This is a genomic window from Streptomyces filipinensis, assembly GCF_014649495.1.
GTDB classification, from domain to species: Bacteria; Actinomycetota; Actinomycetes; order Streptomycetales; family Streptomycetaceae; genus Streptomyces; species Streptomyces filipinensis.
This window is the reverse complement of sequence record NZ_BMTD01000021.1, coordinates 1-57,671: the sequence shown is the minus strand read 5'-3', so window position 1 is coordinate 57,671 and position 57,671 is coordinate 1. Positions and strand designations below refer to the sequence as shown.

General features: G+C 72.3%; 43 protein-coding genes (1 of these 43 running past the window's edge). 19 read left to right on the top strand and 24 right to left on the bottom strand.

Translation table 11 applies throughout. The annotated features are described in order from the left end of the window. The 10 genes from IE244_RS34225 to IE244_RS34180 form a co-directional block, all read left to right on the top strand. Positions 1-2,467: the 3' portion of a type I polyketide synthase gene (locus IE244_RS34225; RefSeq protein ID WP_191877470.1), read on the top strand. It extends 833 nt beyond the left edge of the window; only the last 2,467 of its 3,300 coding nucleotides appear in the window; its start codon lies beyond the left edge, outside the window; the stop codon is at positions 2,465-2,467. Beyond that, positions 2,464-5,793: a non-ribosomal peptide synthetase gene (locus tag IE244_RS34220; RefSeq protein WP_191877469.1), complete on the top strand. Its 3,330-nt coding sequence runs from the start codon at positions 2,464-2,466 to the stop codon at positions 5,791-5,793. The genes IE244_RS34225 and IE244_RS34220 overlap by 4 nt, the downstream gene beginning before the upstream one ends. Positions 5,794-5,798: 5 nt before the next feature. Further along, the gene (locus IE244_RS34215) at positions 5,799-11,522 is read left to right on the top strand and encodes a type I polyketide synthase (RefSeq protein WP_229854563.1); all 5,724 of its coding nucleotides are present in this window, start codon (positions 5,799-5,801) and stop codon (positions 11,520-11,522) included. Beyond that, on the top strand, positions 11,519-12,262 hold the full coding sequence (gene fabG, locus IE244_RS34210; protein WP_191877468.1) for a 3-oxoacyl-ACP reductase FabG: 744 nt from the start codon (positions 11,519-11,521) through the stop codon (positions 12,260-12,262). Before IE244_RS34215 ends, fabG begins: the two co-directional genes overlap by 4 nt. Positions 12,263-12,297: 35 nt before the next feature. Then, the gene (locus tag IE244_RS34205; protein WP_031170586.1) at positions 12,298-12,495 is read left to right on the top strand and encodes a ferredoxin; all 198 of its coding nucleotides are present in this window, start codon (positions 12,298-12,300) and stop codon (positions 12,493-12,495) included. A 59-nt stretch (positions 12,496-12,554) separates the two neighbouring features. Continuing rightward, positions 12,555-13,334 (top strand): thioesterase II family protein, encoded by a 780-nt coding sequence (locus IE244_RS34200; protein ID WP_191877467.1) that lies wholly within the window; start codon positions 12,555-12,557, stop codon positions 13,332-13,334. Between the two features lie 72 nt (positions 13,335-13,406). Next, positions 13,407-14,375 (top strand): beta-ketoacyl-ACP synthase 3, encoded by a 969-nt coding sequence (locus tag IE244_RS34195; protein WP_191877466.1) that lies wholly within the window; start codon positions 13,407-13,409, stop codon positions 14,373-14,375. Positions 14,376-14,529: 154 nt separating this feature from the next. Then, positions 14,530-15,756, top strand: a complete 1,227-nt coding sequence (locus tag IE244_RS34190; protein ID WP_191877465.1) for a thiolase family protein — start codon at positions 14,530-14,532, stop codon at positions 15,754-15,756. Next, on the top strand, positions 15,753-17,312 hold the full coding sequence (locus IE244_RS34185; protein ID WP_229854561.1) for a class I adenylate-forming enzyme family protein: 1,560 nt from the start codon (positions 15,753-15,755) through the stop codon (positions 17,310-17,312). Before IE244_RS34190 ends, IE244_RS34185 begins: the two co-directional genes overlap by 4 nt. A gap of 49 nt (positions 17,313-17,361) precedes the next feature. Next, positions 17,362-18,198 carry an SDR family NAD(P)-dependent oxidoreductase gene (locus IE244_RS34180; protein WP_191877464.1) on the top strand — a complete coding sequence of 279 codons (837 nt, stop codon included), beginning with the start codon at positions 17,362-17,364 and terminating at the stop codon, positions 18,196-18,198. 205 nt (positions 18,199-18,403) lie between these two features. On the opposite strand, the gene IE244_RS34175 is transcribed toward IE244_RS34180, so the two are convergent. Beyond that, positions 18,404-19,417 carry a ScbA/BarX family gamma-butyrolactone biosynthesis protein gene (locus IE244_RS34175; RefSeq protein ID WP_191877463.1) on the bottom strand — a complete coding sequence of 338 codons (1,014 nt, stop codon included), beginning with the start codon at positions 19,415-19,417 and terminating at the stop codon, positions 18,404-18,406. Positions 19,418-19,690: 273 nt separating this feature from the next. After that, positions 19,691-20,308 carry a ScbR family autoregulator-binding transcription factor gene (locus tag IE244_RS34170; protein WP_191877462.1) on the bottom strand — a complete coding sequence of 206 codons (618 nt, stop codon included), beginning with the start codon at positions 20,306-20,308 and terminating at the stop codon, positions 19,691-19,693. 472 nt (positions 20,309-20,780) lie between these two features. On the opposite strand from IE244_RS34170, the gene IE244_RS34165 reads away from it, so the two are divergent. Then, a complete protein-coding gene (locus IE244_RS34165) occupies positions 20,781-21,608 on the top strand; it encodes an AfsR/SARP family transcriptional regulator (protein ID WP_191877461.1) in 828 nt (275 codons plus the stop codon). On the opposite strand, the gene IE244_RS34160 is transcribed toward IE244_RS34165, so the two are convergent. The 8 genes from IE244_RS34160 to IE244_RS34125 form a co-directional block, all read right to left on the bottom strand. Beyond that, the gene (locus IE244_RS34160) at positions 21,558-23,039 is read right to left on the bottom strand and encodes an FAD-dependent monooxygenase (RefSeq protein ID WP_191877460.1); all 1,482 of its coding nucleotides are present in this window, start codon (positions 23,037-23,039) and stop codon (positions 21,558-21,560) included. The genes IE244_RS34165 and IE244_RS34160 overlap by 51 nt on opposite strands. Before the next feature lie 66 nt (positions 23,040-23,105). Continuing rightward, positions 23,106-23,951, bottom strand: a complete 846-nt coding sequence (locus IE244_RS34155; protein ID WP_191877459.1) for an NAD(P)H-binding protein — start codon at positions 23,949-23,951, stop codon at positions 23,106-23,108. Beyond that, positions 23,948-25,195: a cytochrome P450 family protein gene (locus IE244_RS34150; RefSeq protein ID WP_191877458.1), complete on the bottom strand. Its 1,248-nt coding sequence runs from the start codon at positions 25,193-25,195 to the stop codon at positions 23,948-23,950. Before IE244_RS34150 ends, IE244_RS34155 begins: the two co-directional genes overlap by 4 nt. A gap of 70 nt (positions 25,196-25,265) precedes the next feature. Further along, positions 25,266-25,967, bottom strand: coding sequence for a ScbR family autoregulator-binding transcription factor (locus IE244_RS34145; protein WP_191877457.1), 702 nt, complete (start codon positions 25,965-25,967; stop codon positions 25,266-25,268). A gap of 365 nt (positions 25,968-26,332) precedes the next feature. Next, positions 26,333-27,418 (bottom strand): ParB/RepB/Spo0J family partition protein, encoded by a 1,086-nt coding sequence (locus IE244_RS34140; protein WP_229854559.1) that lies wholly within the window; start codon positions 27,416-27,418, stop codon positions 26,333-26,335. Positions 27,419-27,471: 53 nt separating this feature from the next. Beyond that, entirely contained in the window at positions 27,472-29,421 is a 1,950-nt protein-coding gene (locus tag IE244_RS34135; RefSeq protein WP_191877456.1) for an AfsR/SARP family transcriptional regulator, read from the bottom strand. 955 nt (positions 29,422-30,376) lie between these two features. After that, the gene (locus IE244_RS34130) at positions 30,377-30,967 is read right to left on the bottom strand and encodes a response regulator transcription factor (RefSeq protein WP_191877455.1); all 591 of its coding nucleotides are present in this window, start codon (positions 30,965-30,967) and stop codon (positions 30,377-30,379) included. A gap of 290 nt (positions 30,968-31,257) precedes the next feature. Then, the gene (locus tag IE244_RS34125) at positions 31,258-32,706 is read right to left on the bottom strand and encodes an MFS transporter (protein WP_229854557.1); all 1,449 of its coding nucleotides are present in this window, start codon (positions 32,704-32,706) and stop codon (positions 31,258-31,260) included. 132 nt (positions 32,707-32,838) lie between these two features. On the opposite strand from IE244_RS34125, the gene IE244_RS34120 reads away from it, so the two are divergent. From IE244_RS34120 to IE244_RS34085, 8 genes are all read left to right on the top strand, one after another. Next, positions 32,839-33,543, top strand: coding sequence for a TetR/AcrR family transcriptional regulator (locus IE244_RS34120; RefSeq protein ID WP_191877454.1), 705 nt, complete (start codon positions 32,839-32,841; stop codon positions 33,541-33,543). A 297-nt stretch (positions 33,544-33,840) separates the two neighbouring features. After that, positions 33,841-35,421, top strand: a complete 1,581-nt coding sequence (locus IE244_RS34115; protein WP_191877453.1) for an acyl-CoA carboxylase subunit beta — start codon at positions 33,841-33,843, stop codon at positions 35,419-35,421. Positions 35,422-35,676: 255 nt separating this feature from the next. Next, complete coding sequence (locus IE244_RS34110; RefSeq protein WP_191877452.1) at positions 35,677-36,744, top strand: ketoacyl-ACP synthase III family protein; 1,068 nt, start codon at positions 35,677-35,679, stop codon at positions 36,742-36,744. Positions 36,745-36,752: 8 nt separating this feature from the next. Next, the gene (locus IE244_RS34105) at positions 36,753-37,748 is read left to right on the top strand and encodes a 3-oxoacyl-ACP synthase III family protein (protein WP_191877451.1); all 996 of its coding nucleotides are present in this window, start codon (positions 36,753-36,755) and stop codon (positions 37,746-37,748) included. 29 nt (positions 37,749-37,777) lie between these two features. Further along, positions 37,778-38,812, top strand: a complete 1,035-nt coding sequence (locus IE244_RS34100) for an aldo/keto reductase (RefSeq protein ID WP_191877450.1) — start codon at positions 37,778-37,780, stop codon at positions 38,810-38,812. A 22-nt stretch (positions 38,813-38,834) separates the two neighbouring features. Continuing rightward, positions 38,835-39,794, top strand: coding sequence for an alpha/beta hydrolase (locus IE244_RS34095; protein WP_191877449.1), 960 nt, complete (start codon positions 38,835-38,837; stop codon positions 39,792-39,794). A gap of 41 nt (positions 39,795-39,835) precedes the next feature. Then, positions 39,836-41,617, top strand: a complete 1,782-nt coding sequence (locus IE244_RS34090; RefSeq protein WP_229854550.1) for a fatty acyl-AMP ligase — start codon at positions 39,836-39,838, stop codon at positions 41,615-41,617. After that, positions 41,617-42,615 carry a beta-ketoacyl-ACP synthase III gene (locus tag IE244_RS34085; RefSeq protein ID WP_191877447.1) on the top strand — a complete coding sequence of 333 codons (999 nt, stop codon included), beginning with the start codon at positions 41,617-41,619 and terminating at the stop codon, positions 42,613-42,615. Before IE244_RS34090 ends, IE244_RS34085 begins: the two co-directional genes overlap by 1 nt. 122 nt (positions 42,616-42,737) lie before the next feature. Here the strand turns inward: IE244_RS34085 and IE244_RS34080 are convergent, their stop codons facing one another. The 14 genes from IE244_RS34080 to IE244_RS34015 all read right to left on the bottom strand — a co-directional run bounded on the left by IE244_RS34080 (position 42,738) and on the right by IE244_RS34015 (position 57,382). Next, positions 42,738-43,700, bottom strand: coding sequence for a chlorinating enzyme (locus IE244_RS34080; RefSeq protein WP_191877446.1), 963 nt, complete (start codon positions 43,698-43,700; stop codon positions 42,738-42,740). Between the two features lie 231 nt (positions 43,701-43,931). Then, the gene (locus IE244_RS34075) at positions 43,932-44,108 is read right to left on the bottom strand and encodes a hypothetical protein (RefSeq protein WP_191877445.1); all 177 of its coding nucleotides are present in this window, start codon (positions 44,106-44,108) and stop codon (positions 43,932-43,934) included. A 2-nt stretch (positions 44,109-44,110) separates the two neighbouring features. Beyond that, positions 44,111-45,892, bottom strand: coding sequence for an APC family permease (locus IE244_RS34070; protein ID WP_191877444.1), 1,782 nt, complete (start codon positions 45,890-45,892; stop codon positions 44,111-44,113). Between the two features lie 18 nt (positions 45,893-45,910). Continuing rightward, positions 45,911-47,629: a fatty acyl-AMP ligase gene (locus IE244_RS34065; RefSeq protein ID WP_191877443.1), complete on the bottom strand. Its 1,719-nt coding sequence runs from the start codon at positions 47,627-47,629 to the stop codon at positions 45,911-45,913. Further along, positions 47,626-50,427, bottom strand: coding sequence for an aminotransferase class III-fold pyridoxal phosphate-dependent enzyme (locus tag IE244_RS34060; protein ID WP_191877442.1), 2,802 nt, complete (start codon positions 50,425-50,427; stop codon positions 47,626-47,628). The genes IE244_RS34065 and IE244_RS34060 overlap by 4 nt, the downstream gene beginning before the upstream one ends. Beyond that, positions 50,424-50,651, bottom strand: a complete 228-nt coding sequence (locus IE244_RS34055) for an acyl carrier protein (protein WP_191877441.1) — start codon at positions 50,649-50,651, stop codon at positions 50,424-50,426. Before IE244_RS34055 ends, IE244_RS34060 begins: the two co-directional genes overlap by 4 nt. A gap of 79 nt (positions 50,652-50,730) precedes the next feature. Further along, positions 50,731-51,297 carry a 4'-phosphopantetheinyl transferase superfamily protein gene (locus IE244_RS34050; protein ID WP_191877440.1) on the bottom strand — a complete coding sequence of 189 codons (567 nt, stop codon included), beginning with the start codon at positions 51,295-51,297 and terminating at the stop codon, positions 50,731-50,733. 14 nt (positions 51,298-51,311) lie between these two features. Further along, on the bottom strand, positions 51,312-51,566 hold the full coding sequence (locus tag IE244_RS34045) for a phosphopantetheine-binding protein (RefSeq protein ID WP_191877439.1): 255 nt from the start codon (positions 51,564-51,566) through the stop codon (positions 51,312-51,314). Further along, entirely contained in the window at positions 51,559-52,431 is an 873-nt protein-coding gene (locus IE244_RS34040) for an alpha/beta fold hydrolase (protein WP_191877438.1), read from the bottom strand. Before IE244_RS34040 ends, IE244_RS34045 begins: the two co-directional genes overlap by 8 nt. Then, a complete protein-coding gene (locus IE244_RS34035; protein WP_191877437.1) occupies positions 52,418-53,866 on the bottom strand; it encodes a nitronate monooxygenase in 1,449 nt (482 codons plus the stop codon). The genes IE244_RS34040 and IE244_RS34035 overlap by 14 nt, the downstream gene beginning before the upstream one ends. Then, positions 53,866-54,777 (bottom strand): aminoacyl--tRNA ligase-related protein, encoded by a 912-nt coding sequence (locus tag IE244_RS42895; protein WP_191877436.1) that lies wholly within the window; start codon positions 54,775-54,777, stop codon positions 53,866-53,868. The genes IE244_RS34035 and IE244_RS42895 overlap by 1 nt, the downstream gene beginning before the upstream one ends. Beyond that, entirely contained in the window at positions 54,771-55,019 is a 249-nt protein-coding gene (locus tag IE244_RS34025) for an acyl carrier protein (RefSeq protein ID WP_229854548.1), read from the bottom strand. Before IE244_RS34025 ends, IE244_RS42895 begins: the two co-directional genes overlap by 7 nt. After that, positions 55,016-55,912, bottom strand: coding sequence for a diiron oxygenase (locus IE244_RS34020; protein WP_229854546.1), 897 nt, complete (start codon positions 55,910-55,912; stop codon positions 55,016-55,018). Before IE244_RS34020 ends, IE244_RS34025 begins: the two co-directional genes overlap by 4 nt. A gap of 648 nt (positions 55,913-56,560) precedes the next feature. After that, positions 56,561-57,382: a hypothetical protein gene (locus tag IE244_RS34015; protein ID WP_191877435.1), complete on the bottom strand. Its 822-nt coding sequence runs from the start codon at positions 57,380-57,382 to the stop codon at positions 56,561-56,563. Positions 57,383-57,671 lie beyond the last annotated feature (289 nt).

Below are 57,671 nucleotides of genomic sequence, written 5' to 3'. Positions count from 1 at the left end.
CCTCAAGCGGCTCTCCGACGCCCTGCGCGACCAGGACCGCGTCCTGGCCGTCGTACGCGGCGGCGCGGTCAACCAGGACGGCCGCAGCGCCGGCATCACCGCGCCCAACGGCGCGGCCCAGCGCGATGTGTTCCGCCGCGCCCTGGCCGCCGCCGGGGTGGAGGCCGACCAGGTCGGCTACATCGAGACGCACGGCACCGGCACCCGCCTGGGCGACCCCATCGAGGCCGAGGCCCTGGCCGACGTCTACGGCCGCGACCACGGCTCGCCGGTCTACCTCGGCGCCGTCAAGACCAACATCGGTCACCTGGAGGCGGCCGCCGGCATCGCCGGTCTGATCAAGGCCGCGCTGTGCCTGGAGCGCGCCCAGATCCCGCCGAACCTGCACTTCTCCCGGCTGAACTCCAACATCTCCTTCGACGGCACCACCTTCCAGGTGCCCACCCGCCTCACCCCGTGGCCGCAGGGCGCCGGCCGCCGCACGGCGGCGGTGAGCAGCTTCGGGCTGAGCGGCACCAACGTCCACCTGATCGTGGAGCAGGCCCCCGCCCTGCCCGCGCCGCCCGCCCCGGACGAGCGCAGGCCCGCCTCCGTCCTGGCGCTGTCCGCCCGCAGCGAGAGCGCCCTGGCCGCCCTCGCCGGCCGCTACGCCGAGCGGCTGGCCGGCGACGACGACGCCTCGCTGGCGGACCTGTGCCACGCTGCGGGCACCGGGCGTTCCCACTTCCGCCACCGGCTGGCCGCCATCGGCGCCACCCGCCAGGAGGTCGCCGCCCAGCTCGCCTCCTTCGCCCGCGGCGAGGACGGTCCCGGCCCGGTCCAGGGTGAGGCCGACAGCGCCGAGGTCGTCTTCCTGTTCACCGGCCAGGGCGCCCAGCGCCCCGGCATGGCCCGCGGCCTGTACGACACGCAGCCCACCTTCCGGCGCGCCGTCGACGCGTGCGCCGAGATCCTGCGCCCGCTGCTCAAGCGGCCGCTGCTGTCCGTGCTGTTCCCCGACGACCCCGACGACGCACAGGTCAACGACACCGCCTACGCCCAGCCCGCCACCTTCGTCGTCGAGTACGCCATGGCCCAGCTGTGGCAGTCGTGGGGCATCACGCCCGCGGCCGTCCTCGGCCACAGCTTCGGCGAGTGCGTCGCGGCCTGTGTGGCGGGCGCGATGTCGCTGGAGGACGGCCTGGCCTTCGCGGTGGAACGCGCCCGCATCATCCAGGAGTTCTCGCTGCCCGGGAGCATGGCCGCGGTCTTCGCCTCCGAGGAGGAGGTCGCCGCCGAGATCGCCGCGCACCCCGGCCGGATCGCCGTCGCCGCGGTCAACGGCCCGGCGAACATCGCGATCTCCGGTGAGCGTGACGCGGTCGAGGCCGTGTGCGCCGCGTTCAGCGCCCGCGGTGTGAAGGCCAAGCAGCTGCACATCGCCTCCGCCGGACACTCCCCCCTGATGGACCCCGTCCTGGAGCCGCTGCGCCGCGCCGCGCACAAGCTGACCTTCCGTGCCCCGCGCATCCCCCTGGTCTCCAACGTCACCGGTGAGCTGTGGCCGTGGGACCAGGCGCCGGACGCGGACTACTGGTGCCGGCACGTGCGTGGCACCGTGCGGTTCGCCGACGGCGTGCAGACCCTGCGCTCCATGGGCTACCGCACCTTCGTCGAGGTCGGCCCCGCCCCCACCCTGCTGGGGGTGATCAGCGACAGCCTGCCCCCCGGCCACGACGACCTGCTGCTGCCCAGCCTGCGGCCCAAGCAGGACGACTGGGAGGTGCTGCTGCCCACGGTCGCCGAGCTGTACGCGGCCGGCGCGCCGGTCGACTGGGCCGGCTTCGACCGTGACTACACCCGTGTCGGCGCGCAGGTGCCCACCTACCCCTTCGACCCGGTGCGCTGCTGGCAGCCCCCGCGTCCCTGGGACGGCACCGCCCCGGCCGTCACCGACGACGCAGACGCCGGTGCCGGCGCAGCGGCGGGCTCGCGCACCCGGCCGGCCCGCTCCGCCCGCCGCACCTCCCGCACCCGGCGCCGTGCCAGCCGCATCCCCACCGCCGCCGAGCTGCTGGAGCTGGGCGAGTCCGAGCGCCTGGACACCCTGTGCACCCGGTTCGTGCTCAGCGTGCAGGACGTCCTCGGCTCCGCCTCCACCCGCATCGGCGTGGACGAGCCGCTGACCGGCTTCGGGCTGGACTCCCTCATGGCCGTGGAGTTGCGCAACGAGATCCAGAGCCGGCTCGGCCTGACCCTGCAGATCACCGACTTCCTGGGCGGCGCGACCATCGCCAGCGTCGCCAGGAGCATCGTCAAGAAGCTGGCCGCGACCGGCGGACCCTCCTTGACGGGCACCGTGCACGACGGCTCCGGGGCTCCCGCTGCGATCCAGCGGATGCCCCGGGCCGCCGATGCCGCCAAGGCCCTGCTGGACGAACTGACCCGTTCCGCCGCATCCGTGCCCACAGCGGAGGAAGGCTCGTGACCGACGACCTCGCCCAGCGGCTGGCCGCGCTCACGCCCGAAGAGCGCGCCCGTTTCGAGGCCCTGCTCGCCGAGCGCCCGGCCGAGGACACCTTCCCGCTGGCCGTCCTGCAGCGCGGCACCTGGTTCCTCGAACAGCTGCGGCCCCGCAACCCCGGCTACATCGTGCCCGGCGCGGTCCGCGTCGAAGGGCCCCTCGACGCCGGTCTGCTGCGTGCCGCCGTCGCCGAGATCGTCCGCCGCCACGAGGCGCTGCGCACCACGTTCCGGTCGCGTGCGGGCGCCCCCGTCCAGGTCGTCCACCACCAGGTGGCCGTCGACGTCCCCGAGACCGATCTCAGCGGCCCGCGCCACACCGACGCCGAGCGGCAGAAGTGGATCGACGAGGCCCTGGCCGAACCCTTCGACATCGACACCGGCCCGCTGCTGCGGGTCCGGCTGCTGCGCACCGGCCGCGACCGGTCCGTGCTCGTGGTCGCGATGCACCACCTCGTCTCCGACCGCTGGTCCCTCGCGGTCTTCCTGAACGAACTGTCCGAGCTGTACGAGGCCTTCGCCGCCGGCCGGCCCTCACCGCTGCCCGAACTGGCCGTCCAGTACGGTGACTTCGCCGCCTGGCAGCACCGGCAGCTCGATGACGGCGGCTGGCGGCAGGGCCTGGCGTACTGGCGCGAGCACCTCGCCGGCGCCCCCGCCGTCCTGGACCTGCCCACCGACCGGCCCCGTCCGCCCGTGCAGGGCTTCAACGGCGGCTCCGTCCCCGTCGACCTGCCGCCCGCCCTGGTCGGGGAGCTGGCGGCGCTGGCCGGCCGGCACGGCGCCACCGCGTACATGGCGCTGCTCGCCGTCTTCCAGATCCTGCTGCACCGCTACAGCGGGCAGGACGACATCGTCGTCGGCGTGCCCACCGCGCTGCGCGGGCACGCCGAGGTCGAGCCGCTCATCGGTTACTTCGTCAACACCCTGCCCATCAGGGCCGACCTGTCCGGCGATCCGGGGTTCGAGGCGGTCCTGGCCCGTGTCCGCGACGCCTGCCTGGGCGCGTACGCCCATCAGGACGTTCCCTTCGAGCTGATCGTCGCCGACCTCAACACCGCCCGTGACCTCAGCCGTCCTCCGGTGTACCAGGTCAGTTTCAGCTACGGCAGGGAACCGGTGCCCACCCTGGCCATGGCCGGTGCCCGGCTGACCCGGCTCCCGGTCCGCAGTGTCGGCGCCCGCTTCGATCTGGAACTGCAGGCGTTCGACACCGACGGCGGGGTGACCGGCTGGTTCGAGTACGACCGTGACCTGTTCGACGAGGCCACCATCGTCCGCCTGGCCGGTCACTTCCGCCGCCTGGTCGAGCAGGTCGTGGCGCGCCCCCAGGCGCCCGTGGGCGACCTGGACCTCCTGGACGCGGCGGAGCGCCACCGCATCGTCGAGGAGTGGAACGCCACCGAACGGCAGTGGTCCGGCGGCCTGGTGCACGAGATCATCGAGGAGCAGGTGCGCCGTACCCCGGGCGGGGAGGCCGTCCGCTACGACGGCGCGTGCCTGACGTACGCCGAGCTGAACGAGCGGGCCAACCGCCTGGCCCATCTGCTGCGTGCCCGCGGGGTGGGCCGGGACGGCCTGGTCGGTGTCGCCATGGAGCGCTCGCTCGATCTCGTCGTCGCCCTCGTGGCCGTCCTCAAGGCCGGCGGGGCGTACGTCCCCTTCGACACCGCTCTGCCGCCCGCCCGGCTGGCCGCCATGGCCGAGGACGCCCGGCCGGCCGTGGTGCTCACCCATGGTGCGCAGGCCGGCGCGCTGCCCGAACTGGCCTGCCCCGTCCTGCGGCTGGAGGACCTGGCCGCGGAGCTGGCCGGGCAGTGTGCGACGGATCCGGGTGTCGCCGTGGACGGCGAGGATCTGGCGTACGTCATCTTCACCTCCGGCTCGACGGGCCGGCCCAAGGGCGTGATGAACGTCCACGCGGCCCTGCGCAACCGGTTGTTGTGGATGCAGGACGCCTACCCTCTGGATGCCACCGACCGGGTGCTGCAGAAGACCCCGTTCTCCTTCGACGTGTCGGTGTGGGAGTTCTTCTGGCCGCTGATGTGCGGCGCCACGCTGGTCATGGCGCGGCCCGGCGGGCACCGCGACAGCGCCTACCTGGCCGCTGCGATCGCCGCCGAGCAGATCACCACGGTCCACTTCGTGCCGTCGATGCTGCAGCTGTTCCTGGCCGAGCCGGCCGAGCAGTCGGCCGGTCTGCGCCGCGTCTTCTGCAGCGGCGAGGAACTGCCCCGCGACCTGCACGACCGTTTCCTGGACCTGCACCGGGCCGAGCTGCACAACCTGTACGGGCCCACCGAGGCCGCCATCGACGTCACCTTCTGGCACTGCCGCCCGCAGGGCGACGATCCGCGGCCGGTGCCCATCGGCCGGCCCATCGCCAACACCCGTATGTACGTCCTGGACCGCAACGGCCGTCCCGTCCCGGCGGGTGTCCCCGGTGAACTGTGCATCGGCGGGCGGGGTCTGGCCCGCGGCTACCTGAACCGCCCGGAGCTGACCGCCGAACGCTTCACGGACGACCCGTTCGTCGCCGGGGCCCGTATCTACCGCACCGGTGACCTCGCCCGGTACCGCGCCGACGGGGCGCTGGAGTTCCTCGGCCGCCTGGACCACCAGGTCAAGCTCCGCGGCCAGCGCCTCGAACTCGGGGAGATCGAGGCCGTGCTGAGCCGGCACCCGGCGGTGCGGGAAGCGGTCGTCGTCGCCCGCGAGCACTCCCTTGGTGACGTCCGCCTGGCCGCCTACGTCACCGCCGGCGACGGTGGCGCGCCCACGGCCGGGCAGCTGGCCGCGCGGCTGCGCGAGCACCTGCCCGAGTACATGGTCCCGGCCTCCTTCACGGTGCTCGACGCCCTGCCGCTGACCCCCAGCGGCAAGACCGACCGCAAGGCGCTGCCCGAGCCGCGGTACGACCGCCCGGACCTGACGGCCCGGTTCGTCGCCCCCCAGGACGGCCTGGAGCAGGAGCTCGCCCTCATGTGGCGCGGCCTGCTGGGCGTCGAGCGCGTCGGGCTGCGTGACAACTTCTTCGACCTGGGCGGCCATTCGCTGCTGATGGCCGAGTTCCGGACCCGGCTGGCCGCCGCGCTCGGCCACGACCTGAGCATGGTCGAGCTTTTCCAGCACCCCACGATCGAGTCCCTCGCCGCCTTCCTCGGCGGCTCGGACAGCGGGCCCGGGGCCGCCGCGCACGGCGCCCGGCAGCGCGCACAGAACCGACGTCAGTCCCGTAACCGGCGGCAACAGGCGGCCGAACGCCGGGCTTCCTCTCGCGGAGACAGGTGATCCACGTGTCACAGCCACACCACGACCAGGTCCGGGCCCAGGTGCCGGAACAGGACCAGGACCTCGATCGCGTCGCCATCATCGGTATGGCGGGCCGCTTCCCCGGCGCGGGCGATGTGGACAGCTTCTGGACCAACCTCGCGCAGGGACGCGAGTCCGTCACCGTCTCGTCCGACGAGGAGCTCGCCGCCTGCGGCGTCGACCCCGCGCTGATCGCCCGGGACGACTACGTCGGGGCCAAGGGCGTGCTGGAGGGCGCGGACCTGTTCGACGAGGGCTTCTTCGGCTACAGCCCGCGCGAGGCCGAGCTGCTGGACCCCCAGCACCGGGTCTTCCTCGAATGCGCCTGGCACGCCCTGGAGTCCGCCGGGATCGACCCGACGCGCTTCAGCGGCCGCATCGGTGTCTTCGCGGGCGCGGGCCTGAACACGTATCTGCTGTTCAACCTCATGAACAACCAGCAGGTCCTGGACTCCTCGGGCATGTACCAGGTGATGCTCGCCTCCGACAAGGACTTCCTGGCCACGCGCGCCGCGTACAAGCTGGACCTGACGGGTCCGGCGGTCACCGTCCAGACGGCCTGCTCCACGTCGCTGAGCGCGGTGCACCTGGCCTGCCAGAGCCTGATCAACGGCGAGTGCGACATCGCGCTGGCCGGCGGTGTGTCGGTGAGCTCGCCGCTGCGCGGCGGCTACCAGTACGAGCCGGGCGGCATCCTGTCCCCGCAGGGCACCTGCCGTGCCTTCGACGCCGACGCGCAGGGCACCGTGCCCGGCAACGGCGTCGGCCTCGTGGTCCTGCGCCGCCTCGCCGACGCGCGGGCCGACGGCGACAGCGTCGACGCGGTCGTCCTGGCCAGTGCGGTCAACAACGACGGTTCCCTGAAGGCCGGTTACACCGCGCCGAGTGTCGACGGGCAGGCCGACGTCGTCGCCGAGGCGCTGGCCCTGGCCGACGTCGACCCGGCCAGTGTCGGCTTCGTGGAGACCCACGGCACCGGCACCCCGCTGGGGGATCCCATCGAGATCGCCGCGCTCACCCGCGCCTACCGTGCGGGCACCGACGCCCGGGGCACGTGCGCGATCGGCTCGGTCAAGAGCAACGTCGGTCACCTCGACGCCGCCGCCGGTGTCACCGGCCTGATCAAGGCGGCCCTCGCCCTCAAGCACGAGGCGATCCCGCCCACCCTGCACTGGGAGCGGCCCAACCCCGGCCTGCAGTTGGAGACCAGCCCGTTCTACGTGAACACCGAACTGCGCGCCTGGCCGCGCCAGGGCGAGCCGCGCCGGGCCGGCGTCAGCTCCTTCGGGATCGGCGGCACGAACGTCCACGTCATCCTGGAGGAGGCGCCCGCCGAGCAGCCGAAGGAGCCCGCCGGCCCCCGGGCCGGGGCCCCGGCCCGTCTGCTGCCGCTGTCCGCGAAGTCCGCGCCCGCGCTGGCCGAGGCGGCCGCGCTCTTGGCCGACCGTCTGGAAGCCGACGACGGCGTCTGCCTGGACGCCGTCGCCCACACGCTGGCCCAGCGCCGTGCCCCCTTCGACCACCGCGGCACGGTCGTCGCCCGCACCACGGGCGAGGCCGTCGCCGCGCTGCGCCGCCTCGCGCAGGGCCCGGCCCCGGCCCCGGCCGCCGCGACCGGCGACGCCCCGGTCGCGTTCCTCTTCCCCGGGCAGGGCGCCCAGTATCCCGGCATGGCCCGCGGCCTGTACGCCCAAGGGGGTGTCTTCGCCGCCGAGTTCGACCGCTGCGCGCGGCTGTTCGACGCGTATGTGGCAGATGACCTGCGCGCCCTGGTGCTCGGTGCGGACGAGCCGGCGGCCGCCGACCGGCTGCGGCAGACCCGGCTCGCCCAACCGGCGCTGTTCTGCGTGGAGTTCGCCCTGGCCCGGCTGTGGCAGTCGTGGGGTGTGCAGCCGCGCGCCATGGTCGGCCACAGCATCGGCGAGTACGTGGCCGCCTGCCTGGCGGGGGTGTTCTGCCTTGAGGACGCGGTACGTCTGGTCGCCGCACGCGGCCGGCTGGTCCAGCAGATGCCGCACGGCGCCATGCTCAGCGTCTTCCTCTCCGAGGAGGAGGTCGCCGCCCGGCTCGGCGACGGCCTCACGCTGGCCGCCGTCAACTCCACGGCGCTGAGCGTGGTCTCCGGCTCCCCGCAGGCCGTCGACGCCCTCCAGCAGCGGCTCACGGATGAGGGCGTGGGCTGCCGCCGTCTGCACACCTCGCACGCCTTCCACTCGCCCGACATGGACGGGGCCGTCGGCCCGTTCGTCGACGAGGTCCGCGCCATCACGCTGCGGCCCCCCGCGATCCCGTTCCTGTCGAACGTCACCGGCACCTGGATCACCGCCGAGCAGGCGACCAGCCCCGAGTACTGGGGCGCGCATCTGCGCCGGCCGGTGCGGTTCAGCGACGCCCTCGACGTGCTGCTCGCCGACCCCGGGCTCGTCCTGCTGGAGGTGGGCCCCGGCCAGAACCTGGCCAACTTCGCCCGCGCCCACGCCCGGTGGACGGCGCACCGCAGGGCCGTCGGTTCCCTGCGCCACCCCGGCGAGGACGTCGCGGACGACGCCCACCTGCTGGCGGGCCTCGGGGCGGCGTGGAGCGCCGGTGTCGCCGTCGACTGGACGGCGCTCCAGGGCCCGGGCCGGCACCGCCCGGTGCGGCTGCCCGGCTACCCGTTCCAGCGGCGCCGCTACTGGGTCGAGCCCGGCGAACGGCCGAGTGCCTCGCAGCCCGCCGTCGCCCCCGCGGACGGCTGGTTCTACACCCCCGGCTGGCAGCGGCTCGCCCTGCCCGCCGCGGCCGCGGCCGCGGGTACCGGGGACACCTGGGTCGTCCTGGGTGCCGGGCTGCCCCTCGCGGACACCCTCGCCGCGCGGCTGGCGGCGGGCGGCGACCGCGTCGTGCGGGTCGGCGCGGGCACCGCCCTGGAGCACAGCGGTGAGGACTCCTGGAGCCTGGATCCCGCCGACCGGGACCATCTGTGCGCGCTCGTCCGGTCCCTGGCCGTGCCCCCCGCCGCGGCCGGGGACGGGCGGCGCGTCCGCTTCGTGCACCTGTGGAGCACCACCGGGGGCAGCGCGGACGGCACGCCCGCCCGGGAGCGGCTGGAGGCCGCGCGCCGCACCGGCTTCGACAGCCTGATCGCCCTCGCCCAGGCGCTGGGCGCGCAGCGGCTGCCCGCCCCGGTCACCGTCGACGTGCTGTGCCGCGGCGTGTACGACGTCACCGGCGAGGAGCCGCTGCTGCCCGAGCAGGCGCTGCTGCTGGGCGCGGCCACGGTGATCCCGCAGGAGACCTCCGAGACCGCCTGCCGGGTCCTGGACGTGACGGGCACGGACATGAACGTCCCGGCCGAGGACGCGGTCCGCGCCGTGCTCGCTGCGCTCGCCGCCGACACCGGGGCCGAGCTCGCCCTGCGCGGGCGGCACTGGTGGGTGCGCGGCTTCGACCGGGTGGCGGGGGCCGATCCGGCCGCCGGCGGGCAGCGCACCGGGCTGCGCGATGACGGCGTCTACCTCATCACCGGTGGTCTCGGCGGCATCGGTCTCGCGCTCGCCGAGCAGATCGCGGCCACGGCCGAGCGGCCGGTCCTGGGTCTGCTGGGCCGCTCACGTTTCCCGGCGCCCGCCGAGTGGGACGCCCACCTCGCCGCCCACGACGGCACCGACGCCACCAGCGTGCGGATCCGGCGGCTGCGGCGGCTGGCCTCGCTCGGCGCCCGCGTCGTGGTGCTGCAGGCCGATGTCACCGACGAGGAGCAGATGCGGCGCGCCGTGGGCGAGTTGCGGGCGGCGGGCGGGGGGCTCAACGGTGTCGTGCACGCCGCCGGAGTGCCCTCCCAGGGCATGATCGTCACCAAGTCCCCGGCCGACGCCGGTCAGGTCCTCGCCGCCAAGACGCACGGGCTGCTCGTCCTGGACGCGGTCTGCGGCGCGGACGACGTGGACTTCATGCTGCTGTGCTCGTCGGTGACCGCCGTCCTGGGCGGTCCCGGGCAGAGCGACTACGCCGCCGCCAACGCCTTCCTGGACGCGTGGGCGCAGTACAAGCGCCGCGAGAGCGGGCTGCCGGTCACCGCCGTGGGCTGGGACACCTGGCGCGACGTCGGTATGGCGGCCGGGCTCGACTCCCGCTTCGGCCTCGATGCCGGCACCCCGCTCACCGGGCACCCGCTGCTGCGGCGTCTGGTGCGCTCCACGCCCACGTCCCGTACGTACGCGACGGTGTTCAGTACCGAGGAGAGCTGGATCGTCGCCGATCACCGCATCCAGGAGCACGGCCTCGTGCCGGGCACCGCCTATCTCGAACTGGTGCGGGCCGCCGTCGCCGAGCAGGCCGCCGGGCGGGACATCGAGATCGGTGACGTGCAGTACATGATCCCGGTCGTCGTTCCCGACGGGCAAAGCCGCGAGGTGTTCACCACCATCGAGGAGCGCGAGGGCCGGTGGCACTTCGCCGTGCAGAGCCGGGCCGGCACGGGCGGGGCGGTGACCTGGACCGACCATGCGCGCGGCACCGTCGACTTCCACGATCCCGCGCCCCGCACGGTGCGGGATCTGGCCGAGCTGCGCGCCCGCTGCGCGGTGACGGAGGTCCTCGACACGGACGAGTCGATCAAGCTCGGGCTGCGTCTGGACCGGTTCGAGAAGGGCGGCCCGATCGAGTTCTCCTTCGGGCCGCGCTGGAAGTGCATGCGGGAGATCCTGGTCGGTCCTGAGCGGGTGATGGCGACGCTGCGGCTCGACGAGGAGTTCCACGGCGACCTGGAGCACTACCTGCTGCACCCGGCGCTGCTCGACGCGGCCGGCGGCACCGCCCGGGTCCACGCGCCCGACACGTACTACCTGCCCTTCAGCTACCGCAGTCTGCGTGTCTTCGCCGGCCTGACCGGCACCGTGCACGTGTATGTCGAGGTGAAGGGGGCCGCGGACTCCGCGGGCGAGACCAGTACCTGCGACATCGAGATCCTCGACCCGGAGGGCCGGCTGCTGGCCCGGATCGGTGACTTCACCATCAAGCGGATCAACGACCTGGAGGGCCTGCGCGAGCAGATCGTGCGTGCCGCCCAGGCGCCCGCGCAGGACGCGGCGGGCGCCGGGCAGGAGCGTCCCGGCGGGGTGCTGCGCACCCTGGCCGAGGGCATCACCGAGCAGCAGGGCCGGGACGTCTTCGCCCGGCTGCTCGCCGCCCCCGCCCTGCCCGGTCATCTCGTGGTCTCGCACCGGGACTTCACGGCGGTGCGCGAGCTGGCCCGCTCGCTGACGCCCGCGCTGCTGGAGCGGGAGATGCGCCAGCTCGCGCCGCCGGCCGGCAGTCATCCCCGCCCGGAGCTGGACACGCCCTACCTCGCGCCGCGCGGGGAGCGCGAGCGGGAGGTCGCCGAGGTCTGGCAGGAGATCCTGGGTCTGGACCGGGTCGGTGCCCAGGACGACTTCTTCGCGCTGGGCGGCCACTCGCTGGCCGCGGTGCAGATCGGCACCCGTCTGAAGAACCGCCTGGGCGTGGAGCTCGACCTGCGGGCCTTCTTCGAACGGCCCACCGTCGCGCACACCGCGCAGCTGCTGGAGGCGGGCCCGGGCGCGGCGGATGCGGAGAACACCATCGAGGTGCTCAGCCGTGACGCACCGCAGCCGGACCCGGACGCGCTCGCGGACCTGTCCGACGACGAGGTGGAGGCGGAACTGCGCCGTCTGCTCGCGGCGCAGGACCAGGAGGGCGTGGCATGAGCGGGCTCACACCGGTGGCGCTGGTGGCGGGCGGCTCACGCGGGATCGGCCGCGCGGTGGCGCTGCGCCTGGCACGGGACGGCTTCGACGTGGCGGTGTGCTACGCCTCGAACGCGGCCGCCGCGCAGGGCCTGGAGAAGGAGATCGGTGCGCTGGGCCGGCGCGCGTACGTGCGCCAGAGCGATGTCGGCGACAGCGCCGCGGTCCAGGAACTCGTCGACGGCGTCGAGGACACCCTCGGGCCCGTCGCGGCGGTGGTCACCTCGGCCGCCGTGCTGCGCGACGGTCCGCTGGCGGCGATGGAGGACGAGGACTGGGCCGAGGTCCAGCGGGTCAACCTCGACGGCACGTACTACGTGTGCCGGACCGTCATCAACGGCATGATCGAGCGCAGGAGCGGGGCGATCGTGACGATGTCCTCCATCGCCGGTCTGTACGGCAACGCGGGGCAGACCAACTACGCCGCGTCCAAGGCCGGGATCGTCGGGTTCACCAAGTCCCTGGCCCGTGAGGTCGGCCGGTACGGGATCCGGGCGAACGTCGTCGTGCCCGGTTTCGTCGCCACCGATCCGGTCATGGACCTGCCGGCCGAGGTGCGTGAGCGGTTCACGCAGCGCATCCCGCTGGGGCGGTTCGGCGAGCCGGAGGAGGTCGCCGACCTGGTCTCGTTCCTGCTCTCGGACAGGGCGGCGTACATCACCGGCACGACTTTCCAGATCGACGGCGGTGTGGCCGTCTGACGGGACGGACACCACGGCACCCGGGGGGAGAAACCTTGCAGATCCAGGCTGATACGCAACGCTGCGTCGGCGCGGGCATGTGCGCGCTGACGGCGCCCGCGCTCTTCGACCAGTGCGATCACGACGGGACCGTCGTGCTGCTGGGGGCCGGTGTGTGCGGGCCGGAGGCCGCCGACGCCGCGCGTGCGGCGGTGGCGCACTGCCCCTCGGGTGCCTTGTCCCTGACCGACTGACCGCCTTGAGGCGGCGCCCGCGCCGCGGCGGACCACCGTGAGACGAAGGAGCAGCACCCATGCGCAACCCATGGTTTGCCCAGGCAGAGCCGCAGGACGAGGCCGGGGTCCGCCTGTTCTGCCTGCCGTATGCGGGCGGCAGCGCGTCGGCGTACCGGGCCTGGCGGGATCTGGCTCCCGAGCATGTCCGGGTGTATCCGCTGGAGCTTCCCGGCCGCGGCGCCCGCTGGGGCGAGACACCGGTCGCCAGGATGGAGCCGATCACCGAGATGCTGGCCGACGCCCTGGCGGGGTACCTGGATCGGCCTTATGCGCTGTTCGGCCACAGCATGGGTGCCCTGATCGCCTTCGAGCTGGCCCGGACCCTGCGCGGGCGGGGTGTCGCGCAGCCGGTGCACCTGTTCGTCTCCGGCTCGGCCGCCCCGGACCTGCCGCGCACCCGGCAGCCGATCCATGCGGCGCCGGACGCCGATGTGCTGGAGGAGCTGCGGTTCCTCGGCGGTACGCCGGCCGAGCTGTTGGACGATCCCGGGCTGATGGAGCTGGTACTGCCCGCGCTGCGTGCGGACTTCTCGCTGCTGGAGACCTACCGGTACCAGGCGCAACCGCCGCTGGGGATGCCGTTGACGGTGTTCGGCGGCGACGCCGACCCGCTGGTGGCGCACGGGAGGCTGCACCGGTGGCTGCGCCAGAGCGGTGCCGCGGCGCGGCTGGTCGTGCTTCCCGGCGAGCACTTCTTCGTGCACTCGGCGGTGGCCGACGTGATGGCGACGATCGCCGGCGCCCTGGCCGCGCAGGCGCCCGGGGCCCGTCCCCCCGTGCCTCGGGGCGTGGCCTGACGCCTGGGCCACCCCCGCAGCGCGCCGCTTGTTCGAACGTGCCCTTTGTGAACGTGACCCTCTGGAGGACTCGTGACCGTCACCGGCAGCCGGATACTCTCCCTCGCCCACCATCAGCCGACGCGTGTGCTCACCAACGACGATCTCGCCGCCCTGGTGGACACCTCCGACGCGTGGATCCGATCCCGGGTGGGCATCGCCACGCGTCACATCGCCGCCGAGGACGAGAGCGTCGCCGACATGGCGGCCGGTGCCGCCGCCAAGGCCGTGGCCCGGGCCGGGGTGGACGCCGCCGACATCGACCTGGTGATCGTCGCGACCTGCACCGCCGTGGACCGCATGCCCAGCATCGCCGCCCGGGTCGCCCGGCACCTGGAGGTCCCCGCCGCGGCCGTCTTCGACCTCAACGCCGCGTGTGCGGGCTTCAGTTACGCGCTCGCCACCGCCGATCTGGCCGTGCGCGGCGGCAGCAGCCGTAGCGCGCTGGTCGTCGGTGTGGACAAGATGAGCGACTTCCTGGACTGGCAGGACCGTTCCACCTGCGTCATCTTCGGTGACGGTGCCGGTGCGGCGGTCGTGGTGGCGGCCGAGGGCGGCGCGGCCGCTGGCGTGGGTCCCGTGGTGTGGGGTTCGCAGCCGCAGCGCGGCTCGGCGATCACCCTGCAGACCTCCGGTCCGGCCGGTCCGCCCGCCCTGTTCCGGCAGGACGGGCACGTCGTCTACCGCTGGGCGGTGACCTCTTTGGCCCCGGTGGCCCGGCAGGCCTGTGAGCGGGCCGGCATCGACCCCTCCCAGCTGGCCGCGGTGGTCACGCACCAGGCGAATCTGCGGATCATCGAGGCCGTGACCAAGCAGCTCGGCGCCACGGGCGCGGTGGTGGCGCGCGATGTGGTCGATTCCGGCAACACCTCCGCGGCGAGCGTCCCCATGGCCCTGTCCAAGCTCGTGGAGCGCGCCGAGGTGCCCAGCGGCGCCCCCGTGCTCCTGCTGGGTTTCGGTGCGGGCCTGTCGTACGCGGCCCAGGTGGTCGCCTGCCCGTGACGGGCCAGGTTTTTTCACCGAAAGCGGCAGCTGCTTTTCCCAGCGCATGGTGAACAACGAATATTGACGGCTTTTCTGCGTGTGGGACATCTTTTTCGTGTCGTCCTCGCGCGGCAGGCTGATGAGAATTCCTTCCGACATAAGGAGTTGACCCGTGGCGGAGCAGGTGTGGATCGCCGGGGTGGGGATGACGAAATTCGCCCGCCACACCGACCGTGACGTGCCGCATCTGGCGGCCGAGGCAGTCCGGGACGCGCTGGCCGATGCGGGGCTGGAGCGGCGCGATGTGCAGGCGGCGTTCTTCGGCAGCACCACCCAGGGCGCGCTCCAGGGGCAGTTGATGGTGGGTGGCCAGATCGCGCTGCGCGGTATGGGGTTCGAGCGGATTCCGATGTTCAACGTCGAGAACGCGTGTGCCACCGGTGCCACCGCCTTGCACCTGGCGGTCAGTCAGGTCCGTGCGGGCGGCGTGGACATCGCGTTGGCGGTCGGCGCGGAGAAGATGAACGTGGCCGACCGTGACCGGGCGATGGCGGTCTTCAACGGTGCCTTCGACGTGTCGGATCCGGCCGCTCTGACGGCGGCGCTGACCGCGCTGGGCGGTGCGGCCGATGACGCCCACGTCGGTGAGCGCAGCGTCTTCATGGACATCTACGCGGCCATGGCGCGTGCGCACATGCGTCGTTTCGGTACCACGCAGCGGCAGATCGCCGCGGTCGCGGCCAAGAACCACCGGCACTCCGTGCACAACGACAAGGCGCAGCACCGAAAGGAGTTCAGCGTCGAGGACGTGCTGTCGGCCCGTGCGCTGTCGTTTCCGCTCACGGTGCCGATGTGTGCGCCGCTCACCGACGGGGCGGCGGCGGTGGTGGTGTGCGGGCGCGACGGGCTGCGGCGGCTGGCCGCGCGCGGGCGCAGCGTACGGGTGCTGGCGAGTGTGGTCGGCACGGGCGTGGCACATCCGCTTGAGGCGTGGGAGCAGCACATCGGCAGGCTGCTGGCCCTGCGGGCCTATGAGCAGGCGGGTGTGGGCCCGGAGGACGTCGATGTGGCCGAGCTGCACGACGCCACGGCGTTCGGGGAGATCCAGCAGAGCGAACTGCTCGGCCTGTGCGAGCCGGGCGCCGGCGGTGCGGCGGCGGAGGCGGGGGTGACCGCGCTGGGCGGGCGGCTGCCCGTCAACCCGTCGGGCGGTCTGGAGTCGAAGGGGCATCCTCTGGGGGCGACCGGCCTGGCCCAGGTGTACGAGCTGGTGTGCCAGCTGCGGGCGGAGGCGGGTGTGCGGCAGGTGCCCGGTGCGCGGATCGCGGTCGCGGAGAACGGCGGCGGGTTCTATGCCGGTGAGGAAGCGGTCGCGGCGGTCACGGTGCTGGGGGCATGATGGCGATCATCGACTTCTTCGACCGGGGGTGGCGGCACAGCCCGCAGGCGGTCGCCTATGTGTGCGGTGGGCGGTCCTGGACGTTCGGTGAGGCGGGGCGGCTGTCGTGCCGGATCGCGCACGCCCTGCTGCGCTCGGGCCTGGCCCGGGAGGCCAAGGCCGGTGTGCTGTCCCCGAACGACGCGCGGGCCTGGATCAGTGTGCTGGGCATCTGGCGGGCCGGCCTGGCCTGGGTGCCGCTGAACCCGACCACTCCCCCGGCCGACCTGCGGCGTGTGATCGACGCGTTCGACTGCGAGGTGCTGTTCTTCCCCCGCTCGATGGCGCAGGTGGTGGCCGAGCTGGCGCCGTCGCTGCCGAAGGTGGCGCACTATGTGTGTCTGGACGGTGAGGCGGTGGGGGCACGGTCGCTGGAGGAGTGGACGGCCCGCCTGCCCGACACCAGGCCCGCTGTGCGCTATGAGATGGACGACGTGGTGGCGATCTCGTCCACCGGCGGGACGACCGGTGCGCCCAAGGGTGTGATGAACACGCACCGGTCCCTGTCGACGTGCCTGGCCCATCTGATGATGGCGTTCCAGTACCGCGGTGACGAGGCGATCGTCGACCTGGCGGCGCTGCCCATGACCCACGCGTCGGGTGTGATCAGCCTGGCCGCCACCGCGCGCGGCGGCACGGTGGTCCTTCTTCCCAGGGCCGATCCGGAAGCGATCGTCGACGCGATCGAGCGGTACCGCGTCACCGAGCTCTTCCTGGCGCCCACGGTCGTCTACCGGCTGATGGAGACGCCGGGGCTCGCGCGCCGCGACCTGTCCTGCCTGCGCTATCTGCTCTACGCCGCGGCCCCGATGTCGGCCGAGAAACTACGGCGTGCCATCGCTTTGTTCGGCCCGGTCATGATGGAGTGCTACGGGCAGGTGGAGGCGTTCGCCGGGGTGTGCTTCATGCGGCCCGAGGAGCACATGGCCGACGGGAGGGTGGCCCCCGACTCCCGGCTGGCGTCGTGCGGGCGTCCCTACCCGCTGGTCGCCGTGGAGATCCAGGACGAGGAGGGGCGCGCGGTTCCCGCGGGGCGGTCCGGGGAGATCTGTGTGCGCGGGGATCTCGTCATGAAGGGCTACTACGCGGCGCCCGAGAAGACGGCCGAGACCATCGTCGACGGATGGCTGCACACCGGTGACATCGGCCATCTCGACGCGGACGGCTATCTGTTCATCACCGACCGCAAGAAGGACATGATCATCTCCGGGGGGCTGAACATCTACCCCAGTGAGATCGAGCAGGTGATCTGGGCTCACCCGGGCGTGCAGGACTGTGCCGTCATCGGTGTGCCGCACGAGGACTGGGGTGAGGCGGTCACCGCGGTGGTCGAGCCCAACCCGGGTGCGCGGATCGGGGCTGAGGAGCTGATCGCGTGGTGCAAGCAGACGCTGGGCAGCATCCGGGCGCCCAAGCTGGTGGAGTTCGTCGACTCGCTGCCGCGCAGCGCCAACGGCAAGGTCCTCAAGCGCACCCTGCGCGAGCGGTACTGGGCCGGGCGGGCCCGGCAGGTGTGAAGGCAGGCGGCCGGGACGCCCCGTCATCCGTGCGGAAAGGCAGGCAAGCATGAGTGCCGACTTCGGGCTCAAGGACAAGGTCGCGATCGTCACCGGCGGTGGTTCCCGCGCGCCGGGCATCGGCAACGGGCGGGCCGCGGCCGTGCTGCTCGCCGGCGCCGGGGCGCACGTGGTGGTGGTCGACTCCGCGCCCGAGAACATGACGCAGACGCAGAAGCTCATCGCCGAGCGCGGCGGCAGCTCGCTCGCGGTGACGGCCGATGTGACCTCCCCCGACGCGTGCGCGGACGTGGTCGCGCAAGCGGTGGGCGCCTTCGGCCGGCTCGACGTCCTGGTCAACAACGTCGGTGTCGCCGGCCCGCCCGGAACCGTGGTCGATGTGGACCTCGACGCGTGGGAGCAGTGCCTGCGCCTGAACCTGAACTCCATGGTGCTGATGTCGCGTGCCGCCATCCCCCGCATGCGCGCCGCCGGCGGGGGGTCGATCATCAACATGTCCTCGGCGGTCGGCCTGGCCGGGGGGCACCCGACGGTGGCCTACCCCACGACCAAGGCCGCGGTCGTGGGCCTCACCCGGACCATGGCCGCCCACCACGGGCCCGAGGGCATCCGGGTCAACGCGCTCGCCCCCGGCTACGTCCACACCCCGATGGTCCACTCCCAGGGCGTCGACGGCCACGCCCGTGAACAGCGCAGGCTCGCGGCCCCGCTGGCGACCGAGGGGACCGGCTGGGACGTCGGTGACGCCGTGCTGTTCCTGGCCGGCCCCCGGTCGCGCTGGATCACGGGGGTCGTGCTGCCCGTCGACGCCGGCCTGACCGCGACCCTGGGCGCCGCACCGTCGGTGACCTCCGCGTGCGGCCCGCACCCGGCGCGGCGGGCGTGAGCCGAAGCCGGCGCACGTGCGCGGGACTCGGGGCGGTGACCGGGCCCGGAAAGGCCTGCCCCAGCCCGAAGCCGCGCACCCGAGGACACGGCGGCCGGATGTGCCGGGGCGGGCCGGCCTGCCGACGGCGAACGGCGTTGAGGTGAGGTGGCGGAAGTTCCGCGCACCCGGTCAGGACATCGGCGCACAGCCCCGGGGCCCTGTCTCAGGCCCCCACGTCCTGTGCCGCCCCGGCCCGCTGTTCCCGGGGTGCGCCGTGGTGGGCGCACTCCCCGTCCAGCCGGGTGCGGAAGACCTCGTTGCCGTCCTGGTGCCCGGTGACGTACACGCTGCGGGTGCCCGGCTGTTCGGGGTGCGCGAGGACCGCGTCGATCCAGCACGGGGTGGCGAACTCGGCGTAGCGGTGGAACTCGGTGATGGCTCTGACCGGGAGGAAGGTGTCGCCCTCAAGCAGCCCGCAGGCCGCCTGCCGGGCGGCCTCGATCAGCACCATCCCCGGTACGTGGTCGCCGCCGTGGTCGAACAGGATGGGGTGGCGCGGGTCGGGGCTGAGCAGCCAGCGGCCCGGCTGGTCGGTGGCCGACAGCACGACGTCGGCGACGCTGGAGCGGCCCACCCGCCAGGGCTCGACGGGTAGGGGCCGGGGTATCGGCACGGTGCCGGTCTCGGTGTGCCCCGCTCCGCGCAGGCGGTGGTAGGCGGCGGGGGCGACGCAGGTGAAGTGCCCGCTGCCGCGGGCCGCGAGGCGCCCGTCGCGTTCGATGGTGATCCGCATGGCGAACTGCACGAGGCGGTTGCCCCTCCACTTCACGTCGGTGCAGGCGGCCTGGAGTGTCAGCTCGCTGGGACGTGCCCCTATGCCCAGGTTGTCCGGGATCACGGAGAACTCCATGTCCCGCAGCAGGAAGTGATGCCCCAGCGGCACGCCGAACTCCGAGTGGGCGAGGAAGAGACCGACCTGGCGAATGGTTTCGGCCGCCTGCATGGGGTCGTGCTGCGTGCCGTCGCTGCTGGTGAAGAAGGTGTGCGCGCGCGGCCACTGTCCCGTGAGCTCGAAGCGGGTGCCGTCGAGCTGGCGGCATCCGGTGAGGAAGACCTCGGCGAGCGAGGCGCGGTGCACATACTCGCGCGGGACGGTGGTGGTCAGCTGCGGCAGGTCCTGGACACCCTGCCAGGCGGGAGCGCGGGTGGGCTCTTGCTGGCGAACGAGCAGGGTCATGGGTTCCCCTCTTCCCGACGGTTCAAAGGTTGGATGACGACGTGGTTCGAAAGGGTCCCCACGAAATATACGGGCTCACCGGTTTAGTTTGGGGCGACCACGAAGAAAAATTTGCGCTCGGCCGGGTAACCGTTTCGAGTGGAAGCGGAAGGCCCGCTTCTGGCGGTAAAGCCATTCGGCGGGCCGTGAAACGCTGTATTCACACAAGCGGCCGGCGCGGTTCCCGTTAAAAAAGGCGGCAGACCTGCGCGGTCCGTTGCGAAGGGGCTGCTCTCAGCAGGTTCCCGCGGCGTCCAGGTCGCCCTCACCGGCCGCGATCCGGGGCAGCACCAGATACCAGAACCTGCTCAGCGTGCGGCGCGAGACCCACTGCGTGTCCCGCCGGCCGAGCATCTGGATGCCCACCGTGCACACGAACACCGCGCTCGCCACCTGCTCGACCGATACGCCCGGGCGCAACTGCCCCGCCTCCTCGGCGCATTGCAGGGTCGCCTGCACCCACTGGTGCCAGTGGCGGCGCACCTCCCCCACACCCCGCGGGCACCCCGGGTCGCCCTCGAGGTCGAACCCGGCGCGCAGCACCGCGTCCTCGCGCAGCTGCTGGACCAGTTCATGGCCGGCGTCGACCAGCAGCTGCAGCGCGCCGCCCGGGGGCATCCGCTTCTCGCAGCGCTCCACGATCTGGTGCAGGCGCTGGATCGCGGCGGCCATGACCGCGGAGGCGAGCGCGACCTTGGTCGGGAAGTGGAAGTGCAGTGCCCCGCTGGTCACGCCGGCGTGACGGCTGATGGACAGCAGCGAGGAAGGGCTGTACCCCAGCCTGCTGAAGTCTTCGGCCGCAGCGGCGATCAGCGCGTTGCGGGTCCGTACGGCACGTTCCTGCTTGACCATCGAGGTGCTCCGTAGCTCCCGAGCCGTTCCGTGGCCGCGTACGGCCACGGAGATGACACCCCCGTCCAAGCGGCTCTGCCCGGCAGCAGAACGCGCCCACAACTCCCCCAAGATTAACAAACCGCTGATGCGGTTTGTTAGGGCTCCGGGACATGGGTTCGCGGGAGGCGCCGGGCCGGAGCCCGCGGGTCCGCGGCCCCCGGGAACCCTGGACCGGGCAGGGGGAACGAGCTTTCCACCCACCCTGGCACACCACCCCGGCACACGGACAGACCTGCGAGGACGCCGACCGCGGACCCGCGCCCCGCGGCGCGGGCCGCGGGCGGCGCCGGCACGGATCCTCGGGTTCCACTGGAGAAAGAACCGGCCATGCTGTTTAATTTGGTGGTCAAGCAAGTCCCGAGTTCCCTGAGCTACGCCACACCCCGCGCGTGCCTGACGGGCCCCGCGCGTACGGATCTGGGGGAGAGAGATGGACATCGAAGTACTCGGCGGCTTTGCAGCACGGCTGGGCAGCACGCGGATCGTGCCGACCGCGCCGAAGCCGCGTCAGGTCCTCGCCCTGCTCGCCCTGAACGCGGGCCAGCCGGTACCGGCCGCCGTCCTGGTGGAGGAACTGTGGGGCGCCCGGCCGCCGCGCAGTGCCCGCACCACGCTGCAGACGTACGTCCTGCGGCTGCGGGAGCTGATCGATTCCGCCCTTTCGGGGGCGGCGGGCGCGCCGCGGCGCACGGCCAAGCAGGTGCTGGTCACGCTGCCGGGCGGTTATCTCCTGGAGACGGGCGCGGGCACGCTGGACTTCCGCGAGTTCGACCGGCTGAGCGCCGAGGGCTACCGGGCCATGGAGGCCGGGGACCACACCGGCGCGGCTCGCCTGCTGCACGCGGCGCTCGCCCTGTGGACGGGGCCCGCGCTGGTCGACATTCAGCCCGGCCGGCATCTGGAGGTGCAGGCGCGGCGGCTGGAGGAGGCCCGGCTGTGCGCGGTGGACCGGCGCATCGAGGTGGATCTGCTGCTGGGGCGCCACCGCGAGCTGCTGCCCGAACTCACCGTCCTGGTCGAGCGGTACCACCTGCACGAGAGCCTGTACCGCCAGTTCATGCTGGCGCTGTACCGGGCCGGGCGTCCCGGCGAGGCGCTGCGGGTCTACCAGCGGCTGCGCGGCACTTTGGTGCGGGAGCTGGGGCTGGAGCCGAGTGCGCCGGTGCAGCGGCTGCAGCAGTCGATCCTGAAGGCGTCCTGCGAGGTGTCACAGGAATTCCAGCGTGAGGCCCATAAGGCACCGGCTGAGGTCGGCTGAGCCCTGAGCCGGGGCCACGCGGGGACGCGGGGGTGCGGTGGCCGGCCGGCCGAACCACTCCCCCAGCGCCGCGCCGAGGTCCCCGCCGTCGGACGCCCACAGCACGTGCCCGTCCGGGCGTACGACCATGGCGTCGACGCCCGGCAGCGCGGCGGCGGCCCGGGCGGTGCGCAGGACGTGGGTCCATTGCTGTGCGGCGCTGGGGCAGGCGGCGTGCTCGCTCAGCAGCAGCACCGGCCGGCCCTGGCTGAGCAGTGCGGCCAGGTCGCCGCCGGCGGCCAGCGGCCGGTTCGGCAGCAGCCGCCCGGGCCACGGTGAGCGCGGGGCGGCCCCGAGGCGGCGGGGAAGGTCCCCGGTGCCGGTGATCCGGCCGGGCCTGCCGGCCTCGGGAATGGGCAGCAGATCCGCCATGAGGCCGTGCAGCGGGGCCAGTTCGGGGTCGGGGCGCATCAGCGCGAGCCGTGCGCGCATGTCGTCGAGCGCGCGCTGCGCGGCGGGCCTGCGTTCCCGGTCGTAGGTGTCCAGCAGGTCCTTGCCCGCCCGGCCGCGGAGCGTGTGGGCCAGTTTCCAGCCCAGGTTGAGGGCGTCGCGCAGGCCGGCGTCCAGCGCCTGGCCGCCCACGGGGAAGTGCGTGTGCGCGCTGTCGCCGGCCAAAAGGATCCGGCCCCGGCGGTAGCTGGTGACCAGCCGGGAGAAGTCGCTGAGCCGGGACAGGTGGGCCGCGTCGGCCAGGGGCACGGGGCGGCCCGTGATCCGTTGGGCCTCGGCGCTGAGCTCCTGGAGGGTGGGCGCACCGGCGCGGGCGGGGTGCGGCCCCGAGAAGTCCACGGTGAGCAGCCGGCCCTCGCCCTGTTCGTCGCAGCTCGCGCAGGTCCAGCCGCGCTCGGTGCGCCGCCAGCCCAGCGGCACGCCGGCGGGGTCGGCGAAGCGTACCTGGCCGGTCAGGGCCGAGACGGTCGCGGGGCGGGTGTGTGCAGCAAAGCCGCCCATCTCGCGCACCGTGCTGCCGGCTCCGTCCGCGCCCACCACGTAGCAGGCGCGCAGCCGGCGTGTGCCGGCGTCCGAGCGGACATGGACGTCGACCCCGTCGGGGTCCTGGTCGATACGCACGGCGCGATGGCCCCGCAGCACCTGTACCCCGCATCGGCGGGCCGCGGTTTCGAGGCGGCGTTCCAGGTCGGCCTGGCTGAGGTGGGTGAGGGCCGGTGGCCGGCCGGCCGGGGCGGTGGGCGCGGCGTCGGCGGCCGGTGCGCGCCGGGCGAGGCTGGTTTGGGTGTGGGGGTGGAGGGTGGCGGCCCGGGGTTGCCCGCGGGTGCCGTGCCGCGCCTCGACGACGACGGTGGCGATGCCGTGGGCACCGAGTTCGGCGGCCAGCAGCATGCCGACGGGGCCGCCGCCGACGATCACCACTTCGCTGGGGGGGCTGGACATGGTCGTCCTTTCCGTCGGCGTCGGTGTGGGGCCGGTGCGTGCGCGGCCGCGGGGGGGTGGGTGGGGTCAGGCGAAGTGGTGGCGGTGCTGGCGGGCCCAGTCGCGGTAGGTCAGCGCCGGGCGGTCCAGGAGCTTTTCGAGCGTGGGGTCGGTGAGCTGCTTGGAGCCTTCCTGCTGGCGTCGGGCGCTGTGCAGCAGGGCCTGGGCGATGGGCTCGGGATAGCGCGCCGACCAGGCCTGGTAGGCCTGGTCGAGGGTCATGTCCACGAAGCGCACCGGGCGGTCGAGGACCTCGGCCAGGACCGCGGTCTGTTCGGCCGCCGACAGTGCCTGCGGGCCCGTCAGCGGGTAGGTCATGCCCTCGCCCGCGGCGCCGGTCAGGGCCCGTACGGCGACCTCGGCGATGTCCTGGGGGGCGATGCAGGCGTTGCGTGAGGTGCCGACGGGGGCCTGGACGACGCCCCGGGTGCGGATGGAGGGGGCCCAGGCCAGGGAGTTCGACATGAAGGACCGTGGCCGCAGGATCGTCCAGGGCACTCCGCAGGAGCGCAGGCGGGCCTCGTTGTGCCGCTGCCAGCGGGTGATCAGGTCGTCGGCCTGTTCGTCGGCCACGGCGAGGGCGGAGAGTTTGACGATGTGCCCCACCCCGCTTCGGCGGGCGGCGCTGAGGAGGTTGTGGTCGTGTGCGGGCTGCAGCGGGTTCGCGGTGACCACGAACAGGGCGTGCACGCCCCTCAGTGCGCCGGTGAGCGAGGCGGGGTCGCCGAAGTCGGCCGCCACCGCCTCGCCGGGCAGACCCAGTTCGCCGGCCCGCTGCGGGCGGCGCACGAGCAGCCGCAGCGGATGGGTGCCGACGAGCAGGCGGGCCACCAGGCCTCCCACCGTCCCGGTCGCGCCGGTCACCGCGATCACCGGCCGGGCTCCGGGGTGAGGACCGCCGGGACGCTGCGGTAGCCGTTGGTGACGAAGGACACGGTCGGTTCCAGCTCCTGTACCGGGCGGGCCAGGCGCATGTGGGGGAAGCGTTCGAACAGGGCGGGCAGCGCGACGGCCGCTTCGAGGCGGGCCAGGGAGGCGCCCAGGCAGTAGTGCACGCCGTGCCCGAAGGCGAGGTGGTCGCGTCGCTCGCCGCGTGCCACGTCGAACCGTGCGGCGTCGCTGCCGTGTTCGTCCGGGTCCAGGCCGGTGGCGGCGAAGGAGATCAGCACGGCATCGCCCTGGCGGATGACCACTCCTTCGCCGAGGTCGATGTCCTGCAGCGCGAACCGCAGGGGGACGAACGCGGCGGGCCCGCGCATCCTGAGGGTCTCCTCCACCACCGCGTCCCAGCCCACCGCGCCGTCGCGGACCTGCCGCAGCTGGTCGGGGTGGCTGAGCAGTTCCACGATGGCGTTGCCCAGGAGGTTGACCGTGGTCTCGTAGCCGGCGCCGATCACCAGCATGAGGGTGTCGACGAGTTCGCTCTCGCTCAGCCGGGTGCCGTCCTCGTCCCGCGCCGCGATCAGGGCGGAGGTCAGGTCGTCGGCCGGCGCGAGGCGTTTGACGGCCACGAGCTGGGCCAGTGCCTGATGCACGCTCGTCTGTGCCTGGCGTACCTCCTCGGCACGCGCCGAGGTGCGCACGGACTCGCTGAGCCCGTGCCGCAGTGTGTGCCGGTCGCCTTCGTCGAGGACCCCGAACAGTTCGCAGATCACCTGGACGGGCAGCTCCAGCGCGAAGTGGGTGATCAGGTCCACGCTCTGGCCGGCGGGGCGGGCTGCCAGCGCCTTGAGCAGGGCGGCGGTCAGGGTCTGGACGCGGGGCCGCATGGCCGCGCTGCGGCGGGGGGTGAACGCCCCGGAGACCAGTCTGCGCAGCCGGGTGTGTTCGGTCCCGTAGGCGGTGAGCATGTTCTGCGCGCTGACCCAGTGGTAGAGGGGCCAGTCCTCGCCGATGCGCCCGTCGGCGAGGGGCGGCCAGTGCCGGCGGGCGTCCTTGGATATGCGGGGGTCCACCAGCAGTCGCCTGGCGCTGGAGTGCCGCGTCACGGCCCAGGCCGGCACGCCGTCGGGCAGGGTGACGCGGGCTGCGGGGCCGTGCTGTCTGAGCCGGGCGGCTTCCTCCGCTAAGTGACTGCCCGTCAGGTCCAGGGCGTAGGGGCAGGCCGATACCACCATTGATGCACTCCGTCCTGGGTGGACCCGCACGGTGGTGTGTGATCGCCGTGCGGGTCTGATCCGGCCGTACTCAACCGTGCTCGACGAGGCGGGCCGTGCGCTCGGGCGGGGACTGTCCCTTGCCGTGCCGCTGCTGTTCGACGGCCTCGTTCACCCGGGCGCCGCGGTCCACGGCGACGTCCAGCTGGACCAGGACGCTGGGGACGGCGACGCCGGCCATCAGGACGCGGTACAGCGCGGCCACGCGTTCGTCCAGGTCCGCGCGCCCGGTCAGGGCCTGCGACATCAGCTGCACGCCCGCGAACGCCCCGACGAACACGTCGGCGAGTTCACCGGGGTCGATGTGGGGCTGCAGTTCCCCTGCCAGCTTGGCCTGTTCGAACATGCGCCGGCTTTCCTGGGACCAGGCCAGGAAGGGCACGCTGCGGTCCACCTTGCCGTGCCCGGCCTGCTCCAGGGCGAGCCGGACGCCGCCGCGCAGCACCGGATCGCGGACCATCAGGTAGGCGAGCAGCAGGCCCCGGTCGACGGCCTCCTGCAGCTTCAGCCGCTGCGGCGGGACCGCCGGGACCACCTGCACATTCTCCTGGAGCACCTCTTTGGCGAGCTGTTCCTTGGAGGGGAAGTGGAAGTACAGCGCGCCCTTGGTGACACCGGAGCGTCCCAGGATCTCCGACATGGTGGCCGCCTCGTAGCCGAGTTCATCGAAGACCTCGGCCGCAGCGGTCAGGATCGTACGCCGCGTCCGAAAGGCCCGTTCCTGCTGCGCCACGCCACACCTCCTCACCCTGACCCGGGTCCCCCACACCCGGGAAGCAAAAGAAACCGTCGAGTTCGTATGCTATCAGCACGTGTTCACGCCCGGGCGGTGATCCTCGCGGTGTGGCCCCTCCGCGGCCCGGCCGGCGCGCGGGACCCGCCCGGAAGGGCCGAAGGGTGGCGTGCGCGGAATTCGGTGGGGGTTTTCGCGCGGTCCGTATCCGCCGGCGCCGGTGAATCGGGGCCGGCGTCGAAACGGGTGCGGGACGAAAAACGAGTTCGCCGACGAAGCATCGCGCTTCACCGGCGAACTCGCCCGGGGGATTTCGGAATTGACGGTACCCAGGGCGAACTGGGCGGCGCAAGAGAGGTCCCCGCTCACACGGCCCGGCCCGTGCGCGCGCCGCTGCCGTTTTCCAGTCCTTCGGCGAAACTGAGCCAGCGCTCGCCGCAGTACCGGGCGGCCCGGGCGATATCGGCATACCGGTGTTCGGGTACCGCGCCCATCAGCCACCGCCATTTCTCGTCGTCGAGGGCGTTGGTGGCCAGGAGCTGCAGCAGCGCCCTGCCCGCCTCGGAGAAACGCAGGGAGGGGTCTTTACGCAGGTTCACCAGGCGTCCGGCGTCCGAGATGAGGGCCGGCTCCGGCCCTTTGCGCTCGGGGCGCTCGCATTCCTGGGCCGGGGTGGGCCTGCGTACCGCGGGCTGCTGCGGCAGGTCTCCTTTCTGTGCGGCTTCCCGCAGTTTGGGCGGGACCGGGTCCTTGCCTTCGCGGATGCGCAGCCGGACGTCGCGGGCGGTCGCCAGGGCGATGCCCGCCTCCTGGGCGATCTCCCGCAGCGAGGCGTTGGGGCGTTCGGCGATGACCTGGCCGGCGCGGCGCCGGCCGGCGGCGCTGTTGACCGGCCGGGCCCGGCCGTCGCGTCCGGTGCGGGTGTTCAACTGCTCGGCCTGGACAGTTGAACGCCGGCGCAGCTGGGAGACGGTGGCCGGCGCGAGGCCGGTCACCTCCGCGATGCGCCGGTCCGACCAGTGGGCGTGGCTGTCGATGATGCGCTCGGCCGCCGAGAGCCGGTCCCGGCGCGAGAGCGGCATGCCGTGTTCGGCGTTGAGCTTGACGGCCAGGACGAACGCGTCCTCGGCCGAGCCCTCCACGTAGCGGACCTCGATGGAGTCCTCGCCCCGCAGCACCGCCGCCCGCAGCCGGTGCACCCCGTCGACAATCCGCATGGTCGGCCGGTGGACCACGATGGGCGGCAGCGGAGTGCGTGTCTCGGCCAGTGCCTCGACGTGCTCGGCGTCCTCCCCCGCGATCCGCGGCGAGTCCGACGTCACCAGGGACGCGATGGGCACCAGTTGGACGACCGGCAGGTGAGAGGCGCCGGGCGCCGGTGATCTGGGCGTGCCTGCCGTTAACGCGTCGAGCATCAGCGCCTCCTGAGGCATCTCCGGTTCAGGCTTCATGGCGCCGATGATACTGAAAATAAACCGACTACTCCGTTTTATTTGGGCGGGGCTCAAGCGCCTGTAGAGCTGGTTTCGAGCGGGCGGGGCGGGGGCGTCGGGCCTGATCGCAGGCGCCTGAGCCGGGTGAGGGCCGCGCGGCGCAGGGCCGGCGGTTCGTGCTCGGCGCACTCGGCGGCGTAGATGCCGATGAGGCTGTGGAAGCGGTACTCGTTGTCCGGTCCTTCCTCCAGCAGGTGGTGGGCGGCCAGGAGCGCGAGGAGCCTGCGGGCGGTGTCCGGGTCCGTTCCGGCCAGCGCCGCGGCGTCGGCCACCGTCACGGGGCCGGTGTCCAGGCCCAGATAGCGGAACATCCGCGCGGCGTCCTCGGGCAGCAGGCGGTAGGAGGCCTCGAAGATGCGGGGCATGTCGGTCGCCGCGTCGTCCTTGACCGTCAGCCGTTTCAGCCGGCCGGGTGCGCTCGCGTACTGCTCGACCAGGGTGCTCAGCGGGACGTCGGGGGTGACCGCCAGCTGTTCGGCGACGATGCGCAGGGCCAGCGGGAGCCCGCCGCACAGCGCGATCAGCCGGTCGGTGAGCGGGCCGGGTTCGCTCAGGCGTCCGGCGCTCAGGCGGATCAGCAGGTGCGCGCCCTCCTCCTGGGTCAGCGGTCCGATGGTGACCAGGTGCGCGCCGTCGCGTGCCGCCAGTCCGCTCAGGCGCTGGCGGCTGGTGGCCAGGACGCAGGAGGAGCCGCGGGGTATGAGCGGTCGCAGCTGGTCGGCGTGGTGCGCGTCGTCGAAGACCACCAGCATCCGCTGGCCGTGCAGCAGGCTGCGGTACAGGGAGGCGCGGGCGGCCACGCCCGAGGGCATCCGTGAGCCGTCGACCCCCAGGCCGCCCAGGAGCTGGCCCAGGGCGTCGGCGGCGCTGACCGGCCGCCCCTGGAGCCCGGTGCCGCACAGGTCCACATACAGCTGGCCGTCGGGGAAGCGGTCGGTGAGCCGGTGCGCCAGCTGCAGCACGAACGCCGATTTGCCGACGCCGGCCGGGCCGTCGACCACCACGACCGGTGTGCTGGCGCCGCCGCGCGTCCGCTCGCCGGCGACCCACTGCTCCAGCTGCGCGAGTTGCCCGGCGCGCCCGACGAACCCGCGGGCCAGGGGCGGCAGTTGCAGCGGCTTGGGCGCGCCGCCGAAGGCGGGGGGCCGGTCGGCGGGCGGCGCGGGGCGAAGGTCCGGGCCGGGCGGGCGCAGTTCCGGGTGCCCGGACAGGATCTGCTGGTAGAGGGTGCGCAGGTCGGCGCCGGGCTCGATGCCCAGTTCCCTGATCAGCAGCTCCCGGGTCTCCTCGTACACCCACAGCGCGTGCACCCGGCGTCCGCTGCGGTAGAGCGCCAGCATCAGCAGCCAGCGCAGTTTCTCCCGCAACGGCTCCTCGGAGACCGTCTGCGGCAGTTCGGTGACCAGCTCGGTGTGCCGGCCGGCCGCCAGCATGTCCTCGGCCCACTCCTCCACCGCCGCCAGCCGCAGGTCGCGCAGCCGGGTGCGCTCCATCGCCGCGAACGGGCCGGGGACGCGGGAGAACGCCTCGCCGTGCCAGTGGGACAGGGCCTGCTCGTACAGCCGCAGGGTCGCCGGGGCGTCGCCCTGGCCGCGTGAGCCGCGCGCCTGGCCGAGGCTTCGCGTGAAGAGCACGGCGTCCACGGCGGTGGGGTCCACCCGCAGGCAGTACCCGCCCGATTCGGAGGCGAGCACCACGCCGGCCGCTCTCTTCCTGCGTCCGGGCTCCAGCACCCGGCGCAGTCCGGCGACGTAGGTGTGCACGCCGTTGGCGGCCGTGTGCGGCAGGTCGCCGCCCCACACGGCGTCCACGATGTTCTCCACGCCCACGACGTCGCCCGCGCGGCTGGCGAGCAGGGCCAGCACGGCGCGCTGCTTGGGCGGGCCGAGCGCCACCTCCGCCTCGTTCCACCACGCGCGCACCGGTCCCAGGAGCTGTATGCGCAGGGCCGTGCTCACCATGAGTGATTCACCTCCTGAAGTACCGTTTCTGCCCGTTTGTGCATCCGCTCCCCCGGACCGGGGGCGCTGCGCGCACCGCCCTGGCCGGCGGGCGCGGGGCCCGGACGCCGTCCGCCGCGCGGGCCGGGGCGCACGCCCGGCCCGGCCGGGCCGCCGCCGGGGCGCCGGCGGGGTGTGCCGGGGCGCTTCACCGCGCCACCGGTGCCGTACGGGGCTCCCGCGGGGGTGGCCCGTCCGGTGCGGGACGGGGGTGCCGCGCGGCGTGGGGGGCCCGCGCCGGGGTGCGGCCGCTGCCGGAGGCAAGGGGTGGCGCGGGTGGCGCGGGTGGTGCGCCGCCCGGGGCCCGTCCGGGCGTGGGGCGGGAGCCGGGCGGGCGCGCGCCGAAGGCCGGGCGAACACCACCTGCGGGCAGGGCGCGGGCGGGCGCGGCGGGGTGCCGCGCGCGGTGGCCGCGGGGGCCGGCGGGGTCGCGCGGGGGGTGTGCGCCGGTGGCGGCAGACACCGCACCGGGCGGTGCGGGTGCGGCCGGTGGCGGCGCGGGCGCGGGTGCGGCGGGGTGCCGGCCCCATCCGCGCGAAGGGCTGTGCGCGGCGTGGCCGGGCGTTTTTCGCGCGCGATGCGACGGCGGTCGGCGCGCTGTCTTTGCATGGTGTGGCGTAGGCATCGTAGATCCCATCCTGAGCGCATCACATCAGCCGGTATGGCGGGACATGGTGATTCACCGGGGCGGCTCAAGACGAGCGACACGAGCGCGGCACGGGCCTGTGCACGGCTGTCCGACGAAGGCCCGTCCATTAGAAACACAGAACGGTTTGGCGCACTAGCCGCGCTCTGCGGTGACCGCCTCAATTGATCGCCGGCAGCCGGTCGTGGGACCGTGACGGGGAGGAAACGAGTTCAACTGTTTTCCGGTGGGCAGTTGAACGTCTGCGCCCATGACCGGGCGGGTGACGGATCAGATCCAGCGTGAATCCCTGGCAATGCGCAGGGCGTCGATTCGGTTGCGTGCTCCCAGCTTCGCCACCATGGAGGAGAGGTAGTTGCGTACGGTTCCTTGGGAGAGGTGCATGCCTGCCGCGATCTCGACGACCGTGTCGCCTCGGGCGACATACTCCAGGACGGCGAACTCACGCCGGTTCAAAGGGCAGTCGCTGTTGTTCAGCGCGGCGACGGTCAGTTCCGCGTCGAAGACCCGCTCGCCTTGGTGCACCCGGTGGATGGCGTCGACGAACTGGCGTGGGGACACACTCCGTTCGACGATACCGCCGATTCCGGTGGCGAAGGCCTGGCGGACGACCGAGCGCGTCACCGCGGTGGTCAGCAGCATGCTCCTGCAGCCCAGGTTCGCGATCTTCTCCGCACTGGAGACGGCTTCGCTGTCCTCGCCCTCGAAGCTGATGATCGCCACGTCGGGCCGGTGCAGCTCGGCGAACTCCAGGGCGGCGTAGTTGCTTTCCGCGGACCCGACGACTCGGACCCCCTCGTGCCGCTCCAGCAATGCAGCGAGCGCGAAACGGGACAGATGCAGGCCGTCGGACACCAGCACATCGATTCCCACGCGAGCCCCCTATGTAGTTCCTCGTGGCTCGCCATTCTGGGCAATGGGACTGGGTGAAATATGGACGTCGTCTGCATGGCGGTCCGTCAGGGGCGCGGTGCCGGCGGCCCGGTGGGCGGTGTGCGTGGTGCCCGTACGGCGCCGGCCGGGGCGGGGCGGGGCGGCGGTGACATGCGAACGCGGCCCCTGGTCACGGTCAAGGCTTCGACAACCTTCACCGTCAGGGGCCGCGTGCGCCGTGCTGTCCTATGGGTACCACGCCGGGCGGGTGTGCGACGTCAGCCGACGCCCGCCTTGTCGGTGCCGGGGCGCTGGGGCCGGGGCAGGACGACGACGGCGATGAGGACCGCGACGGCGAGGATCACGGCGCCGGCCGTCATGCCGAGCGCGTACCCGTCGCTGAGGGCCTGGGGGGTGACGGAGCGGCCGGTGCGGTCGGCGGCCGCGGTGCCCAGGGCCGCCAGGCCCAGCGAGGCGCCGATCTGGCGGGTGCTGTTGAGCACGCCGGAGGCGACGCCCGCCTCGCCGGGAGCCACTCCCCCGGTGGCGATGGAGACGGCCGGCGCCAGGCACAGGCCGATGCCGACGCTGGAGACGATCGACGGCCCCAGGACGTCGACGAGGAATGTGCCCTCGGCGCGCATCAGGCCGAACCAGGCGAAGCCCGCCGCCGCCAGCAGGCCGCCGCAGATCAGGATGGTGCGGGGGGCGAAGCGGTAGCCGAGCTTGACGGCGAGGGTGGAGCCCAGGACCACGCCCAGCGCGAACGGCAGGAACTCCACCCCGGTGCGGGCCGGGCTGCCCGAGAGCACCCGCTGCAGGTAGAGGGAGACGAAGTACAGGGCCGAGGCCATGGCGCCGCCGAACAGCAGCGTGTAGGCGTTGGCCCCGGCCACGGAGCGGTTGGCGAACAGACCGAGCCGGATCAGCGGGTCCCGGCTGGTGGTCTTCTCCACGTAGACGAACGCCACCAGCAGCACGACGGCGAGGGCCAGGGTCCCCAGGGTGGTGGCCGAGGACCAGGGGTAGCGGTCGGTGCGCACCACGCCGAACACGAGCAGCGCGGCGCCCGCGGTGGCCAGCACGGCACCGAGCACGTCCGGGCGGCCGCGGCGCGCGGCGGGCCGGTCCGCGGCGATGCCGCGCCAGGCCAGGGCCAGCGCGAGGGCGGCCATCGGCAGGTTGATGTACATCACCCACTGCCAGCCGGCGTACTGGGTGAGCAGGCCGCCGGCGAGGACGCCGACGGCTCCGCCGGAGGCGTTGACCGCGCTCCACACGCCGAAGGCCTTCACGCGTTCCCGGCCGCCGGGGAAGGTCGAGGCCAGCAGCGCGAGGGCGGCCGGTGCCAGGGCGGCGGCCCCGATGCCCTGCGCGGCGCGGGCGGCCACCAGCTGACCGGGGGCCTGCGCGAGGCCGCCGACGAGGGAGGCCAGGCCGAACAGGCCGAGCCCGAACAGCATCACGCGCTTGTGCCCGTACCGGTCGGCGATCTTGCCGCCCAGCAGCAGCAGCCCGCCGAAGGTGAGGGCGTAGGCGTGGATCACCCAGGTCAGGCCCACCTCGCTGAAGCCGAGGCCGCTGCCGATCTCGGGGAGTCCGACGTTCACCACCGACAGGTCCAGGGACACCATGAACTGCACGACGGACACCGCGGCGAGGGTGACCCCGGGCCGGGCGCCGCTGGTGACGATCGCCTTCTCATCCGTTAACTGCGTACTTGCCACTGCAACCCAACCCCTTTGCCCCTGCTCGCGCCATAGAATTTCCGAACACGTTCTGAAATTAGCAGCGGGCCGGTGCGCTGTCGACCTGGGACCGCGGGCGGGGCGGTGGCGGGCACGGGGCATGATGGGACGATGCCCCGATCCAACGAACCGCGCGGCCGTGTCGGCCGGCCGCCCGTGACCTCCCGTGCGCAGATCCTGGCCGCGGCCCGCGGGCTCATCGACGACTACGGCTGGGAGAAGCTGACCATCCGCCGGCTGGCCGCCGAGCTCGGTGTCGGGGCGACGACCCTGTACGCCCATGTGCGCGACAAGGAAGACCTGCTGTTCCTGCTGATCCACGAGTACGCGGAGCAGATCCCGCACCCGCCGCTGCCCAGCGAGCCGCGCGAGCGGATCGTCACGGCCGCCGTCGCGATCCACGACGGCCTGGCGGCGTGGCCCTGGGCGGCGGAGGTCCTGACCGCCGACGGGTTCATCGCCCGGCTCGGCGACTCGGTCCTGTCGCTGGTGGAGACGATCCTGGCCGGGGCCGTCGAGGACGGCTGCACGCCGGAGGAGTCCGTCCGCGTCTTCCGCAGCATCTGGTACTACACGGTCGGCGAGATCCTCGTGCGCACGCACTCGCGCAGCCGGCGGCTGGACGAGCACCCCGCCCACCTCAACGCCTACTTCGGCGCCTCGGACACACCGGGGCGGCTTCCGCACCTGGCCGCCGTGGCCGAGCGGTGGGGGGCGCTGGCCGGGCAGGACACCTACGCCCAGGGGCTGCGGGCCTTCGTCGACGGCCTGCTCGCCCAGGCCCGGCCCACACCGCCGCAGGCGGCCTCGCGCTGACCCGGCCCCCTCGCACGTGCGGCCCCCGGGCGCGTTCAACTGTTCCGCACGGGCAGTTGAACGCGGCCGGGCAACGCCACAGGCGCCGGCACAAATATCGCACCGCTTTTCACCGTATGCACATCACACATCATTGCGTGATTTCCTCACGTCTCTTGGTTGGGAATTCATTTCGGCGTTCCCCCGGCGAACTCCGAGATATAGCATCCGAATCCCAATCACCTCGCTGGATTCCGCGCCGGGTTTAGCCCGCACGTCGCGTGACTGGGACCTTTGACGACCCAGTGGAGGGGGCACATGCGCACCATTCGGGACGCGATCGACGACCTGTACCGACGTCGTGAGGCCATTGCCGGGCGATCGGTCCGGATGGCCGGCAAGCAGCATCCCCAGGGCAGGCTCACCGCTCAGGAGCGCCTCGAACTCCTCCTGGACCCCGGTTCCTTCGTCGAGATCGACACGTTCGCCCGGCCCGAGGGCGAGGAGGGGCCGGGCGACGGCTACGGCGACGGCGTGATCACGGGGTACGGGGAGATCGACGGCCGTACCGTCTGCGTGTTCAGCCAGGACGCGAGCTTTCGGGGCGGCTCGCTGGGCAAGGTCCACGGCCGGCGGATCCTCAAGATCATGGAGCTGGCCATGAAGGCGGGGCGGCCGCTCATCGGCATCAACGACGGGGGCGGGGCCCGCATCCAGGAGGGTGTGGAGTCCCAGGCGATGTACGGGGAGATCTTCCGGCGCAACGTGCAGGCCTCGGGCCAGATACCGCAGATATCGCTGATCATGGGCTACTGCGCCGGCGGCGCCTCCTACTCGCCGGCGCTGACCGACTTCGTGGTCATGGTCGACCGCACGTCGCACATGTTCATCACCGGGCCGGACGTGGTCAAGACGGTCACCGGCGAGGAGGTCGACTTCGAGGAGCTGGGCGGGGGCAGGACGCACAGCACGCGGTCGGGCAACGTGCACTACCTGGGCGCCGACGAGGAGGACGCCATCGCCTACGTGCGGGAGCTGCTGTCGCACCTGCCCGACAACAACGCGGGCGAGGCCCCCGTCTTCGACGCCCTGGACCCGGCGGGCCGGCCCCTGCTCGACCGTGCGCCCACAAAGCTCGCGAAGAAGCTGGACCACCTCGTGCCCGATGCGCCGACCCAGCCCTACGACATGCACGAGGCGATCGAGGGAGTGGTCGACGACGGCGAGTTCCTGGAGGTCCAGGAGCTGTTCGCGCAGAACATCATCGTGGGCTTCGCCCGTATCGAGGGCAGGAGCGTGGGCGTGGTCGCCAACCAGCCCCTGCACTTCGCGGGGTGCCTGGACATCGACGCCGCGGAGAAGGCGGCGCGCTTCGTGCGGACCTGCAACGCCTTCAACGTGCCGATCCTGACCTTCGTGGACGTGCCCGGCTTCCTGCCGGGCACCGGCCAGGAATGGAACGGCATCATCCGCCGGGGCGCGAAGCTGATCTACGCCTACGCGGAGGCGACCGTCCCCATGGTGACCGTGATCACGCGCAAGGCGTACGGCGCGGGATACGACGTGCTGGGCTCCAAGCACCTGGGCGCCGACGTCAACCTGGCCTGGCCGAGCGCGGAGATCGCGATCATGGGGGCGCAGGGCGCGACGAGCATCGTGCACCGGCGCCGGCTGGCGCAGGTGCAGGCCGAGGGCGGCGACGTGGACAAGGTGCGGGCGGAACTGGAGCAGGAGTACCAGGACCGCTACTGCACGCCCTACGTGGCCGCCGAGCTCGGCTACATCGACGCGGTCATCACGCCGTCGTCCACCCGTGTGCACGTCGCCCGGGCCCTGCGGGCGCTGCGCAACGAGGCGCTCCCCTCGCCCCGGGCCGGGCGGGGCAACATCCCCCTGTGAACGGCCGCCGGCCGGCCACGGCACCTCCTTCGTCCCGCCCGGTCCGCGTGCGGGTGAGGAGCATCTCCTAATACACCGCCGCCCTTATCACCGCCGTGCACTATTAAGGGCGAGGCGTGAGAAATTAATATGCGGGCGATCGGTGGGGCGCTGGTAGCGTGGAGTTTATTCCGGCAAAGCATCCGGGCCGGCCTGGCATTTCACTGCCCGAATATTTCCTATCCCGTGGTGGATGGAACTCGGAGGAAGCGAAGAATGAGCACTCCTGTCTACATCACGTCGGCTGCCGCCTGGATTCCGCCCGCCGAATCGGCAAAGGAAGCGGTGGCCGACGGCAGGTACGCCGCCGAGGATTTCGAAGAGAACAAGATGGTCTGCCTGCCGGTCGTCGCGGACGAGACCTCGGTCCCGGACATGGCGGCGTTCGCGGGGCGGCGCGCTCTCGACCGTGCCGCCCACGTGGTGGGGGGCCGGCTCGACGCGCTCGTGCACGCCTCGGTGTATCACCAGGGCCGCGACTACTGCTGGACCAGCGCGCCGTACATCCAGCGTGAGCTGGCGGTCACCGGTGCCTTCGCGGTGAACGTGCAGCAGCTGTCCAACGGCGGCATGGTGGCGATGGACCTGGCGGTCTCCCAGCTGCAGTCCGGCCGCGCCTCAAGCGCGATGGTCACCACCGCCGACCGGTTCTGTCTGCCCGGCATGGACCGGTGGCGGGGGGCGTACGGCATCGTCCTGGGCGACGGGGCCACGGCCATGGTGCTCTCCACCGCCGGCGGTTTCGCCCGCGTCCACGCCATCGCGTCGTACACCGACGCCTCCCTGGAACCGCTGCACCGGGGCAGTCACCCCTTCACCACCTCCCCCCAGCCCAAGGTCGACGATCTGCGCGAGCCCAAGAAGTCCTACCTGGCCAGGGTCGGCAAGGAGTCGGTGCTGCAGCGCTGCGAGGTGGCGCTGCAGGAGCTGGTGCGTTCGGTGCTCCAGCAGAGCGGTCACACCCTGGACGACTTCGCCAAGATCCTGATGCCCAACATGGGGCACGGGCTGATGGACGTTCAGTTCCTCAAGCCGCTGGGCATCTCGGCCGACCGTTCGCTGATGGACTGGGGCCGCTACACCGGGCACCTGGGCGCGGGGGATCTGACCGCGGGGGTGGCGCGTCTGGTGGAGAAGAAACTCGTTCGCGAAGGCGATCTGGTGCTCCTGGCCTCTGCCGGCGGCGGCTACTCGCTGACCGCGGCGGTGCTCGAGATCGAGTCGGTGCCCCACTGGCCCGAGGCCACCACGGACTTCCCCCTGCCCGCCGACGTCACGGAATGAGAGCGCCCATGAGTGTGTCCGCTGCACCTGTCGCCATACTCGGCACCGGGTCCTTCGTCCCCGATCGGGTGGTGTCCAACACCGAGGCCGGTGCGCACGCCGGGGTGGACGACGCCTGGATCGTGCGCAAGACGGCGATCCGTGAGCGGCGCTGGGCCCGGCCGGGCCAGGCCACCTCCGATCTGGCCACCGGGGCCGCGCGCAACGCCCTTCGCAGCGCGGGGATCACGGCAGACCAGCTGTCCACGATCGTGGTGGCGACCTCGACACCGGACCACAAGCAGCCGGCGACGGCGGTCTTCGTGCACCAGAACCTGGGCGGGGCCACCACGGGGGTGGCGGCGTTCGACGTGAACGCCGTGTGTGCCGGTTTCTCCTTCGCCCTCGACGTCGCCCACGGGATGATCGCCAAGTCCGGCGGATACGGGCTGGTCATCGGTGCCGACCTGTACTCCCAGATCCTCGATCCGGCCGACCGCAAGACCGTGATCCTGTTCGGCGACGGTGCCGGCGCGGCGGTCATCGGGCCGGCCGGCCCCGAGCGCGGGATCCGCCGGAGCGTGTTCCACATGTACAGCGACATGTCCGATCTCGTCGTGGTGCCCGCGGGCGGCAGCCGGCAGCCCTACGCCCCCGCGGTGCACGAGGCGGGCCTGCAGTACTTCTCGATGGAGGGGCGCACCGTCAGGGACTTCATCGTCAACACGGTGCCGGGGCTGGTGAAGGAGTTCCTGCACGAGTGTGAGGTGCTGCCGGCCGACATCACCCATCTGGTCCCCCACCAGGCCAACGGCAGGATGCTCGAGGAGCTGTGGTCGAGGCTGGATCTGCCGGGGGCGACGCTGCACCGCACGGTCGGCGAGTTCGGCAACGTGGGTGCCGCCTCGGTGCCGTTGACGCTGGATCAGGCGGCCCGTTCGGGGGCGCTGCGGCCCGGGGACCGGGTCCTGCTGCTCGGCATGGGCGGCGGGTTCTCCGTCTCCCTGGCGCTGATCGACTGGTGAGCCGGGCAGTTGGTGGAGAGGAGACGGTCATGGAATACCGCCGGCTCGGGGCTTCTGGGCTGCACGTTCCGGTACTGAGTCTGGGCGCGGCCACGTTCGGTGGCCGCGGCAGCCTGTTCAGCGCGTGGGGTGACACCGACGCGCAGCAGGCACGTGCCATGGTCGACATCTGCCTGGATGCGGGTGTGACGATGTTCGACACCGCGGACGTGTACTCCGAGGGGGCCTCCGAGGAGCTGCTCGGGGCGGCCGTCGCGGGGCGGCGGGACCGGGTGCTGTTGTCCACCAAGGCGGGCACGCCCACCGGGAGCGGGCCCGCCGAGCGGGGTACGGGGCGCTCCCGGCTGATCAAGGCGGTCGAGGGTTCGCTGCGCCGGCTGCGGGTGGAGCACATCGACCTGTTCCAGCTGCATCTCTTCGACGCCGGCACCCCTGTCGAGGAGACCCTCGCGGCCCTGGACGACCTCGTGCGCGCGGGCAAGATCCGTTATGTGGGGGCCTCGAACTTCGCCGGCTGGCAGCTGATGAAGTCCCTGGCCGCCGCCGACCGGCACGCCCTGCCCCGCTACGTCGCGCACCAGGTCTACTACTCGCTGGCCGGCCGTGACTACGAGTGGGAGCTGATGCCGCTCGCGCACGACCAGGGGGTGGGGGCGGTGGTGTGGAGTCCGCTGGGCTGGGGGCGGTTGACGGGGAAGGTCCGCCGTGGTCAGCCGCTGCCGCAGGCCAGCCGGCTGCACCGCACGGCCGCGGCGGCGCCGCCCGTGGACGACGAACGTCTCTACGACCTGGTCGACGTGCTCGACGACATCGCCGCCGAGACGGGCAGGACGGTGCCCCAGGTGGCGCTGAACTGGCTGCTGACCCGGCCGACGGTGGCCACGGTGATCATCGGTGCCCGCAACGAGGAACAGCTGCGCGACAACCTGGGGGCGATCGGCTGGCAGCTGGACGCCGAGCAGCTGTCCCGGCTGGACAAGGCCAGCTCCGTCACGGCGCCCTACCCGTACCACATGTACAGCCGGCTGCGGGGGTTCAAGCCGTTGAATCCTCCGCTGGTGTGAGGCAAGGAGAGCGACGTTGGCCATGGACCGTTTCGTGAACGCGCTGATCCAGTGGCAGGCCGCCGCCCGGCCGGCGCCGGCGCGCACGCTGAGTGTGGATCAGGTGCGCCGCCGCTACGCCGACAACGCGGCCCGGGTGCGGGAGGGTGCCGCGCTCAAGGCGGTCGCCCAGAGTGCGGACCGGCTGGTCGACGGCGGCGACGGCACCTTCCGCGTGCGGATGTATCTGCCCGAGACCGACCGGGGCCGTCTGGTGACGTATCTGCACGGCGGCGGCTGGACGGTCGGTGACGTCGACACCCACGACCCCGTGTGCCGGCGCATCGCCGGCACGTTGCACGCGGTGGTCGTCTCCGTGGACTACCGGCGGGCGCCCGAACACCCCTACCCCGGCCCGCTCGAAGACGGCATCGCCGCGGCCCGGTGGGCCGAGCGTGCCTTTCCCGGCCGCGCCCACGTGATCGCCGGCGACAGTGCGGGAGGGGCGCTGGCCCTGGGCATCGCGATGCACCGCCGCGATCACGGCGGTGCCCCCTTCGCCGCGCAGCTGCTGGTCTACCCGCCGGCCGACCCGTCTTTGCAGTCGCCCTCGGTCGCCCGCTACGGCTCGGGCTACCTGTCGGAACTCGACGACCTGCTGTGGTACTACGACCAGTACCTGCCCGATCCGGCCGCGCGCACCGACGCGGCGGTCGATCTGCTCAACGCCGACCTCGGCGATCTGGCGCCCACCGTGATCGGCACCGCCGAATTCGACCCGCTGCACGACGAGGGCGTCCGGCTGGCGGCGCGTCTGGCCGCCGCCGGCGTGCCCGTGCGGCACGTTCCCGGCCCGGGCCTGGTGCACGGATATCTCCTCATGGCCGACATCGTCCCCGCCGCCGCCGCGGTGACCGGGGACGTCCTGGCGGCGGTGGAGGACCTGCTGGCCCCCCTGCCGGCCGCGCCCCGCCCTCCCGCGGCCGGCTGCCCGCCGCGATGACCTCGCCCCTTGTTCACGTCCGACATCTGGGAGATCCGACCGTGACCACCACCGGAGCGTATTCGACCGCGCAGGTGCGCACCCTTGCACACGCCCTGCGGCTGCGTGCCGAGAAGCAACCCGATGCGACGGCCTATGTCTTCTTGCGCAACGGCGAGGACCCGCACGAGTCGCTCACCTACGGCCAGCTGCACGCCGAGGCCGGCCGGCGCGCCGCCGCGTTCGCCGCCGCCGGGCTCGCGGGCCGCAGCGCGGTGCTGCTGTATCCCTCGGGCCTGGAGTTCGTACGGGCTCTTGCGGGGTGCCTGTACGCGCGGGTGGCCGGTGCTCCGGTGCAGGTGCCCCGGCGCCGCGAGGAGGTCGAGCGGCTGCGCCGGATCGCCGATGACGCCGGTACCTCGACCGTGCTGAGCACGAGGGAGGTCGTACGGGAGCTGGGCGAGCGGTTCGCCGGTATGCCCGCGCTCCAGGGGCTGCGGCTGCTGGCCACCGACGCGCTGCCCGAGAGCGTGCAGGGCGCGCCCGGGGCGGGGGCGGGTGCGGGACCTGAGGACGTCGCGCTGCTGCAGTACACCTCGGGGTCCACGGGGGATCCCAAGGGGGTCGTGGTCAGCCACGCCAACTTCCTGGCCAACGCGGCCGAGACCGACGAGCTGTGGCCGTCGGCCCCGCGGGGCGCCGTGGTGAACTGGCTGCCCCTGTTCCATGACATGGGCATGATGTTCGGGGTCGTGATGCCCCTGTGGGCGGGCATCCCCTCGTACCTGATGGCGCCGGAGGCGTTCATCCGCCGCCCGGCCAGGTGGCTGGAGGCCATCGCCCGGTTCGGCGGCACGCATGCCGCCGCGCCCAGCTTCGCCTACGAGCTGTGCGCGCGGGCGGCGCGGGAGGGCAGGATGGGCGCGGTGGGTGACCTGTCGAGCTGGCGGGTGGCCGCCAACGGCGCCGAGCCGGTGCGCTGGGCCACCGTCCGGGCGTTCGCCGACGCCTTCGCGCCCTACGGTTTCGATCCGCGTGCCATGTGCCCCGGTTACGGGCTGGCGGAGAACACCCTCAAGGCCACCGGCGGCCGCCAGGACGAGGAGCCGCGCGTGGTGTGGCTGTCCGGCGAGGCCCTGCGCAACGGCACCGCGCAGCCGGTGGGCGAGCACACCCGCGGCGCGGTGCCGCTGGTCAGCAGCGGCACGGCGGTCGGCCGTACCCGGGTGCGGATCGTGGACCCCCGCGCGCGCCGTGTCCTTGCCGACGGGCAGGTGGGGGAGATCTGGGTCCAGGGGCCCTGTGTGGCGGGCGGTTACCACGGGCGGGCCGCGCAGAGCGAGGAGACCTTCCGGGCGCGGGTGGCAGGAGAGGGGGCCGGCGGTGTTCATCTGCGCACCGGGGACCTCGGTTTCCTGCAGGACGGGCAGCTGTATGTCACCGGGCGCGTGAAGGACGTCATCATCCGCAAGGGCCGCAACCACTATCCGCAGGACATCGAGCTGTCCGCGGAAGGGGCCCTGCCGGGGGCGCACCCGAACTGCGCGGCGGCCTTCTCCAGCGACGACGGACAGCGCGAGCGGCTGGTGGTGGTCGTCGAGGCCGACGGCAGGCTGCTGGGCGAGCTGGGCGGCGAGGCGATCCGCCGCCGGGTGCGTGAGGCCGTGGGGGAACGCAACCGGATCACCCCCGAGGAGGTCGTCCTGGTGCGGCGCGGGGCGGTGCCCCGCACCTCCAGCGGGAAGGTGCAGCGCCAGGCGTGCAAGCAGCGCTACGAAAGGGGCGAGCTGGCCGTCGTGGGGGTGCCGGCCGGTGCCGGCGGCGCGGTCAAGGGCGGGGCGTGATGGGGGTGCTGCGTGTGCCCGAGCCCTCGGTGGGGGCCCGGATCCTGGGCACCGGGGTGTACCGGCCCAGCCGGGTGGTGGGCAACGACGAGATCTGTGCCCGCATCGACTCCAGCGACGAGTGGATCCGCCGCCGGTCGGGGATCGTCAGCCGGCGGTTCGCCGCGCAGCAGGAGACGGTCATCACGATGGCGGCGGAGGCGGCCCGCAAGGCGGTGGCCCAGGCGGGCATCGATCCGGGCGAGGTCTCGATGGTGCTGGTGGCCACCATGTCCTTCTTGGAGCAGGCGCCGGCCGCCGCGCCGCGGGTGGCCGCCCTGCTGGGCGCCCGCGGCGCGGGCGGCCTGGACATCAGCGCCGCCTGCTCGGGTTTCTCCTACGCGCTGGGGCTGGCCGATGCGCTGGTGCGCTCGGACCAGGCGCGGTTCGTGGTGGTGGCCGGCTCCGAGAAGATGAGCGACATCGTCGATCCCACGGACCGCGGTGCCGCGTTCCTCTTCGGTGACGGTGCCGGGGCGGTGGTGGTGGGCCCGTCGAAGGAGCCCGGCATCAGCGCGGCGGTGTGGGGCTGCGACGGCGAGCAGCACCGTCTGATCGCCCACGACCGCAGCTGGCTGGAGCTGCGCGGCGGGCAGGGGCCCTGGCCGTATCTGCGGATGGCGGGGCCCGAGGTGTTCCGCTGGGCGACCCGCATGGTGCCACAGATCTCCCGGCAGGCCCTGCAGAAGGCGGGCGTCACGGTGGCCGATCTCGCCGCGTTCGTCCCGCACCAGGCCAACGCCCGCATCATCGACGCCGCCGCCCGGTCCCTGGGCCTGGCCGCGCACACGGTCGTGGCCCGGGACGTGGAAACCGCGGGCAACACCTGCGCCGCGTCGATCCCGCTGGCCCTGGACCAGCTGCTGTCCACCGGTCAGGTGGCAAGCGGTGACCTGGCCCTGCTGGTCGGCTTCGGGGCGGGGCTGACCCATGCCGCCCAGGTCGTGGTGGTGCCCTGAAACCGCCGCACCCGCCCCTCTCCCCCGGCACCATGGCGACGGCGCCGCCCCCTCTCACCGAAGAGGGGGCGGCGCCGTCGCCATGGTGCCGGGGGGCGGATCCGGGCGCGGGCGGGGGTGTTTCACGCCCAGGCGCCGGCACCGTCGCGGCGCCGGAAGGGGTGGCCCTTGGTGGTGTGCCGGGCGATCCGGTTGTGCCCGAAGTCGTCGCGGCCGCTGACCAGCACCGCCGCGTAGCGGTCCAGGCGTGCGCGGCCCCCGTACTCCTCGACCTGTGAAAGGCCCGGGTAGAGGGCCACGCAGGTGGGCACGTAGCGCGCCGAGTAGCCCATGCGCATCTTCTTGGTGCGGCCGGCGTGCGGGTGCGAGGCGTGCAGGAGCGTCGACCAGAACATCACGAACTGCCCGGCCCGCATCTCCACGGACACCGCCTTGGACTCGTTGGGCTGCCAGCCGGGGTCGATCTGCAGCTCGCGGTAGTCGTAGCCGAAAAAGCCGCGCCGGACACCGTTTTTGACCACGGAGATGTTCCGGTCGGGGTCGTAGCGCATCGGCTTGGTCTCGTCGTAGTGCATGGTGCGGTGGCTGGCGGGGATGAACTGCAGGCACCCCGTCTCGATGGTGGCGTCGCTGAACGCGCACCACACGGTGAGGGTGCCGCGGCCGCCGGATCCCTGCGGCCAGCGGATCTGGGGGCGCCCGCAGGCGTTGGCGAAGGTGGCGGCCTGGTGCCAGTCGGTCCCCTCGTTGCCCGGGTACTTGGGGAAGAAGTCGCTGCGCCAGCACAGCACGTCGGGGCCCAGCACGCCGGTGAGACGGTCCACGATGCGCGGCTGGGTGATGTGGTCGGCGAGGAAGGCGTTGTCCAGGTGCCGGTCGTAGTTGGACAGGTTCGACGCTCCCTCACCGTCGTCCTCCTCCCGGTACACCGCGCCGCTGCGGTCCATCAGTTCCCGGCGGGTGCGTTCCCAGCGCTGCTCGATCTCCTCGGGCTCGTAGAGCGTGAAGGGGCCCGCGAAGCCGTTGTGGTGGAACTGCGCCACCTCGTGTGCGGTGAGCCGGAAGTCGTGTGGCTGTCGCAACATGTGTCTCCTCGCATGCGGGCTGGGGCTTCGCGTCGGGGCCGTGAGCCCGGCCTGGGTGAAAAAATGACGGTGTCCACGTGCCGTGCCGGGCACGTGGACCGTCCTGGGGTGTGGTGGGAGGAAGTGTGCAGGCGCTCACGGGGGCTTGCCAGGGGGGCGCCGCGGTGCGCGGTGCGTTGCTGGCCGGTTTCCTGCAGGTGTCCCGCTGTGGTGCACGTGCCCTCCTTCGCCTCACCTGGCGGGTGCCGGCGGCGTGGGCGGCGGCTCCCGGGGCGGTGGGGGCGGCGCGGGGGTGACGCCGTGGGCCGGTATGCAGGTCGGTGTGGTCAAAAGAGCCACGAAGTCCCACACGCCCCAGGCCATCAGGTCGGCGTCGCGGTGCTCCGGCTGGAGGGTGATGGCGGCCATGGTCACCTCCTGGCCGTCGCCCGGCCGGGGACAGTCCGCCCGGCCTGCCCGGCCGCTCCGGCCGGTTCACCGTGCCCGGCGTGTTCGGCCGGTTCACCATGTTCGGCCGGTTCGCTCCGCCCGGCGTGTGCGGCGCGTTCGGCCGGTTCGCCCTGCCCGGCCTGCCCGGCGTGTCCGCCCTGCCCGGCGTGTCCGGCGTGTTCGGCCTGCCCGGCGTGTTCGGCGTGTTCGGGGTGTTCGGCCTGCCCGGCGTGTTCGGCGTGTTCGGGGTGTTCGGTGTGTTCGAGCAGTTCGGTGGGTTCGGTGTGTCGGGCCGGTTCGTGTCGGGCCGGGGTGGTGTTCTCCTGGCGTGTGTGTACTCCGGCCAGGCGGGCGTAGCGTGCGGGGCGGGCCTGGCGCAGCCACAGCGCGTAGGCGATGCCCGCGGCGGCCACGGCGAGGATCAGCCACGGCAGCAGGCCCACCACCGGGTTGTCGGTCCCGGTCATGGTGGCGAAGTTGTCCACGACGAGGAAGGTGGCGGCGGCCAGTCCGAGGAAGCCGAGCGCCGGGGCGAGGGTGGTGCGCCACCAGTGCCGGTCCGGGCGGCGCCGGAAGTAGCCGATGACCGACAGGCAGGCCACGGCCTGCAGCAGGACGATGCCCAGGGTGCCGATGCCCAGCATGCTGGTGGTCAGGCCGAGATAGGGGTCGAGTCCGGCGAGCGCGAAGACGGTGGCCAAAAGCAGGCTGAACAGTGTCTGGGCCAGGCTGGCGCGAAAGGGGGAGGCGTGGCGGGGGTGGACCGTGCCCAGGGCGCTGGGCAGTATCCTCTCGCGGCCCAGGACGAACATGTAGCGGTTGGCGGCGTTGTGCAGGGCCAGCCAGCCGGCGAACAGGCTCAGGCACAGCAGGATCTGCATGAGGGAGGTGAGGGTGGAGGTGAGGTAGTCGTCGCTGAGGCGGAAGAAGAGATCGCCCAGTTCCTGGCCGGCCACGGCGCGGATGTGGCCGGGGCCCACCGCGCCGACCGCGATCCAGCTGATGAATCCGTAGAACAGGGCGATGAGGCTGATGGCGATGTAGGTGGCGCGGGCCACGCTGCGTTCGGGGTGGCGGCTCTCCTCGCCGTACAGGGCGGCTGATTCGATCCCGATGAAGGAGATGAACGCGAACATCATCGTGACGCCGATGCCGGGGTGGGAGAGGGTGTGGGTGCTGAAGGAGGTGGCGGGCAGGGCGTGGTGGCCGTGGCGCAGGAGGACGGCCGCGGCCAGGATGAGCAGGATGCCCACTTCGCAGCACATGGCCACGCCCAGGACCCGCACGCTGAGGTCGATCTGGCGGTAGCCCAGTACGGCGATGGCGAGCAGGCCGGCTGCCGCCCACAGCTGCCAGGGCAGGCTGATGCCGTGCTGGGCGGCGATGAGGTGGGTGAAGTAGGCGAAGGAGCCGAGCAGGCCGGTGGAGGCGGTGTTGTAGGCGAGGGTGGCGATCAGTCCTGCGGCCACGGCGGGCGGGCGGCCCAGTCCGCAGGAGATGTAGGTGTAGAAGCCGCCCGCGTTGACGACGCGGCGGCTGATCGCGGCGTAGCCGACGCAGAAGCACATCAGGGTCAGGCCCGCGAAGACGAACAGGGCGGGCACGCCGGGCCCGTTGCCGAGGGCGAAGGCCAGGGGGACGGTGGCGACCATGGCGGCCAGGGGGGCGGCGGCCGCGATGATCAGGAACACGATCTTGGGGGTGGTCAGGGTCGCTGTGAGCTGCCCGGGCGCCGGTGGCGGGGCGCAGCTGGTGTGGGACATGAGGTTTTTCCTCGGGGGCTAGGTGGCGGCGGGGCAGGCATCGGCGGGGGGGTGCGGCGTGGGGTCGAGGAAGAGCCTGCGTGCCTTGGCCCGTTGGACCTTGCCGCTGGTGGTCTTGGGGATGCTTTTCTTGGGCAGCAGGTGCACCTGGGCGGGTGTCACGCCGGTGCGGGAGGTGACCGCGCTGCGCACGGCCTGGCGCAGCGCCTCGTGCTGGTGGCTGTCCAGTTCCGTTTCCACCAGCAGGTGCAGTTCCTCGGAGTCGGCGTCGGGGGGGCGGTGTCCGAGGGCGATCACGGCGCCCAGGCGGACGCCGGGCACGGTTTCGGCGGCCTGTTCGAAGTCGGAGGGGAAGTAGTTCGCGCCGCGGATGATCACCAGGTCCTTGGAGCGGCCGGTGATGCGCAGGCCGCCCTCGCGCAGGTAGCCGATGTCGCCGGTCTTCCACCAGCCGGGGCCGTCGATGGCCTGGGCGGTCTCCTCGGGCAGGTCGAAGTAGCCGAGGGTGCGTGAGGGGCCGCGGAACTGGATGTGCCCGATGCGGCCGTCGGCCAGGGGTGTTCCGGTGTCGTCGACGATGCGGATCTCGGTGCCGGCCACCGGTGTGCCGCAGTCGACGATGTGCAGGGCGTGGGGGCTGTGGGGGTCGACGTCGACGGCGTGGTGGTCGACGGCGGCGCGGGTGCGGTCGATGGAGTCGAAACGCAGGGGGGCCTGGGGGCGGGTGGTGGTGATGATCAGTGAGGCTTCGGCCATGCCGTAGGAGGGCAGTGGCATGGTGGCGGGCAGGTGCCAGCGGGCGAAGCGGGTGAAGAAGCGGTCCATGGTGGCCGGCTGGACGGGTTCGGCGCCGCAGATGGAGATGCGCCAGCTGGAGAGGTCGACGCCGTCGAGTTCCTCGTCGCGGATGCGGGCGGTGGCGTAGCCGAAGGCGAAGTTGGGTGCGGCCGAGACGGCGCCGTGGTGGTCGCTGATGTGCCGCAGCCAGTCGGCGGGGTGGCGCAGCAGCCGGCTGGGCGGCATCAGCACCGTGTCGGCGCCGACGTACAGGGGGAACAGGAGGCCGGTGAACAGTCCCATGTCGTGGTAGAGGGGGACCCAGTTGACGGTGGTGTCGGTCTTCGTCCAGCCGGCGGCGCTGGTGAACTGTTCGCAGTTCGCGGCCATGTTGGCGTGGCTGATCATGACGCCTTTGGGGCGGCCGGTGGATCCGGAGGTGCACTGGATCAGGGCCAGGTCCTCGCTGCGGGGCCGGCGCAGGGGGTGCAGGGGGGCGTCGGTGCTGTGGGCGCGGGCCAGGAGGTGTGCCCCGTCGATGAGGCAGGTGTCCACGAGGTGGGGCAGGGCCTGGATGACGTCGGTGGTGGTGATGACGGCGGCCGGGCGCAGGTATCCGGTGAGGTCTTTGAGCTGGGCTTCGACGCCGGCCGCGCCGCCGAAGCGCATGGGCAGGGAGATCGCGGTGGGCATGGCGCCCAGCAGCTGGGTGGCGAAGAAGGCGGTGAGGAACTCCTGGCCGGTGGGCAGGCACAGCACCACCCGGTCGCCGTGGCCGACGCCGTGTTCGGCCAGGTGGGCGGCTGCGCGTTGGGTGTGTTCCACGAGGGTGTCCACGCGCAGGCTGTGCTGGCGGCCCGGTTCGGGGATCAGGGTGATGGTCGGTGCGTCCGGGCCTTGTTCGGCGTGCTGGAGCAGTGCGTGCCATACGGTCGCGGACCGTGTGCGCAAGGCGGTCATCTGCTGCGCTCCTTGGTAGGGGTGGTGGTGGGGTCCGCGTTCCACGGCTGTACGCAGATGTCGTCGAAGACGATGCGGGCGGGGTTGAAGCCGTGCCGGGCGGCCAGGTCGCGGGCGGCCAGGACGCCGTGGGCGGTCAGGCCGCCGTAGGAGGGGCTGGAGGTGCCGGCCTCGAAGCCGAGCAGCATCGTCTCGGCCATGCAGGAGTAGACGATGCCCGGGGGCAGGGTCAGGCCCGGGAAGTGGGGGGTTTGCAGGCCGGGGAGCTGGATGCGGCCGCCGGAGACCAGGGTGACGTTCGCGAGGCGGGCCACGCTGGGGTGGACGTCGCCGGGGACGGCCAGGTCGCACAGCAGGACCTTGTGGTCGTCGGCGAGGTGGTGGGGGTAGATCACCGGTTCTGCCGCGTTGGTGGCGCTGATCACGATCGGGCAGTCGGCCAGGTGGGACATGTCCTCGCTGATGCGGATGTCGGCGCAGCCGGTGAGCTGGTCGGCGACCGCGGCCAGGCGTCGTTGCGAGCCGGGGCGGCCGACGAGGACCATCGACTCGCAGTGCGGGGCGATGAGTTCGGCCATCACCGCGCCGATGTTGCCGATCGCCCCGACCAGGCCGACGCGGCGTCGGGGCCCGGATTCGGCCAGTTGGGCCTGCAGGAGGTCCACGGCGCAGGCGGCGGTCAGGGAGTTGCCGGAGGTCACCTTGATGCCGCTTTCGACGACGTCGCGGGCGGCGTTGGTGACGATGGAGGTGTGGCCGCCCAGGCCGATGACCTCGGCGCCCAGGGAGACGGCCAGGTCCACGCTGTCCAGGACCGTGCGGCGCAGCCAGGCGCCGTGGCCGGATCTGAGGGCGGCGCCGGCCTGGGCGGCGGTGAACGGCGCGGCCACCATGATCACTTCGGCTTGGGTGCCGGTGTGGGAGGTGACGGTGTGCCGGGTGACTTCGAAGGGGTCCAGTTCGCCCCACATCCGGTCCAGTGCGGCCGCGGACTGCTCGGTGGACCAGGCGGCCAGTTCGGGTGCCAGGGAGGCGAGTTTGGCGGGGCTGTCGATGTTGGCGAGGAACGCGACCCGCGGCAGGTGGGTGCGGCGCGGCGGGCGCGGGGGGTGGTGGGAGCCGCGGGGCAGCGGGATGGCTGCTTTGGGCTGCCAGGGGCTGGTGGCGGGCACGGTCAGGTGCTGCAGCAAGGTGGCGTACTGGCCGCGGGCCAACAGGGCGGCGGCGTCCTCGAAGGCGGCGCCGATGCGTTCGATCTCCTCGTGTGCGAGCAGCGCCGAGGGCTGGACGCGCACGGTGGTGGGGGCGGACAGGGTGGGCATGACCCGGATGCGGTGGGTGTGCAGCAGCCGGCCGGCGATGAGGTATCCCAGCGACTCGGAGTCGATCGCCTCGCGCAGCAGGCCCGAGTCGGGCTGGGGCAGGACGAACTCGACGCCCAGCAGCAGGCCGCGGCCGCGTACGGCCACGATCGCCTGAGGCCAGCGGGCGGCGGCCTGCTCAAGGCGTCGGCGCAGCAGGTCGCCGGTTTCGGTGATGCGTGCGCGGTAGGTGTGGGCGAGTTCGAGTGCCTGGGTGGCGATCAGTGAGGAGAAGTCGTCGTCGGCGAAGGTGGAGGTGTGGTGGCGGCCGAATTCGGGCACGTAGCGTCGTTCGTCGACCAGCAGGGCCGAGACCTTGGCCAGTCCGCCGCCCAGGGACTTGGAGAAGAGGTAGTAGTCGGCGCTGACCTGGGAGGGTTCGGAGGCCAGGAAGGTGCCGGTGCGGCCCATGCCGCACTGGATCTCGTCGAAGACCAGGGCCGCGTCGTGCCGGTCGGCCAGCTCGCGCAGCGCGGCGAGGGTGGGTGCGGGTACCTCGTGGACGCCGGACTCGCCCTGGATGGGTTCGACGAACACGGCGGCCACCGGGGACAGGCGGCGCACGGCCGAGTGCGCGCGGCCGGCGGCGTCGAGGGTGAGCAGGCAGACGGAGTCGAAGTCGGCGTCCAGGGCGCTGATCACCCGCTGGGGTGTCCAGTCGGTCAGCCGGCGGTGGCGGGGGCCGGGCACGTGCAGGTCGCCGGGCACGTTGGCGCCGTGGGTGAGGGTGCCGGCGCCGGCGGACTTGCCGTGGAAGGCGTTGCGCAGGGAGACGAAGACGGGGTCCTCGCGGCGCATGGCGTCGATCCGGGTGAGCGCCTCGCTGAGCACCAGGTGGCAGGGGCGTCCCACGGCCGGTCCGCTCGCGCAGGGGGTGTCGGCCAGCTGGTCGCGGTGCAGGCGGCGCAGGGTGGTTTCGACGTCTTGCTGCAGGGCGGCCAGGCGGCGGCGGTGTTCGACCGTCGCGTGTTTGACCGCGGCTTCCACCGCGTCGGCGCCGGTGTTGCCGAGGGTGACCACATAGCGTGATCCGGTGGTGGCGCCGACGGTCTCGGACAGCCGCCGGGCCAGGTGGGCGGTGGCCGGGCGGATGCTGATCTGCGCGTTGAAGGGGATCTGCTCGTCCAGACAGCGGCGGGCCGTGGCGACGAGGTCGGGGTGGTTGTGCCCGAACAGGGACGAGCCGGCACCGCCCACCAGGTCCAGGATCACATCCGCCCCCGCACCCGCACCCGCACCCGCGGCCGCCTGCGCGGCCGCGGTCGTGGGGGCGGCCGTGGCCGTGCCGGCGGCCGTGTGGTCGAGGCGGTGCTCGTCGCGCTGGCGTATCAGGTAGTCGCCCCGGCCCACCCGGTAGGTCACCTCCAGGTGCAGGGCCCGGAACAGGCGGGCCAGTTCGGGCCGGGTGAAGCGTTCGAAGTCACCTTCGGCGTTCATGCCTGCCCTTCCCCGGCACCGGCGTTCACGGTCAGCAAAGCGGTGATGCGGTCCACGACGTCGCCGAGCGTGAGCATGGAGGCTGCCTGTTCGTCGGAGATACGCACGTCGAACGTGGCCTCCATGTCGACGACCAGGGTGATGGACCTGATCGAGTCCAGGCCGTAGTCCACCAGCGGGACGTCGGGGTTGATCTGTGCCACGTGCAGTTCGCGGCGGAACATGTCATCGACGGTCTGACGGATGTCGTGGCCCCTCAAGGTGGTGTCCCCTCCCGTGCGGTTAAGGTTGTGGTCGTGTGGTTCAGTGCCGTATCGCCACGGCGACGGACAGATCGGCCCTGGAGCTCATCCACACCGGTACCGTGAGGCCGCCATAGGCGGCTCTCAGTGCGCCGCCGTCCTGGCTCAGGCGGATCTGCCAGAACCAGAACCGGCCGGTGCCGGCCGTGCCGCTGAGGGCTTTGAACGCGGCTTCCTTGGCGGCGAACAGATCGCGTGCGCTGTAGCCGGCCTGCTCCAGCAGCGTTCGTCTTTCCGGGGTGTGCAGGACGAACCGGGTCATCCGGGCGGTGATGGCGGCGTTTTCGATGTCGCAGCCGACCGCGCTCGCGCCGGGGACCACCACCGCCAGGGCCAGACGGCCGGTGTGGGAGATGGAGCCGGCGAAGGCGGGCGGGAACAGCGGCCGGCCGCCCGCCTGGCGGGGCACCACCCGGCAGGCCGAGCCGGCCAGCGCCAGGGCCCGGGCGGCCGCGCGGCGACCCGCCGTGAACTGCTGGGCCGCACCGTAGGGTGCCGGCACCGGATGGATCGCCAGGGACATCCGCGCGGCCACCGCGGCCGGGATGCCCGCCGTCAGGGCCGGCATCTGCACGTTCCTTCCTAGGCGCGGAGCGTCTCGATGTGCCCGGCCAGCGAGTCGATCGAACGCAGTACCTCGGGACGCACGTCGTCGTCCCATTCGAATCCGAACGCGTCCTCCATCGCGACCAGCAGCGCGACCAGCGCGGTGGACGGCACGCCGGCCTCACGCAGCGAGGCTGATGCGTCCACGGTGCTGACAAAGCCCCATCCGCCGAACACCTCGGCCAGCAGCTCGCGGATACGCCGGCGCACGTCGGTTGCCGTGTCAGGCATGTGATTCCACTTCGTCGATGAACTTGCGCACCAGCTCCTGGAAACCGGCCGGGTCGTCGAGGAAGGGCACATGCCCGGCCTTGGGCATGATGGCGCAGCGGCCGTTGGGGAACAGCGCGGCCAGTTCGTGGCCGGCGGTGGGGCCCAGCAGGATGTCGTCGTCGCCCAGGGCGATCAGCGTCGGTGTGTGGATCCGGGTGAGCAGCTCGGGACTCGCCTCGCCCTCCTGGGCCAGCCGCAGACCGTTGTTGAGTTCCTCCGGGGTGGACATCGCCAGGAAGCTCTCCCGCAGCCCGAGGAAACCCGGGGTACGGGTGGACTCGTTCATGTCCGTGCTGATCACCTCCGGGTACATGTGGCTGTACAGCTCGGGCATGCCGTGGCTGTTCAGGGTCCGCAGCCAGGCCCGCTGCAGCATCCGGTGGCGGCGCATGCCCTGCGGGCCCACGACCGGTCCGGCCAGCACCATGCCCCGCACCCGGTCCGGGTGGGCCAGCGCCACGTCCCGGGCGAGCTGGGTGGAAGCCGAGGAAGCGATCAGGTAGGTGGAGTCCACGCCCTGCGCGTCCAGCAGACGGATCAGATCCTCGGCGTGCTCGGCCCAGGTGGGCTCGGCCTGCGTACGGGTGGAACGTCCGTGGTTGCACAGGTCGTAGCTGATCACCCGGTAGTGCTCGACCAGCTGGTCGGTGTACTCGCGCCAGAACGGGGCGCAGAAGAAGAAGTTGTTCAGCGTCGTGATCGTGACGCCCTGGCCGGTGGACTCGCAGTACAGCTCCACCCCCGGCCGGGTCGCGACCAGCGGCGCGTCCTCACGGTAGGTCAGATCGTGGTGATAGTCCTCGTGTGCCTCATCGGCCGGCATCGCTCAGTTCCCTCTCCATGTCCAGGTCCAGGTCCATGTCCGTGCCCGCGTGCGCGTCCGGGTCCGGGTCCGGGTGCGGGTGCGTGCCCGCGTGCGGGTCCGGGTGCGGTTCCGTGTCCTTGTGCGGGTGCGGGGCCGCGTGCGCGTCCGTGCCCATGTACGGGTCCGGGGCCGCGTGCGCGTCCGTGCCCATGTACGGGTCCGGGGCCGCGTGCGCGTCCGTGCCCATGTACGGGTCCGGGGCCGCGTGCGCGTCCGTACCCATGTACGGGTCCGGGGCCGCGTGCGCGTCCGTACCCATCTGCGGGTCCGGGGCCGCGTGCGCGTCCGTGCCCATCTGCGGGTCCGGGGCCGCGTGCGCGTCCGTGCCCATCTGCGGGTCCGGGTGCGGGTGCGTGTCCGTGCACGGGTGCAGGTGTGTGTCTGTGTCCGTGTGCGGGTGGGGGTCCGTGTGCGGGTGGGGGTGGGTGGCTCCTGCGCCGTCCGCGAGGACGGGCGCGAACGCGGCGACGACATCGGCCGCTGCCGCCTCACCGGCCACCGCGCTGCAGGACAGGCCGCAGTACAGGGCCATCTCCTCGATCCGGCCGCTGGTGGCGTCGGTGGGCACCGCCGCGCTGAACCGCGGCACCAGATACGGTTTTCCCTCCACCACCGTGCGGCCGATGAACCTCGCCGGCTGCCCCGGATCGGCGGTCACCGCCGTGGCCAGCACCCGGTGGCGCCGGCCCGGCCAGCCGATCTCGTAGACGTCACTGATCACGGTGTCACCCGCCTCGGCGCCGGCCACCGCCGCCTTGAAGCGGGGGTGAGCGCGTGACTCACGGGCGGCGACGAACACGGTGCCCAGCAGCACCCCGTCCGCGCCCGCGGCCAGCGCCCGCCCGGCCTGCTCGGGCGAGCCGATCCCGCCCGCGGCGGCCACCACCGCATCGGGCAGCCGGTCCCGCAACGCCGCCACGAGGTCGTCACGGCGCCACTCCCCCAGCAGATGACCGCCCGCCTCGATACCCTGGGCCACCACCACCGCACCCAGACCGGCCGCACGGACACCGTCCTGGACGGTGCCGACCTGCACCACCACCCGGCGCCCGGCCCCCACCAGCTGCTGCAGCACCGCATCCGGCGGCATCCCGAAGAACGACAGATACACCCGCTCGGGTGTCTCCCCCAGCACCTGCGCCACCTGCCGGCCCAGCTGCCCGGGCCCGACCACCTCCGGGATCAGGTTCACCCCGACCACCCGCGCCGTGTGCGCCACCAGCCGCTCAAGCATCGCCGACAGCGGCGCACCCGACAGCTTGTAGCCGCCCGCGCAGCCCGCCGCCCCGGCCTCGGAGACCGCGCAGGCCAGCTCCGGCCCCGCCACCCCGCCCATGCCCGACTGCAGCAGACTCACCTCACAGCCCAGCGCCCGGGCCACCGTGGTACGCATCAGCTCAGACTCTCCACCGCGCGCACCGCGGCATCCGTGCCACCGAACCGCTCGGTCAGCGTGTGCACCCACCGCTCCAGCCCGAACGCCAGACAACTGGTGTGCGCCGTCTGTTGCCCGACGCGGATGTCGCAGCGCTCACCGAAGAAGTTGCGGTGGTAGTTGACCGAGCCGATCGCCAGGCCCTCCACCACGAACTCCTCCTTGACCGGGAACAGCCGCTGCATCTTCGCCTTGCCGCTGTTCTTGTCGAAGAACGGATCGGTGGCCGCCTCGATCCGCAGATCCAGCCCCAGCTCGCAACACAGCGCCTCGACGGCCTGCTTGGCCCGCACCAGATGCGCCTTCGCCGTCTGCTCCGGGCCCACACACACGATCTCGCGCATGGAGAACCCCAGCAGACGCTGCAGCCCCCGGTAATGCTCCTCGTTACGAAAACACGTGCCCACCGTGGTCCGCAGCACCCCCTCACCGGGCAGCACCGACCCCGCCAGGTCCACATACACCGAGTAGCACGCCGCCGACGGCAACGCGAACGCGGCCGGCTCCATCACCGCGGCCGGCATCCGCTCGACCGGCCGCGCCTCCTCACCCAGCACCGCACCCAGACGCCCCGGATCCAACCGGACCGCGGCCAGCCCCAGATGCGGGAAGTTGTCGTAGTAGTCGAAGGTGTCCAGATCCCTGCACCGCATCAGAAACGGGAACCGGAACTCCGGCGCCTGCCAGTCCTGCGCCAGACGCAAGAACACCCCGTCGATCGCCCGCAGCAACCTCAACTGGCTGCCATCGAGAACCCCCAGACCATTCTCACGCACCCCCACCCCCGCCGCCTCAGCCCCCGCCTCGGCCGCCGCCGTCCGGGCCACCGCCGTCGCCGTTGTCGTTGTCGTCGCCGTTGTCGTCACCATGCCGCCTCTTTCGTGAAGAAACGCAACTGAAGAGTCCTCAGCGTGCGAAAATCATCGAGATCGAGATCCTCCGGATCGATCGCCTGCCCCGTCAGCTCCTCCAGCAAGAAGATGAACTCCACGAACGCCAGCGAATCGATGGCCCGGCTGTCGATCAGATCCAACTCCTCCGACAACTCACCCAGCTGAGGATTACGGCCCACGATGAACTCACGGACCGCCTGCATCGGCTCCACACTCACTTGATCACCTCCCGCCCCACACCGGCCCGGCTCAAAAACTTCCTCGTCCGCTTCAACACCTCGTCGTGCGCCGCACGACGCACCGGATGCGCCAGCGCCCGCCGCCGCACCCCCAACGCATCCGCGATCCCCGCATCCCGGTACGCCTGCGGGTTGTACAGCGTGGCGATGCTGTACTGCAGATAACTCTCCAGATACTCCGCGATCACCGGGACCTCCCCCGCATCCCGCTCGGCGACCTGCCCCAACAGATTCGTGAAGATCATCCGCCCGAACGCGACATGCCGGCTCTCATCCTGGTGATGCACCCGGTTGATCTCCCGCGCGATCGCCGGCAACGACGCATCCGTCGCCATATGCGCGTTGTAGTAATCCACGATCTCCTCGAAGATCAGGATCCGCGCGAACACGATCAACTCACGCGCCACCGGCGACAGATGATCCACCGAACCCGCCTTCAACGCCGGCTGCGCCGGATACAGCTTCCCGCCGTACCGCAGACAGAACTGCGCGAAGAACCACATGTGCTCGTTCTCCTCACCAATGAAATGGTGCAAGAACTCCGAGACACCCGCATACGTCCGCTCATGAATACGCATCACCACCTCACTCATCAACTCACGGATACCGTGAATATTCAGACTGAAGAAATTGATCGCCTCGAACCGCGTCAACGCCACCTGCTGCTCACGGCTCAGCTCATCCCACATCGGTGTCCCCGCCAACGTCGTCAAAGACTCCGACATCCACGGCAGATCCGGCTCGATCACATCCGGCCAGTCGAACATCGAATACGGGTTGTAATAACCCGACTCCGCGAGATTCTCCAACCGGCCCAGATCCAGCACCACCGGCTCCACCCCACGCACCACCACAACCAACACCCCTTCCACAACCCAGTCTCTTTTTCCGACACCCACACACGAACGTCCCACCGCCTTGGGCAACACCCCCCAACGGAGCTCCACCCACCCCCGCACCCCGGACCTTCCAGACCCCGGCCAACCCACGAAACCCGAGCCCCATCCGACCCGACAGACCCATCAAGCACGAGCCCTGTCCGTCACGGCCGACCCCCGCGCACCAGCCCTGCGCGTCCCCGACAGACCTACGAAGCACGAGCCCTGTCCGTCACGGAAAACCCCCGCGCACCAGCTTTGTCCGTCCCCGACAGGCCCATGAAGCACAGGCTCTGCCCGTCCCCAGCGAGGCCGCGGCCCACCAGCCATGTCCGTCCCCGACAGGCCCATGAAGCACAGGCTCTGCCCGTCCCCAGCGAGGCCGCGGCCCACCAGCCATGTGCGTCCCCGACAGACCCATGAAGCACAGGCTCTGCCCGTCCCCGGCGGGCCTACGACGCACCAGCCGTGCGGGTCCGGGGTGCATGCGGCACCCGGCCGTTCCCGGCCTCACCGCCGCACCCGGCGACCTCCCCCGCCGGCGCCGGACGAAATCCCCGATGCCGCGAGCGCGGGCCATCCGTTCCCGGTGTCAGCGTGCCGGACGCAACACCCGCCATCAGAACGGCCGGCCGCATACGGTCAGCGCACGGCACGGATGTCCGCCCGTACCCCGGCCGGCAGTTCCGACCCGCACCCGTGAGAAGCGAACGGCGCGCCACCCGACGCCGTGGACGCAATCACCTTGTTGTAGACCGACCCCACACACAAGTCCTGGAAATCAGCCGTGTCCGGGGAAAGACGCGCCGCCAGCTGCGCCTTCGCGATATCGACCGTCTTCAGCACCCCGTCATCGTCCTCGACCTCCACACACGCGTGCGGCAGATCCAACGCACCACCGAGCACCCCGCAAAACCAGCCCCGCTTCGCCTCGGCCCGATACCCCGCCGCCCTGAACCGCTCCGCCAACCACAAACTCGCCGCGATACAACTCGTCACCCCCAGCCGGTGCACCAACTCATAATCAGCCTGCATCGCCACCGGAACCATCTGCCAGCGATACCCCGCCTCCAGATACTCCCCCGTCAACTTCCGCAACACCGGCGACACCAACGGCGTCCTCGCCCCCACCGACGTCACCCGCGCCGCATACGACGCCGACCCCTCCCCCACCGAAGGCGCCACCACATCCTCGACACGCCCCCCGAACCGCACCACATCCGGCGCCTCAAAACGCCACGGCGCCGCCCCCTCACACCCCGCACACTCCAACCGCACCCGGAAATCCCACACCCGCGGCCCCAGCAAATCCACCACCGAACGCCCCGCGAAACGGAACAACATACGAAACGCAAGCTCCGGCTGCGTATCCGACCGCCCCGAATACATCCCCAGGTTGTACAGATCATTCACATCGAAACAACGCACACCCGACCGATACGCGAACGGCAGCCCCGCCCCCACCAACACATCCACATCACCCGGCTCACACCGCAGCATCTGACACGCCACAGACTCCGGCCGCGACCAATCAGCAAAACCCCCCGGAACAAACTCGACCAACCCCGCGACATCACCCCACGAACCCCCCGCCACCACACCCCTGAAAACCACAACCACCCTCCCCGACAACCACCACACCAAAAACCCCGAACCGACAACCCGACCGTACAACCCCCCACACACAAAACGAAACAGTCACTCCACACACCCCACCATGCATTCCACACAACCACCCCTGAAAAAAACCACC

Coding starts and splice junctions, on each gene's coding strand:
- fabG (WP_191877468.1), top strand. CDS start 11,519: ATGAGCGGGCTCACACCGGTGGCGCTGGTGGCGGGCGGCTCACGCGGG.
- IE244_RS34200 (WP_191877467.1), top strand. CDS start 12,555: ATGCGCAACCCATGGTTTGCCCAGGCAGAGCCGCAGGACGAGGCCGGG.
- IE244_RS34185 (WP_229854561.1), top strand. CDS start 15,753: ATGATGGCGATCATCGACTTCTTCGACCGGGGGTGGCGGCACAGCCCG.
- IE244_RS34180 (WP_191877464.1), top strand. CDS start 17,362: ATGAGTGCCGACTTCGGGCTCAAGGACAAGGTCGCGATCGTCACCGGC.
- IE244_RS34175 (WP_191877463.1), bottom strand. CDS start 19,417: ATGACCCTGCTCGTTCGCCAGCAAGAGCCCACCCGCGCTCCCGCCTGG.
- IE244_RS34170 (WP_191877462.1), bottom strand. CDS start 20,308: ATGGTCAAGCAGGAACGTGCCGTACGGACCCGCAACGCGCTGATCGCC.
- IE244_RS34165 (WP_191877461.1), top strand. CDS start 20,781: ATGGACATCGAAGTACTCGGCGGCTTTGCAGCACGGCTGGGCAGCACG.
- IE244_RS34160 (WP_191877460.1), bottom strand. CDS start 23,039: ATGTCCAGCCCCCCCAGCGAAGTGGTGATCGTCGGCGGCGGCCCCGTC.
- IE244_RS34150 (WP_191877458.1), bottom strand. CDS start 25,195: ATGGTGGTATCGGCCTGCCCCTACGCCCTGGACCTGACGGGCAGTCAC.
- IE244_RS34140 (WP_229854559.1), bottom strand. CDS start 27,418: ATGAAGCCTGAACCGGAGATGCCTCAGGAGGCGCTGATGCTCGACGCG.
- IE244_RS34135 (WP_191877456.1), bottom strand. CDS start 29,421: ATGGTGAGCACGGCCCTGCGCATACAGCTCCTGGGACCGGTGCGCGCG.
- IE244_RS34120 (WP_191877454.1), top strand. CDS start 32,839: ATGCCCCGATCCAACGAACCGCGCGGCCGTGTCGGCCGGCCGCCCGTG.
- IE244_RS34115 (WP_191877453.1), top strand. CDS start 33,841: ATGCGCACCATTCGGGACGCGATCGACGACCTGTACCGACGTCGTGAG.
- IE244_RS34110 (WP_191877452.1), top strand. CDS start 35,677: ATGAGCACTCCTGTCTACATCACGTCGGCTGCCGCCTGGATTCCGCCC.
- IE244_RS34105 (WP_191877451.1), top strand. CDS start 36,753: ATGAGTGTGTCCGCTGCACCTGTCGCCATACTCGGCACCGGGTCCTTC.
- IE244_RS34100 (WP_191877450.1), top strand. CDS start 37,778: ATGGAATACCGCCGGCTCGGGGCTTCTGGGCTGCACGTTCCGGTACTG.
- IE244_RS34095 (WP_191877449.1), top strand. CDS start 38,835: ATGGACCGTTTCGTGAACGCGCTGATCCAGTGGCAGGCCGCCGCCCGG.
- IE244_RS34085 (WP_191877447.1), top strand. CDS start 41,617: ATGGGGGTGCTGCGTGTGCCCGAGCCCTCGGTGGGGGCCCGGATCCTG.
- IE244_RS34080 (WP_191877446.1), bottom strand. CDS start 43,700: ATGTTGCGACAGCCACACGACTTCCGGCTCACCGCACACGAGGTGGCG.
- IE244_RS34075 (WP_191877445.1), bottom strand. CDS start 44,108: ATGGCCGCCATCACCCTCCAGCCGGAGCACCGCGACGCCGACCTGATG.
- IE244_RS34070 (WP_191877444.1), bottom strand. CDS start 45,892: ATGTCCCACACCAGCTGCGCCCCGCCACCGGCGCCCGGGCAGCTCACA.
- IE244_RS34065 (WP_191877443.1), bottom strand. CDS start 47,629: ATGACCGCCTTGCGCACACGGTCCGCGACCGTATGGCACGCACTGCTC.
- IE244_RS34060 (WP_191877442.1), bottom strand. CDS start 50,427: ATGAACGCCGAAGGTGACTTCGAACGCTTCACCCGGCCCGAACTGGCC.
- IE244_RS34055 (WP_191877441.1), bottom strand. CDS start 50,651: ATGTTCCGCCGCGAACTGCACGTGGCACAGATCAACCCCGACGTCCCG.
- IE244_RS34050 (WP_191877440.1), bottom strand. CDS start 51,297: ATGCCGGCCCTGACGGCGGGCATCCCGGCCGCGGTGGCCGCGCGGATG.
- IE244_RS34045 (WP_191877439.1), bottom strand. CDS start 51,566: ATGCCTGACACGGCAACCGACGTGCGCCGGCGTATCCGCGAGCTGCTG.
- IE244_RS34040 (WP_191877438.1), bottom strand. CDS start 52,431: ATGCCGGCCGATGAGGCACACGAGGACTATCACCACGATCTGACCTAC.
- IE244_RS34035 (WP_191877437.1), bottom strand. CDS start 53,866: ATGCGTACCACGGTGGCCCGGGCGCTGGGCTGTGAGGTGAGTCTGCTG.
- IE244_RS42895 (WP_191877436.1), bottom strand. CDS start 54,777: ATGGTGACGACAACGGCGACGACAACGACAACGGCGACGGCGGTGGCC.